This window comes from Paraburkholderia bannensis (assembly GCF_014200455.1).
In the GTDB taxonomy this organism is placed as follows: domain Bacteria; phylum Pseudomonadota; class Gammaproteobacteria; order Burkholderiales; family Burkholderiaceae; genus Paraburkholderia; species Paraburkholderia bannensis_A.
This window is the reverse complement of the sequence record NZ_JACHBW010000001.1, coordinates 396,431-454,101: the sequence shown is the minus strand read 5'-3', so window position 1 is coordinate 454,101 and position 57,671 is coordinate 396,431. Positions and strand designations below refer to the sequence as shown.

The 57,671-nt window shown below is 65.2% G+C and carries 48 protein-coding genes (2 of these 48 running past the window's edge); 19 read left to right on the top strand and 29 right to left on the bottom strand.

The annotated features are described in order from the left end of the window. The 4 genes from adk to lpxK all read right to left on the bottom strand — a co-directional run. A protein-coding gene (adk, locus tag F4827_RS02095) for an adenylate kinase (protein ID WP_183720249.1) crosses the window boundary here: on the bottom strand, window positions 1-431 show its 5' portion. 232 nt of this gene lie to the left of the window's left edge; 431 of the gene's 663 nt are visible here — the first part of the coding sequence; it begins with the start codon at window positions 429-431; its stop codon lies beyond the left edge, outside the window. Between the two features lie 332 nt (window positions 432-763). Then, window positions 764-1,567 carry a 3-deoxy-manno-octulosonate cytidylyltransferase gene (gene kdsB, locus F4827_RS02090; RefSeq protein WP_183720252.1) on the bottom strand — a complete coding sequence of 268 codons (804 nt, stop codon included), beginning with the start codon at window positions 1,565-1,567 and terminating at the stop codon, window positions 764-766. 61 nt (window positions 1,568-1,628) lie between these two features. Continuing rightward, window positions 1,629-1,829, bottom strand: a complete 201-nt coding sequence (locus F4827_RS02085) for a Trm112 family protein (protein WP_183720255.1) — start codon at window positions 1,827-1,829, stop codon at window positions 1,629-1,631. Next, window positions 1,810-2,913, bottom strand: a complete 1,104-nt coding sequence (lpxK, locus tag F4827_RS02080; protein ID WP_183720258.1) for a tetraacyldisaccharide 4'-kinase — start codon at window positions 2,911-2,913, stop codon at window positions 1,810-1,812. The genes F4827_RS02085 and lpxK overlap by 20 nt, the downstream gene beginning before the upstream one ends. Before the next feature lie 543 nt (window positions 2,914-3,456). Here lpxK and xseA point away from each other — a divergent pair. Then, on the top strand, window positions 3,457-4,827 hold the full coding sequence (gene xseA / locus F4827_RS02075; protein ID WP_183720261.1) for an exodeoxyribonuclease VII large subunit: 1,371 nt from the start codon (window positions 3,457-3,459) through the stop codon (window positions 4,825-4,827). 437 nt (window positions 4,828-5,264) lie between these two features. Further along, a complete protein-coding gene (sodB, locus tag F4827_RS02070; protein ID WP_103706282.1) occupies window positions 5,265-5,843 on the top strand; it encodes a superoxide dismutase [Fe] in 579 nt (192 codons plus the stop codon). A gap of 108 nt (window positions 5,844-5,951) precedes the next feature. Here sodB and F4827_RS02065 read toward each other — a convergent pair whose 3' ends face one another. Next, window positions 5,952-6,536, bottom strand: a complete 585-nt coding sequence (locus F4827_RS02065) for an isochorismatase family protein (protein WP_183720264.1) — start codon at window positions 6,534-6,536, stop codon at window positions 5,952-5,954. Window positions 6,537-6,598: 62 nt separating this feature from the next. Here F4827_RS02065 and F4827_RS02060 point away from each other — a divergent pair, with 62 nt between their 5' ends. Next, on the top strand, window positions 6,599-7,258 hold the full coding sequence (locus tag F4827_RS02060; protein ID WP_183720267.1) for a TetR/AcrR family transcriptional regulator: 660 nt from the start codon (window positions 6,599-6,601) through the stop codon (window positions 7,256-7,258). A gap of 11 nt (window positions 7,259-7,269) precedes the next feature. On the opposite strand, the gene clpP is transcribed toward F4827_RS02060, so the two are convergent. Then, window positions 7,270-7,914, bottom strand: a complete 645-nt coding sequence (gene clpP / locus F4827_RS02055; protein ID WP_183720270.1) for an ATP-dependent Clp endopeptidase proteolytic subunit ClpP — start codon at window positions 7,912-7,914, stop codon at window positions 7,270-7,272. A 214-nt stretch (window positions 7,915-8,128) separates the two neighbouring features. Here clpP and F4827_RS02050 point away from each other — a divergent pair, with 214 nt between their 5' ends. Then, a complete protein-coding gene (locus F4827_RS02050) occupies window positions 8,129-9,145 on the top strand; it encodes a sigma-70 family RNA polymerase sigma factor (RefSeq protein WP_260174794.1) in 1,017 nt (338 codons plus the stop codon). Here the strand turns inward: F4827_RS02050 and F4827_RS02045 are convergent. Both F4827_RS02045 and mdtD read right to left on the bottom strand, forming a co-directional pair. Then, entirely contained in the window at window positions 9,142-10,413 is a 1,272-nt protein-coding gene (locus F4827_RS02045; RefSeq protein WP_183720273.1) for an EAL domain-containing protein, read from the bottom strand. The two genes, F4827_RS02050 and F4827_RS02045, sit on opposite strands and share 4 nt — an antisense overlap. A gap of 303 nt (window positions 10,414-10,716) precedes the next feature. After that, window positions 10,717-12,102, bottom strand: a complete 1,386-nt coding sequence (mdtD, locus tag F4827_RS02040; RefSeq protein WP_260174929.1) for a multidrug transporter subunit MdtD — start codon at window positions 12,100-12,102, stop codon at window positions 10,717-10,719. Between mdtD and F4827_RS35070 the strand changes: the two genes are divergently transcribed. Next, window positions 12,071-12,223, top strand: coding sequence for a hypothetical protein (locus F4827_RS35070; RefSeq protein ID WP_260174944.1), 153 nt, complete (start codon window positions 12,071-12,073; stop codon window positions 12,221-12,223). The genes mdtD and F4827_RS35070 overlap by 32 nt on opposite strands. Window positions 12,224-12,296: 73 nt before the next feature. Here F4827_RS35070 and F4827_RS02035 read toward each other — a convergent pair whose 3' ends face one another. Then, window positions 12,297-13,748 carry a PLP-dependent aminotransferase family protein gene (locus tag F4827_RS02035; RefSeq protein WP_183721316.1) on the bottom strand — a complete coding sequence of 484 codons (1,452 nt, stop codon included), beginning with the start codon at window positions 13,746-13,748 and terminating at the stop codon, window positions 12,297-12,299. A gap of 230 nt (window positions 13,749-13,978) precedes the next feature. Between F4827_RS02035 and F4827_RS02030 the strand changes: the two genes are divergently transcribed. Beyond that, window positions 13,979-14,344 carry a DUF2917 domain-containing protein gene (locus tag F4827_RS02030; protein WP_183720279.1) on the top strand — a complete coding sequence of 122 codons (366 nt, stop codon included), beginning with the start codon at window positions 13,979-13,981 and terminating at the stop codon, window positions 14,342-14,344. 79 nt (window positions 14,345-14,423) lie between these two features. Beyond that, on the top strand, window positions 14,424-15,857 hold the full coding sequence (locus tag F4827_RS02025; RefSeq protein WP_183720283.1) for a CoA transferase: 1,434 nt from the start codon (window positions 14,424-14,426) through the stop codon (window positions 15,855-15,857). A 28-nt stretch (window positions 15,858-15,885) separates the two neighbouring features. Here F4827_RS02025 and F4827_RS02020 read toward each other — a convergent pair whose 3' ends face one another. Then, a complete protein-coding gene (locus F4827_RS02020) occupies window positions 15,886-16,632 on the bottom strand; it encodes a GntR family transcriptional regulator (protein ID WP_183720286.1) in 747 nt (248 codons plus the stop codon). 165 nt (window positions 16,633-16,797) lie between these two features. Here F4827_RS02020 and F4827_RS02015 point away from each other — a divergent pair, with 165 nt between their 5' ends. Then, on the top strand, window positions 16,798-17,643 hold the full coding sequence (locus tag F4827_RS02015; protein WP_183720289.1) for an aldo/keto reductase: 846 nt from the start codon (window positions 16,798-16,800) through the stop codon (window positions 17,641-17,643). Between the two features lie 256 nt (window positions 17,644-17,899). Here the strand turns inward: F4827_RS02015 and F4827_RS35770 are convergent, their stop codons facing one another. The 11 genes from F4827_RS35770 to F4827_RS01960 form a co-directional block, all read right to left on the bottom strand. Then, window positions 17,900-19,102 (bottom strand): hypothetical protein, encoded by a 1,203-nt coding sequence (locus tag F4827_RS35770; RefSeq protein WP_183720292.1) that lies wholly within the window; start codon window positions 19,100-19,102, stop codon window positions 17,900-17,902. A gap of 560 nt (window positions 19,103-19,662) precedes the next feature. Then, window positions 19,663-21,918, bottom strand: a complete 2,256-nt coding sequence (locus F4827_RS02005; protein ID WP_183720295.1) for an ABC transporter ATP-binding protein — start codon at window positions 21,916-21,918, stop codon at window positions 19,663-19,665. Further along, complete coding sequence (locus F4827_RS02000; protein ID WP_183721319.1) at window positions 21,915-22,778, bottom strand: ABC transporter permease; 864 nt, start codon at window positions 22,776-22,778, stop codon at window positions 21,915-21,917. The genes F4827_RS02005 and F4827_RS02000 overlap by 4 nt, the downstream gene beginning before the upstream one ends. A gap of 53 nt (window positions 22,779-22,831) precedes the next feature. Next, window positions 22,832-23,866 (bottom strand): ABC transporter permease, encoded by a 1,035-nt coding sequence (locus tag F4827_RS01995; RefSeq protein WP_183720298.1) that lies wholly within the window; start codon window positions 23,864-23,866, stop codon window positions 22,832-22,834. 72 nt (window positions 23,867-23,938) lie between these two features. After that, the gene (locus F4827_RS01990) at window positions 23,939-25,651 is read right to left on the bottom strand and encodes an ABC transporter substrate-binding protein (RefSeq protein WP_183720302.1); all 1,713 of its coding nucleotides are present in this window, start codon (window positions 25,649-25,651) and stop codon (window positions 23,939-23,941) included. A gap of 275 nt (window positions 25,652-25,926) precedes the next feature. Further along, the gene (locus F4827_RS01985; protein WP_183720305.1) at window positions 25,927-26,958 is read right to left on the bottom strand and encodes a HoxN/HupN/NixA family nickel/cobalt transporter; all 1,032 of its coding nucleotides are present in this window, start codon (window positions 26,956-26,958) and stop codon (window positions 25,927-25,929) included. A gap of 23 nt (window positions 26,959-26,981) precedes the next feature. Beyond that, window positions 26,982-27,554, bottom strand: coding sequence for a cupin domain-containing protein (locus tag F4827_RS01980; RefSeq protein WP_183720309.1), 573 nt, complete (start codon window positions 27,552-27,554; stop codon window positions 26,982-26,984). A 137-nt stretch (window positions 27,555-27,691) separates the two neighbouring features. Next, window positions 27,692-29,800, bottom strand: a complete 2,109-nt coding sequence (fusA, locus tag F4827_RS01975; RefSeq protein WP_183720312.1) for an elongation factor G — start codon at window positions 29,798-29,800, stop codon at window positions 27,692-27,694. A 328-nt stretch (window positions 29,801-30,128) separates the two neighbouring features. After that, complete coding sequence (locus tag F4827_RS01970) at window positions 30,129-30,638, bottom strand: DUF192 domain-containing protein (RefSeq protein WP_183720315.1); 510 nt, start codon at window positions 30,636-30,638, stop codon at window positions 30,129-30,131. Between the two features lie 246 nt (window positions 30,639-30,884). Continuing rightward, window positions 30,885-31,085, bottom strand: coding sequence for a hypothetical protein (locus F4827_RS01965; protein ID WP_158951189.1), 201 nt, complete (start codon window positions 31,083-31,085; stop codon window positions 30,885-30,887). 346 nt (window positions 31,086-31,431) lie between these two features. Continuing rightward, window positions 31,432-32,028: a pseudouridine synthase gene (locus F4827_RS01960; RefSeq protein ID WP_183720318.1), complete on the bottom strand. Its 597-nt coding sequence runs from the start codon at window positions 32,026-32,028 to the stop codon at window positions 31,432-31,434. A gap of 310 nt (window positions 32,029-32,338) precedes the next feature. Here F4827_RS01960 and icd point away from each other — a divergent pair, with 310 nt between their 5' ends. Both icd and F4827_RS01950 read left to right on the top strand, forming a co-directional pair. Beyond that, complete coding sequence (icd, locus tag F4827_RS01955) at window positions 32,339-33,595, top strand: NADP-dependent isocitrate dehydrogenase (protein WP_183720321.1); 1,257 nt, start codon at window positions 32,339-32,341, stop codon at window positions 33,593-33,595. Window positions 33,596-34,370: 775 nt separating this feature from the next. Then, complete coding sequence (locus F4827_RS01950; RefSeq protein ID WP_183720324.1) at window positions 34,371-35,966, top strand: multicopper oxidase family protein; 1,596 nt, start codon at window positions 34,371-34,373, stop codon at window positions 35,964-35,966. Between the two features lie 209 nt (window positions 35,967-36,175). Here F4827_RS01950 and cspD read toward each other — a convergent pair whose 3' ends face one another. Beyond that, window positions 36,176-36,382, bottom strand: coding sequence for a cold shock domain-containing protein CspD (gene cspD, locus F4827_RS01945; protein ID WP_017776809.1), 207 nt, complete (start codon window positions 36,380-36,382; stop codon window positions 36,176-36,178). 744 nt (window positions 36,383-37,126) lie between these two features. Here cspD and clpS point away from each other — a divergent pair. The 3 genes from clpS (at window position 37,127) to F4827_RS01930 (ending at window position 41,271) form a co-directional block, all read left to right on the top strand. Further along, the gene (gene clpS, locus F4827_RS01940) at window positions 37,127-37,441 is read left to right on the top strand and encodes an ATP-dependent Clp protease adapter ClpS (RefSeq protein WP_167066794.1); all 315 of its coding nucleotides are present in this window, start codon (window positions 37,127-37,129) and stop codon (window positions 37,439-37,441) included. Then, window positions 37,438-39,729 (top strand): ATP-dependent Clp protease ATP-binding subunit ClpA, encoded by a 2,292-nt coding sequence (clpA, locus tag F4827_RS01935; RefSeq protein ID WP_183720326.1) that lies wholly within the window; start codon window positions 37,438-37,440, stop codon window positions 39,727-39,729. The genes clpS and clpA overlap by 4 nt, the downstream gene beginning before the upstream one ends. A gap of 138 nt (window positions 39,730-39,867) precedes the next feature. Continuing rightward, the gene (locus F4827_RS01930; protein ID WP_311671964.1) at window positions 39,868-41,271 is read left to right on the top strand and encodes an amino acid permease; all 1,404 of its coding nucleotides are present in this window, start codon (window positions 39,868-39,870) and stop codon (window positions 41,269-41,271) included. Between the two features lie 76 nt (window positions 41,272-41,347). On the opposite strand, the gene dut is transcribed toward F4827_RS01930, so the two are convergent. The 6 genes from dut to F4827_RS01900 form a co-directional block, all read right to left on the bottom strand. Beyond that, window positions 41,348-41,794, bottom strand: a complete 447-nt coding sequence (gene dut / locus F4827_RS01925; protein WP_167066791.1) for a dUTP diphosphatase — start codon at window positions 41,792-41,794, stop codon at window positions 41,348-41,350. 10 nt (window positions 41,795-41,804) lie between these two features. Beyond that, window positions 41,805-42,809: an LLM class flavin-dependent oxidoreductase gene (locus F4827_RS01920; protein ID WP_183720329.1), complete on the bottom strand. Its 1,005-nt coding sequence runs from the start codon at window positions 42,807-42,809 to the stop codon at window positions 41,805-41,807. A 76-nt stretch (window positions 42,810-42,885) separates the two neighbouring features. After that, window positions 42,886-44,115, bottom strand: coding sequence for a bifunctional phosphopantothenoylcysteine decarboxylase/phosphopantothenate--cysteine ligase CoaBC (gene coaBC, locus F4827_RS01915; RefSeq protein ID WP_260174806.1), 1,230 nt, complete (start codon window positions 44,113-44,115; stop codon window positions 42,886-42,888). 30 nt (window positions 44,116-44,145) lie between these two features. Next, window positions 44,146-44,673, bottom strand: coding sequence for a signal peptidase II (gene lspA / locus F4827_RS01910; protein WP_183720332.1), 528 nt, complete (start codon window positions 44,671-44,673; stop codon window positions 44,146-44,148). Further along, window positions 44,673-47,522, bottom strand: a complete 2,850-nt coding sequence (gene ileS / locus F4827_RS01905; protein WP_183720336.1) for an isoleucine--tRNA ligase — start codon at window positions 47,520-47,522, stop codon at window positions 44,673-44,675. Before ileS ends, lspA begins: the two co-directional genes overlap by 1 nt. 179 nt (window positions 47,523-47,701) lie before the next feature. Continuing rightward, window positions 47,702-48,901 carry a bifunctional riboflavin kinase/FAD synthetase gene (locus F4827_RS01900; protein WP_260174807.1) on the bottom strand — a complete coding sequence of 400 codons (1,200 nt, stop codon included), beginning with the start codon at window positions 48,899-48,901 and terminating at the stop codon, window positions 47,702-47,704. Here F4827_RS01900 and purN point away from each other — a divergent pair. The 6 genes from purN to nadC all read left to right on the top strand — a co-directional run bounded on the left by purN (window position 48,885) and on the right by nadC (window position 56,185). Then, window positions 48,885-49,559 (top strand): phosphoribosylglycinamide formyltransferase, encoded by a 675-nt coding sequence (purN, locus tag F4827_RS01895; RefSeq protein ID WP_183720342.1) that lies wholly within the window; start codon window positions 48,885-48,887, stop codon window positions 49,557-49,559. The genes F4827_RS01900 and purN overlap by 17 nt on opposite strands. Further along, window positions 49,556-50,947 (top strand): RsmB/NOP family class I SAM-dependent RNA methyltransferase, encoded by a 1,392-nt coding sequence (locus F4827_RS01890; protein ID WP_183720345.1) that lies wholly within the window; start codon window positions 49,556-49,558, stop codon window positions 50,945-50,947. Before purN ends, F4827_RS01890 begins: the two co-directional genes overlap by 4 nt. 165 nt (window positions 50,948-51,112) lie before the next feature. Next, a complete protein-coding gene (locus F4827_RS01885) occupies window positions 51,113-52,483 on the top strand; it encodes a mechanosensitive ion channel family protein (RefSeq protein WP_183721328.1) in 1,371 nt (456 codons plus the stop codon). A 262-nt stretch (window positions 52,484-52,745) separates the two neighbouring features. Continuing rightward, complete coding sequence (locus F4827_RS01880) at window positions 52,746-53,945, top strand: acyl-CoA desaturase (protein ID WP_183720348.1); 1,200 nt, start codon at window positions 52,746-52,748, stop codon at window positions 53,943-53,945. A 201-nt stretch (window positions 53,946-54,146) separates the two neighbouring features. Further along, entirely contained in the window at window positions 54,147-55,277 is a 1,131-nt protein-coding gene (gene nadA, locus F4827_RS01875) for a quinolinate synthase NadA (RefSeq protein WP_183720351.1), read from the top strand. Continuing rightward, a complete protein-coding gene (nadC, locus tag F4827_RS01870; protein WP_183720354.1) occupies window positions 55,277-56,185 on the top strand; it encodes a carboxylating nicotinate-nucleotide diphosphorylase in 909 nt (302 codons plus the stop codon). The genes nadA and nadC overlap by 1 nt, the downstream gene beginning before the upstream one ends. Before the next feature lie 88 nt (window positions 56,186-56,273). Here nadC and nadB read toward each other — a convergent pair whose 3' ends face one another. After that, window positions 56,274-57,671 carry the 3' portion of an L-aspartate oxidase gene (gene nadB / locus F4827_RS01865; protein ID WP_183720357.1) on the bottom strand. Its footprint extends 204 nt past the window's final position, so only the last 1,398 of its 1,602 coding nucleotides appear in the window; its start codon lies beyond the right edge, outside the window; it ends in the stop codon at window positions 56,274-56,276.

The following is a 57,671-nucleotide window of genomic DNA, read 5'->3' as shown; positions in this document are numbered from 1 at the left end:
CCTTCTTCCTTGGGCGGATTGAACTTGACGTGGTACGTGCGGCCCGATGCCGGGTGCATGCGGCGGCCGCTCATACGCGTGATGATTTCGTCGAACGGAACGTCGATTTCCAGCACGTAGTCGATCGCCACGCCTGCCTGCTTCATCGCTTCTGCCTGCGGCAGCGTACGCGGGAAGCCGTCGAACAGATAACCGTTCTTGCAGTCGTCTTCCTTCAGACGTTCCTTCACCAGGTTGATGATGAGTTCGTCGGTCACGAGTTCGCCCGCGTCCATGAAGCGCTTCGCTTCGAGGCCGAGCGGCGTGCCCGCCTTGACCGCCGCGCGCAGCATGTCGCCGGTCGAGATCTGCGGAATGCCGAACTTTTCTTTGATGAAGGTTGCCTGGGTTCCCTTGCCCGCGCCGGGGGCGCCCAACAGGATCAAACGCATTTCAACTTTCTCCGATCTGTGTGAATTCTTGCGGCGCGGCGGCTGCCCTTGAACTGGTTCAGGGCGGCATCTGCGGCGTCGTGCGTCTCCTACCCGTTTGCTCGTGCCCGACACGCCTCTTGCATCATGTCAGAGGCCGGCGGCGCTGTGCCAGACCCGCGCATGCCTTCAGGGCCGGAAATGGAATCCGGCGCGGCGCGCAGGGTGGCGTAAAGCCGGGGAAGGCTGCGAGCAAAACCGGGCAACGGTGGGGGAAACCCCCACGCACAAAGGCTTGGACGGCTCGCGCAAACAATTGATTATGCCATGGGTTTTTCGGCCCACCAGCGCTATTAAGGTCGGAATAACGCCTGTACACGGGCGAGGTCGGCGGGCGTGTCGACACCGGGCGCCGGTGCTTCATCCGTGACCAGCACGGCGATGCGCTCGCCGTGCCACATCGCACGCAGTTGTTCGAGCGCTTCCACCTGCTCGATCGGCGAGTGCGCGAGGGTGGGATAGGCACGCAGGAATTTGGCGCGATAGGCATACAGGCCGATATGCCGATAAACCGTCGCCGGAGCAGGCGGGGCGGGCATCGCGGCCAGATCGAGGCGGCCCGGCGACCAGTGCGGCTGCCAGGCGTCGCGCGCCCAGGGAATGGGGGCGCGCGAGAAGTAGAGCGCGACACCCTGCGCATCGAGCACGACCTTGACGACGTTCGGGCTGAAGATCTCGTCCGCGGCCGTGATGGGGTGCGCAGCCGTGGCGATCGCGCACTCGGGGTGGGCGGCCAGGTGCGACGCCACGTCGCAGATCAAGGCGGGGTCGATCAGCGGTTCGTCGCCCTGAACATTGACTACGATCAGATCATCGTTCCAGCCGAAGTGCTCGGCGACTTCCGCCAGGCGATCCGTGCCCGAGGGATGGTCGGCGCGCGTGAGAACGGCTTCGAAGCCATGCTCGCGTGCGGCGTCCAGCACGCTCTGTGCGTCCGAAGCCACCAGCACCTGCTGGGCGCCCGATGCGCGGGCGCGCTCGGCCACGCGCACGACCATCGGCTTGCCGCCGATATCGGCGAGCGGCTTGTTCGGCAGCCGGGTGGATGCCAGGCGCGCCGGCACGACGGCGATGAAGGGTTGCAAGGGAGGGGTCATGACCAGTTCGGGCGAGGTGAGGCCTGCCGGCGGAGACGGCAAATTCGTTGGATTCGGTGAATCAGGCGGCGGGGCCGTTCGGGTCGACGGGCGTGCCTTCGACGGTCTGACGGGCTTCGTCGACGAGCATGACGGGGATGCCGTCGCGGATCGGATAGGCGAGCTTGTCGGCGCTGCAGATCAGTTCCTGCGCGGCGCGATCGTAGCTGAGCGGGCCCTTGCAGATCGGGCAGACCAAAATTTCAAGCAGACGAGCGTCCACGGAGTTTCTCCACAACCAGGGTGATAAGGCGATGATCGAGCGCGGCTTCCACAGGGACAACCCAGATGCGCGCGTCGTTCCAGGCCCCCAATTTTACTGCATCCTTTTCGGTGACCAGGATGGCGTCGGCATCGATTTCGGCGAAGGGGTTCGAGGTGTAGTCGTAATGGTCGGGCAGCGGCAGCGTCTGCGGCGCGAGACCGGCCGCGCGCAGCGTCGCGAAAAAGCGCTCCGGGGAGCCGATGCCGGCCGCCGCGACGAGGCGCTGCGGCGCTTGCGCGGTTACCGTCGTACCTGCCGTCTTGCCTGCTGTCGTACCGGACGTGGTACCCGCAGCCGCGCTCGCGCCGAACTGCGCAAGCGGGCGGCGCAGCGCCGGATTCGCCAGATGCCAGGCCTCGCCCGGTTCCAGTTTGAGCGCGAAGGTGTTGGGCCAGTCGGGCAGCGCGCGCTCGAACGGATTGTTGATCAGCGTGGCGTCACGGTGCCGCGAAAGCGGCTCGCGCAGCGGACCGGCGGGCAACAGGAAGCCATTGCCGCCCAGCCGATGATCGAACACCACGAGTTCGAAGTCGCGCGCGAGGCGATAGTGCTGCAGGCCGTCGTCGCTCACGATCACGTCGACGTCGCGATGCGCGGCGCACAGCGCCTGCGCTGCCGCCACGCGCTCGGGCGAGACCCACACGGGCACGCCGGTGCGGCGCGCGATCAGCAGCGGTTCGTCGCCGCAGGCGCGCGCGGGCGTGGCTGGCGTGACGGGCGTGGGGCGATCGATTTTCGCGCCGTAACCGCGCGATACCACGCCGGGCGAGTAACCGGCCGCGCGCAGCGCTTCGACGAGCGCGATCACCGTGGGCGTCTTGCCCGTGCCGCCAACCGTCACGTTGCCCACCACCACGACCGGCACGCCCACGCGCACCGATTTGAGCCAGCCGGCCGCGAAAGCCGCGCGGCGCGCGCCGCTCACGGCCGCGAACACGGCGGCCAGCGGCGAGAGCGCCCACGCGAGCGGGCCGCGCTCCTGCCACGCGCGCGCGACCGTGCTTTCGGTGCGCGCCTTGAAATCGGCGAGAGGCGAGCTCATCGGCGGGCGCGGAGTGTGAGCTTCGCGGTTGGCGTGGGCATCGGACGGCGGGACGGCAAGGGCATCGGAGCGGTTCTCCTGTTCGGAAGGGACGGACGGCGGCGCACGAGGGCCATGCCTCGCCGGGCCGTTATGACCGACGTGAACCCGGCACTCTAGCGCGGGTGGCCGAAGCGCGGCAAGCGGCGTGGCCGGAGGGTGGCGCGCAAGCGCGACGGAACGTCACTTTCACGCCCGGATCCCACCCCCTGTGGACAACTTTGTGGAGAAGTCGGCGCCTCACGGCCGCAAAGGCCCGCTCGTGCGCCTTTCTATCGGTGTAAGGTCTGGATGGGATGGTAAAAACATTATAAAAATCATATAGATAGATCGGATTTTAGCGTCTGCGCGCTAGCCGTCGCAATTGTGACAATTCATGTAGCCAATGTGGAAACATTGGCGCGCCCGCGCGCTGGGAGCGTTTCCTGCTGGACTCGCGCCCCCCGAACGGTCTATCGTCTGGGCGGGCCGCCTCGCGTCCGCTGCTTATCCACACCCTCTGCCATGTTCTCCGATCGCCTTTCTGCCCCGCCTGGCGGCGACGTCGTCGTCCCGGTTTCGGCCCTCAACCGCGCCATTGGCGCCATGCTTGAGCGCAGCTTTCCGCTTGCCTGGATTTCCGGCGAAGTGTCGAATTTCACGCGTGCCGCGAGCGGCCATTGGTATTTCTCGATCAAGGACGCGCAGGCGCAGATCCGCTGTGTGATGTTTCGAGGCCGCGCTCAGTACGCCGAATTCACGCCGCGCGAGGGCGACCGCATCGAAGTGCGCGCGCTCGTCACGATGTACGAGCCGCGCGGCGAACTTCAGCTCAACGTCGAGGCGGTGCGCCGCACCGGGCAGGGGCGTCTCTATGAAGCCTTCCTGCGCCTGAAGGCCCAGCTCGAAGCCGAAGGGCTCTTCGACGAGGCGCGCAAACGCGCGCTGCCCACGCATCCACGCGCCATCGGCGTGATTACGTCGATGCAGGCTGCCGCGCTGCGCGACGTGCTCACGACGCTGTGCCGCCGCGCGCCGCATGTGCCGGTCATTGTTTATCCGGCGCCGGTGCAGGGCGCGGGCTCGGCGGAAAAGCTCACGGCGATGCTGGAGGTCGCCAACGCGCGCAACGAAGTCGACGTGATCGTGCTGTGCCGGGGCGGCGGCTCGATCGAGGATCTCTGGTCGTTCAACGACGAGGCGCTGGCGCGAGCGATCGCGGCCAGCGAGATTCCTGTCGTGAGCGGCGTGGGTCACGAAACCGATTTCACCATCGCCGATTTCGCCGCCGACATGCGTGCGCCCACGCCTACCGGGGCCGCCGAACTGGTGAGCCCGCAGCGCGTGCTGCTGCTGCGCGAGCTCGATCAGCGTCATGCGACGCTCGCGCGCGGTTTTGGCCGCCTGATGGAGCGGCGCGCGCAGCAACTGGACTGGCTCGCGCGGCGGCTGGTGTCGCCGGCCGAGCGCCTTGCCCAGCAGCGCTCGCATCTGCGTCAACTGGCGATCCGGCTGGCGTCGGCGGGTTCGCGCTCGACCGCGCAGGCGCGCGCGAGCTTCAACGTCGTGCAGATGCGCTGGCAGCGCACGCGGCCGGACGCGGCGGCGCAGCGGGTCCAGCTCGAAGCGCTCGGACGGCGTCTGGACGCCGCGTTTTCGCGCGGGCGCGAGCGCGCCGTTGCGCGCGTGTCGGAACTCTCGGCGCGGCTCGAAGTGCTCAGTCCGCAGCGCACCCTGGAGCGCGGTTATGCGGCGCTGCTCGACGCGCAGAGCGGGGCCGCCGTGCGCACGCCCGCTGCGCTCAAGCCGGGCAAGCGCCTGAGCGTGCATCTCGCCGAGGGCAGCGCCGATGTCGCGCTCGCCGATGTGCAGCCGCGTCTTTCCGAAGGTTTCTGAAGCCGTTGCGAAAAACTGTTCTGGGGGCGCGCTACAAGGCTGGCAACGCCGCTTGCATTGTTCTTGCAACTTTCCTGCAATCTTTGCAGGCGATGCTGGAAGCGAGACTCTCGTGCAGCGGGCGCGCTGCATGCGCATCACCGCACGCACAGACAGCATTTGCACTGTCCGCACAGCGTCTTGTGCAAACCGGACAGCGCGAATGCCGCCTGCGCGCCGAGGCTGCATGTCGAAGGCGTGAAGGCTCGCCCGACGCACTCGAAAGCCGCTGAAAACAGGCGTGAAAGCCTTGTCCGGCGCATGTTCGGCATAATGTCCGCTGGTTTGCGGGGTTATTCCAACTCGCCTACAATCGAGTGCTCAATGCCGGTCTATACGTGGAATTTCACGTAGAACTTCAAGCAGAACTCCCCATAACACGACGAAGGAACCGCATCATGTCATTTACGCTCCCGCCGCTGCCGTTCGCGAAGAACGCTCTTGCTCCGAACATGTCGGAAGAGACGCTCGAATTCCACTACGGCAAGCATCACCAGGCCTACGTCACCAACCTGAACAACCTGATCCCGGGCACCGAGTTCGAAAAGCTCTCGCTCGAAGAGATCGTCAAGAAGTCGTCGGGTGGCGTGTTCAACAACGCCGCCCAGATCTGGAATCACACGTTCTTCTGGAACAGCCTCTCCCCGCAAGGCGGCGGCGCACCGACGGGCGCGCTGGGCGATGCGATCAACGCGAAGTGGGGTTCTTACGACGCGTTCAAGGAAGCCTTCACGAAGGCTGCAGTCGGCAACTTCGGTTCGGGCTGGACGTGGCTCGTGAAGAAGGCTGACGGCTCGCTCGACATCGTGTCGACCAGCAACGCCGCTACGCCGCTCACGACCGACGCAACCGCGCTGATCACGATCGACGTGTGGGAACACGCTTACTACATCGACTACCGCAACGCACGTCCGAAGTTCGTCGAAGCGTTCTGGAACATCGTGAACTGGGACTTCGCAGCGAAGAACTTCGCGTAAAGCCGCCGGTACGCGCGCCGCAACGCCTCGTGCGTACGCGGCGCCCGCAAAAAAAGCCCTCGATTCGCATCGAGGGCTTTTTGTTTGCTGCTGACGTTCGAGCGTCGCTTACGCCAGCGCGGCGATCGTTTGTTCCGTCGAGCGCACGTGGCCCATGTGGCGGAACAGCTTTTCGAAGGTGAAGTGATGCATCTCTTCGTTGAGCGCCGACGTCGCGTCTTCGACGAACACCAGCTTGAAGCCGAAGTCGAAGGCCGCGCGCGCGGTGGACTCCACGCCAAAGTTGGTGGCGATGCCGCCGAGCACGATCGTGTCGATGCCGCGACGACGCAACTGCTGTTCGAGATGGGTGCCGTAGAACGCGCCCCATTGGCGCTTGGCGACGATCACGTCGCCGTCCTGTGCGCCGATTTCCGGCACCAGTTCGGAAGCGATGGCGGGTGCGAGCGGCGCGTCGGGCGTGCGCGTGGGCGCATCGGCGGGCAGCGCGAGGATTTCGTTGAGCAGCACGTGCACCCAGACGACCGTGCCGCCTTTGGCGCGCAGCGCATCGGCGAGCGCACGAGCTTTTTCGACCACTTGCGCGCCGCTATGGGGCGCGATGGGACGGCTCACGATACCGTGTTGCAGATCGATCATCACAAGCGCGGTCTTGCGCGGATCGAGCGAGAGGGACGAGAGAGCTTGCGTCATGATGCACCATTATGTGAGGATAGCCTCACATATAATACACGTATGTGAGGGAGGGCTCAGATATGGCGGCCACACCGCTGCGACCAGGTGCAGCGTCCAGTGTGTCGAAGGATGGGGCAAAGGAAGCCGCGCGCCGCGTGCCGCGCCAGGAGCGTGCCGCGCGCACCGTCGAGGCGCTGCTCGAAGCGGCGGCGCAGGATTTTGCCGAACGCGGTTTCGAGGGCGCGACCATGACGCAGATCGCGCAGCAGGCGGGCGTATCGATCGGCGCGGCGTACCAGTATTTCCGCAACAAGGACGAACTTGCGCTGGCACTACGCCAGCAGTACGGCAACGACATGGACGCGCGCTGGAGCGCCTTCATCGAGGCCCAGGCGGATGAGCCCGCGTTGCCGCCCGCGCAACTGGCCGAGCGCCTGTTCGACATGATGGTCGATCTGATGGATACGTATCCGGCTTATCTGCCGTTGTTGTCCGCGTCGCTCGGTTTCCGGCGCGATGCCGCCGCGCGCAACAAGTTGCGATTGCGCTTCTCGACGCTGTTTCGCCGCTACAACGAAGCGCTCTCCGCCGACGAGGCCTACCGTATCGCCGAGGTCATGCTGCAGGTCGTCAAGAGTCTGAACCCGCTCTACGCCGCAGCGAAGCCCAGGGACCGCAAGCTGCTGGTGGCCGAATACAAGGGCGTGCTGGCGGCGTGGCTGGCGGTTCGGCTGGTGTGACGCTGCTTGCGCTAGCGCGGCAGTTGTTCGTCGCGCGAATGCAGCACGCGGTCGATCAAACCGTATTCAGCCGCTGCTTCCGACGACATGAAATGATCGCGGTCGGTGTCGCGCACGATATCGGCGATGTCGCGGCCCGTGTGCGCGGCGAGCATCGCGTTGAGGCGCTCGCGCTGATAGAGCACCTCGCGCGCCTGCACCTCGACATCGGCGGCCGTGCCCTGGCTGCCGCCCGACGGCTGGTGGATCATGATGCGGGCATTCGGCAGTGCGAAGCGTTTGCCGCGCGCCCCGGCGGCCAGCAGAAACGATCCCATGCTGGCGGCGAAACCGGTGCATAGCGTGGAGACATCGGGTTTCACGAACTGCATGGTGTCGTGGATCGCCATGCCGTCGTAGACGGAGCCGCCCGGCGAGTTGATGTAGAGACTGATGTCTTTCTCCGGATTTTCGGCTTCGAGAAACAGCAGTTGGGCGACCACGACACTCGCCGTCTGCTCCGTTACCGGGCCGACCAGAAACACGATGCGTTCGCGCAGCAGGCGCGAGTAGATGTCGTAGGCGCGCTCGCCGCGTCCCGAGGTTTCGATGACGGTTGGGACAAGGTTGAGCGCTTGCGGCGCGATTGCTGCATGATGCTGGACGTTGGCGTGCATTTGGGGCCTCGAACGGGATTGGGCGCAGCGCGGTCTGGCTTCGCCACTGCTTTCAAGACGCGGCTCGCGTCCCGCATGTGACAAAAATATTTTTGCCGATGGCTGTCACATCGGCGGCATGCCGGACGTCAGGAGAGCAAAGGCGGCGCGGGCCGTCCGCGAAAACAGGGCGCGGTTCGCAGGTGTTGGCGCGCCAGGCAAAGGAGCGACGCGAATGACGGTGATCGACGACATGCACAATCAGGCTCCTATGCAGGCGCCGATGCAGATGCAGCAGCAGATGCAGGCGCAAACCCTGGAGCCGGAGCAGGACGCGCCCGCATGGGACGAGGCGCGCCGCGCGCTCACGTTCGACAAGGAGCGTGCGCGCCTGCTGGCGATGGCCGCTCGCGTGCTGGGCAGCCGCGCAGAAGCCGAAGACGTCGTGCAGGACGCCTGGTTTCGCTGGCGCGACGCCGACGCCGCGGCGGTTCGCACACCGCAGGCATGGCTTGCCACGGTGACGGTGCGTCTGGCCATCGACCGTTTGCGCAAGCTGCGCCGCGACAGCGCAGCCGCCGACGCGCTCGCGGGCGATCTCACCTGGTACGACGGCTGCGCGCCATCGGCGGAGGAAACCGGTTTGCGCGCCGCGCATCTCTCGGAGGCGTTGCTGATGCTGCTGGAGCGGCTCGGGCCGCTGGAGCAGGCCGTGTTCGTGCTGCGCGAGGCCTTCGAGTGCGATTACGCCGAGATCGCCGCGCTGACCGGCCGTACGCTCGCGCATTGCCGCCAGATCGTGCATCGCGCGCATGGCCGACTGTCACGTGAAGTGCGTGAAGTATATGAGTCCGCGCCCGCCGATGCCGCGCAGCACGCGCGCACGGTCGAGCGGCTGCGTGAAGTGCTGCACACGCAGGATCGGCCCGGCTTGCTGGATCTGCTAGGCGTGACCGCAACCGCGCCGGCGGGTTGCGCGTCCAGCCTGCCTCGCCCGCTGGGCGTGGAAAAGCTCGCGCTCGCCCGAGGGGGAGACTTGTGCGCCTGGCTGCATGTGCGCGAACGCGAACGCGATCGCAATCGCAACGGCGACAGCGGCTTCATGCCCGTGGTCTGCGTGGACGCATCCAGTACGCTGGAAAACGCGAATCCTGCATTCGGCGGCGCGGCGGTGCGCGCCTTGCTGGCCCAATACCGCCAGTACACGCAGCACGCGGCCTCGAACGAAGCCGCGCTCGCGGTCCTCGCCTAGCCGCGTTGCGCGGCTTCCCAGTTGATGTCGACGCACAGCACCTGCAGGCCGTGCGCCGTCTGTGCGGCGATCGAAGCCGTCACGCACAGGTGGGCCTCGTTGATCGACAGATAGGGCGGCGTGAACTGCACGCTGCCGGGCGCTTTCATCGCGCCGATGAAGTACGGCCGGCGCTCCCAGCTCGCGCCCTCGGAATGCAGCAGCGGGCGGAAGCGTTTGGCGCGTTGCGAGGTGCGCCCGTCAGGCAGCACGTTATCGCCGATCTGGCGGCCCGAGGCGTCCAGCAGGAAGCTGCGCGCCGTCTCGGCGAGGCCGAGCAGCGGCAGGGTGGCGTCGGCCATGCTCGCACCGGCGGCCAGTTGCGACGCCGCCGCTTCGAGCGCGCTCACATACGGCGCGAGACGCGCGCACTGGGTCCGCTCGCGCGCGCTCACGCGCTCGCGCAGCCGCGCCGACAAATCGTCCATCAACTGCGCGGCCACCGCGGGCGGCACCGGCTCCACGTCGGGACGCGCGAAGTGCCCTCCCTGCACGAAATCTGCGCCGCTTTCCAGCGCGATCAGCGCATCGCGCTCGGTCGACAGGCCGCCCACCAGCACCAGCTGGCCGGACTCGTGCAGCATCGACACCAGCCCAGGCAGCACGCGCTCAATGTGCGCATGGCGGCTCGCCTGCGCAAGCAGGCTGCGGTCGAGCGTGACGATGTCCGGGCGCAACTGCCACACGCGGTCGATGTTCGAATGCTTGGCGCCGAAGCCGTCCAGCGCGATCACGAAACCGGCCTTGCGCAGCGAGTCGATGATCTCGGCGAAACGCGAATTCTCGCCGCCGGCCTGCTCGGAGACTTCCAGCACGACGCGCTGCGGCGGCAGGCCGAGCGCCTTGATGCCGGCGAGCAGGGCGTCGCCGTAGCTCGTGTCCATTAGCGCGGCGGGATGCAGGCTCAGGAACAGCCATTCGTCATGCGAATCGAAGGCGTTGAAATTGCCCAGATGCAGCGATTCGGCCAGACGGCCGAGTTCGAGCAGGTCGCCGCGGCGCGCCGCCTGGGTGAAGACCTCCTGCGACGGCACCTGCTGGCCCTGTTCGTCGTGCGCGCGCAGCGATGCGTGATAGCCGATTGCGCGGCGGTGGGCGACCGAAAACACCGGCTGGAACACGCTGAAAACGGTGTATCCGCCGTAGAGCACGGTGCGCCGGGCGCCTTCTTCGCCCGCGATGGGGCGCGACTGGTAGCCGGGGGGATCGAGGTCGATCATGCTGTTCATAGGCCTGAATGGCGCGCGCTCCGGGCGGTGCGGGAACGGTCCCAAAGGGGCGTTCCGAGCCTTGCGCGCGAACCTCAAGTTTACATTACTGGATAGGCGTGCAAAAAGTATGCGCGGTCAGGCACAAGGCGGATCGAATGATCCGCGCAGGATATAAGGAATTTTGAGAGGCCACGCCGTGCTTCGCAGCGGTTCGCGAAGCACTTGTGCGGCGCGCGTCGTGCACTGCTGCGGTGCGCGCTTCAGCTGAGCGCTTTCGGTGCGCGTTCAGGTCGGCGCTTCAGCTGCCCGAGCCGACGGCGCTCAGGTCCGCTCGGAAGGATCGGTCTTCTTCGCCGCGCGCCGCACGTCGTCCGAAAGCTGGGCGAAGATCCACGACGAGGCCGCGGTAATGACGCCTACGCACACGAAGGTGGCGTGGAACGCCGGGATCACATTCGAGGCCGTCATATGGCCGATCAATCCGGTGAAGGCGGTGAGCATCGCGCCCGCCACCGTCACGCCCAGACTCATCGACAGCATCTGCACGAGCGAGAACAGGCTGTTGCCGCTGCTCGCGCCGCCCATGCCCAGGTCCTTTAGCGTGAGCGTGTTCATCGCCGTGAACTGCATCGAATTGACGCCGCCAAATACGGCCAGCTGCGCGATGCGCAGCCACAGCGGCTCGCCAGGCGTAGTGAGCGCGAAACTCGCCATCATCAGGCCAACCAGCACCGTATTGACCACCAGCACGCGCCGGTAGCCCACCCGCGTGATCAGATGCGTGACGAGGCGCTTGGAACCCATGCCGGCGGCGGCGACCGGCAGCATCATCAGACCCGCCTCGAACGGCGTGTAGCCGAGCGCCACCTGCAGCAGCAGCGGAATCAGATAGGGCATCGCGCCGCTGCCGATGCGCGCGAACAGATTGCCGAGCAGCCCCACGCTGAAGGTGTGAATCTTGAAGAGTTCGAGCGAGAAGATCGGCCGTGGCGAGCGCTGCGCGTGCAGCCCATAGGCCACGAAGGCGGCGAGCGAGACCACCAGCAGCACCAGCACGACTGCCTGCGGAATGCCCAGCTCGGAATGGCCGTCGAGTGCGAACGAGATCGTCACCATGCCGGTCACGAGCAGCAGGTAGCCGGGCACGTCGAATTTCGGCGTGTCGGGATTGCGGCTGTCGGGCATGAAGATGAAGGTGAAAATGCAGCCCACCACGCCCACCGGCACGTTGATCAGGAAGATCCAGTGCCATGAGGCGATCTGCACGAGCCAGCCGCCGAGCGTCGGGCCGATCAACGGGCCAATCAGGCCCGGGATCGCCACGAACGAAAGCGCGGGCAAATAGCGCTCGGCCGGGAAGGTGCGCAGCACGGCAAGACGCCCGACCGGCAGCAGCATGGCGCCGCCCACGCCCTGCGCGATGCGCGAAAGCACCAGTTGATCGAGCGTATGGGCGCTCGCGCACAGCAGCGAGCCGACGGTGAACACGAAGATCGCGCCCAAGAACACGCGGCGCGTGCCGAGCTTGTCGGCGAGCCAGCCTGACACGGGGATCATGACCGCCATCGTCAGCGAGTAGGCGATCACGACTGATTGCATGCGCAACGGTAATTCGCCGAGACTCGTCGCCATCGCGGGCAGTGCCGTGTTGACGATGGTCGAGTCGAGCGTCTGCATGAAGAAGCCGGTGGCGACCAGCCACAACATCACCGTTAACGATCGGGGCGAGGGTGACGGTGAGGGCGTGCTGCTCGAAGCGACGCTGGAGGTGGTGCTGGGTTCTGACATGGGACGGGCGGCTTGGCGTGGCGGGCAACCGACATTGTAGAGAACCCGGCGCGCCCGCGTGCTCAACAGGCTGGCCGCGGCATGACATCGGCGCGGTAGCCATGTCAGCTATGTCACAAGCGCGCCGCCGCCGCGAAGAACGCCTGCGCACGCGGGTCCAGCGCGAACGCCGCGTTGATGCGCAGCCACGGGCTGGGCTCGCCGTGCGGACGGAAATGGCTGCCCGGCGACGCGCTCACGCCGAACGGCTCGCCGCAGGCCACGAGCCGCGCTGAATCGTCGATATGCGGCACGCGCGCCCACACGAACTTGCCGCCCATCTGCTGATGCGCGCGTCCGCTGCCATGCAGGCCGGTCGCGCTGGCCAGGCCGCCGAACAGTTCCCAGCCGTGCTCTTCCAGCGTGCGCGTGGCCGTGCCGAGCGCCTCGGCGATGCGCCTGCGCAGCCGGTCCAGATACTTGCGGTACGCGCCGCGCTCCAGCAGCGTGGCCGCCACCGCCTGCGTGAAGCGCGAACCGCTGATGGTGGTCAGCGCCTTGATCGCGGCGAGGTCGCGCACGATCGCGGGACTCGCCACCACATAACCGACACGCAGCGACGACGACAGCGTCTTCGACAGCCCGCTCACGTAGACCACATGCTCGAACTGATCGAGCGCGGCGAGGCGGTCGGTGGGATCGGTCTGGAAATCGGCATAGATATCGTCTTCGACGATGGTGAAGCCGTGCTCGCGCGCGAGCTGCAGCAGCCGGAACGCGACTGGCGGCGAGATCGTCGTGCCGGTCGGGTTATGGAACACCGTGTTGACGAAGAACGCGCGCGGGCGATGCTGCGCGAGCAGCGCATGCAGGTGATCAAGATCGGGGCCGCTCGCGGTGCGCCGCACGCCGACGAGGCGCAAGCCGTGCAGCTTCAGGAGTCCGTAGAGATTGTAGTAGCCGGGGTCTTCCACGAATACGGTGTCGCCGGGCTTGAGCATGTAGCGGATCAGCAGGTCGAGGCCTTCGCTCGCGCCTTCGGTCACGAGGATCTGCGAGGCCTCGGCGGCAATGCCGAGCGGTGCGAGTCGGTTGCGCAAATGCTCGCGCAGCGTCGCCTCGCCCTGCGGCGAGCCATAGTCGACCAGACTCGACGGATCGGTGCGCGAGACGTGGCGGATCGCCTGGCCGATGGCGTCGACGTCGCGCCACGCCTGGGGGACCGAGCCGCTGTCCAGTTGCAGCGTCTCGCCTGGGCGGTTCAGGTGCGCGAGCAGATGGCCGGATTCGTCGGCGGCATTCGAGACATCACAGGTGCCCATGCCGGCCATGCCCACGCGCGCGTACTCGCTCACGTAAAAGCCCGAGCCCTGGCGCGAGTCCAGCCAGCCCAGCGACACCAGCCGGTCGTAGGCCTCGATCACGGGAAAGCGGCTGATGCGGTAATCGGCGGCGAGTTGGCGGATCGACGGCAGGCGCGCGCCCGGATGCGCCGAGCGCGAGCGTATCCAGTTCTGCACGCCGGCGACGATCTGTTCGGTGAGCGGGACGCTGCTGGTGCGGTCGAGTTCGAGTTTCATGCGGATTGGGCGCGATGGCCGGCGGGGGCGCGGTTGAGGGGCAGTTGAAATTCAGTTGAAAGGCGGTCGAGTGTCAGTCGAAAGTGTCCGGTTTTTTGACTGCACAGTTCCGGGCCAAGTGTTCGGAACTGTGCATGTAACCGCCTGACACTGACGGCAATAATGCTCCCATCCGGAACACGCTTCAAGGCGCGTTTTTGAGCCACCGGCGAAGCGAAATGGCGAGGAGCACGGCAATGCGCGAAATCCGAATTTTCGAACTGGAACACGGCGAACCCGCCGAGACCTGGCAACTGGCGCAGGCGATGCAACTGCATGTCAGCGAGGGCGAACTGTGGCTCACCATCGGCGGCGATGCACACGATTACTGGCTGCGCGCGGGCGAGTCGATGGAACTGGCAGCGCACGCACGCGTCTGGCTGAGCGCGGGCAACGACAACGCGCGTTTCGTGCTGGCGCTCGGCGGAGCCTCGGCGCGTGCGGCGGTGGAACTGCGGCGCCATCGCCATGCGCCAGGTTTTGCTGGCTGGGTCGCGCAGGCGCTGCGGAGTTTGCGCTCGCGTTCGGCCCGTGCCGCTTTGAACACGCCCGCAGCAGGTTGATTATCCTGGTCAAGATTGATCGCGGCGGGGCGCTGCCCGTAACCTGACTGGACTTCATCCACGCCCACAGGACGCTGCCATGACGCCCCGCGACGCACTCGACCATCTCTGGATGCTGGCCCATCCGCAGGAAGCTGGCCATGAAGCCGTTGGCCACGCAGCCGCGGCGCTCGATCTGATCGACGTGCACGGTGATGACCCCGGTCTGCCTTCGGTGTTTCGCGTCGGTACGCTGGCGGCGGCGTCGATCGGCGCGGCGGGGCTGGCGGCCGCACGTTTTCACGCGCTGCGCGGCGGGCCCGATCAGCGTGTCTCGATCGACGTGCGCCGCGCGCTGGCGGCGTTTCGCAGCGAACGCTATCTGAGCGTCGATGGCGGCGCGCCGTTCGAACTGCGCCATCCGGTGACGGGTTACTTTGAAACCCGCGATGGCCGCTGGATCCAGCTGCACGCGAACTTTGCCCACCACCTGCAAGGCATCCTGCGCGTGCTCGGTTGCGGCGAAAGCCACGACGAGGTCGCGCGCGCGGTCCGCTCGAACTGGGACGGCGCGGCGCTCGATGCGGCGCTGGCCGAAGCGGGCTTGTGCGCCGCGCTCGTGCGCTCGCCGCGCGAATGGGCCGCGCACGAACAGGCGCAGGCGGTGGCGAGCCTGCCGCTGTTCGAGATCGAACGGATCGGCGACGCCGAGGCACCCGCGCTGCAACCCGCAGAGCGCCCGCTCGAAGGCGTGCGCGTGGTCGATCTCACGCGCATCATCGCCGGGCCGGTGGCGGGGCGCACGCTCGCGCATCACGGCGCCGACGTGCTGCTCATCAACGCTGCGCACCTGCCCAATATCGCGCCGCTCGTGATCGACAACGGTCGCGGCAAGCGCTCGGCCACGCTCGATCTGCGCGAGGCGGTAGACCGCGAGCAACTGCACGCCCTGATTCGCGACGCCGATGTGTTCCTGCAAGGCTATCGTCCCGGCGCGCTCGCCGCGCATGGCTTCGCGCCCGAGGTGCTGGCGCGCGAGCGGCCTGGCATCGTGTGCGTGTCGATCTGCGCGTACTCGCATCGCGGACCGTGGCACGAGCGACGCGGCTTCGACAGTCTCGTGCAGTCGGCGAGCGGCATCGTCTGGAACGAGAGCACGGTGGCGGGGACCGCGAAGCATTTCGACAGGCCACGCCCGCTGCCGTGTCAGGCGCTCGATCATGCAACGGGCTATCTCGCGGCGTTCGCCACGATGGTGGCGCTGGCGCGGCGCGCGCGCGAGGGCGGCAGCTGGCACGTGCGCCTGTCGCTTGCGCAGACGGGCCGCTGGCTGCAAACGATGGGCATGCTGGAGAACGGGCAACAGGCGCCCGAGGTGAGCGCGCAGGACGTGGCCGATTGCCTCGAAGAAACGCTCACGCCGTTTGGACGCGTGCGCGCCGTGAAGCCTGCCGAGCATCTCGAACGCACGCCGGCGTTCTATGCGCGCCCGTGTGTGCCGATCGGCACCGACCGGCCGCAGTGGGATGCGTGAGGCGCTGTCCCGCCTGCCTCGATGGTGCTTACTTGCGCAGTTCCGCGACGAAGTCGTAGTAGTCGTTGCGGCAGTAGGTATCGGTCAGCTCGATGGCGCGCTGATCGGCGGTATAGCCTACGCGCGTGATGAGCAGCAGCGCCTCGTTGGGCGCGATGCTCATTTGCCGGGCGATCTCCTCGCTCGCGTTGACCGCGCGGAAGTGCTGCAATGCGCGCACGATCGACAGTCCCCGCTGCTCCAGAAAACTGTAAAGCGAATCGCCGATGGCGTTCGGATCGGGGATCAGCGCGGCGGGGAAGGTCGAATTTTCGACCGCCATGACGATGCCGTCCGCCAGTCGCAGGCGCTTGAGGCGCGTGACGGCGGCGGCGGGCGAGAGACCCAGCTGGATCACCTCGTCGCGGCTGGCCGGCTGGATCTCGCGCGAGAGCCAGCGCGAGGCGGGCGTGAAGCCGCGCTGGCGCAACATCTCCGAGAAGCTCGTGAGACGCGAGAGCGGATCTTCGTAGCGCGGCGTGATGAAACTGCCCGCTCCTTGCGTGCGGCGGATCAGACCTTGCTCGACCAGCAGCGCGATGGCCTTGCGCGCGGTGATGCGCGACACGCCCAGCGCATCGGCGAGCACGCGCTCGGAGGGCAGCGCCTCGCCGGCGGCCCAGCGGTTGTCGTGAATCGCATCGCTGAGCTTGCGGGCGAGCTGCAGATAAAGCGGCGTATCGTTGTCCGGGTCCGGGCGCAGGCTGTGCCAGCGGTCTTCCGTGGGTTCGTTCATGGGAGGCAGGCATGAAAGGCGAACGGCAATTTTATGACATAGCCGCGCCCGCGCGGAAATGACCCGCTTATCGTTCGACGCATGAAGCTGTGTCCATCGCGGCGCTACACTGAGTGTTTGCTCAATTTGCTCAGTTTGTTCAATTTGCCCGGAAAGGACGACACCATGACGACCGATATCGCCAGCATCGCATTGCCCGGCGGCGAGCGCATCGCGAAGCTCGGGCAGGGCACGTGGGAAATGGGCGAGCGTGCTTTGCGCCGCGCCGACGAAATCGCCGCTCTGCGCGCAGGCGTGGCGCTCGGCATGACGCTCATCGATACCGCCGAAATGTACGGTGACGGCGCGACCGAAGCGCTGGTGGGCGAAGCGCTCGATGGATTGCGCGAGGAGGTCTTTCTCGTCAGCAAAGTCTATCCGCACAACGCCAGCCGGCGCGGCGTCGAACGCGCCTGCGAAGCGAGCCTGAAGCGGCTTGGTACCGACCGGCTCGATCTGTATCTGCTGCACTGGCGCGGCGGCGTGCCGCTCGAAGAAACCGTCGCGGGATTCGAGGCGCTGGTGCGCGCGGGCAAGATCCGCTATTGGGGTGTCAGCAACTTCGACACCGAAGACATGGAAGAACTCTTCGCGATTCCGGGCGGCGAAGCCTGTGCGATGAACCAGATCCTCTACAACGTGGCGCGGCGCGGGCCCGAATTCGATCTGTTGCCGTGGTGCGCGCAGCAGGGCGTGCCCGTGATGGCCTATAGCCCCGTCGATCATGCGCGCTTGCCCAAACGCTCGCCGCTCGACGATATCGCGGCGGCGCATGGCGTGTCGGTCTATCAGGTTGCGCTCGCATGGGTGTTGCGCAAGCCGGGCGTGTGCGCGATCCCGAAGGCGGGGCGCATCGAGCATGTGCGCGATAACCGCGCCGCGCTCGATCTCGTGCTGGGCCCACAGGATTACGCCACGCTCGACGCTTATTTCAAGCCGCCGCGTGCCAAACGTGCGCTGGAGATGCTGTAGGGAAGGGGAGTAGCGCGCATGAGGGTGGGCGAGGAAGCAACAGGGGATTCGCCAGTGCGCGCTACGTCGTCGTATCGATCAGGGTAGAGCCTGCCGCGCAGCAAGCCGGCAGAGCCGCTTGCCGGACTCCGGCCACCGGCGGCGGTTTCCGGCCGGGGGACCGGAAAGCCGCCGCCGTTTCTGCCTGGAGTGGCGTGACCGACCGTCACGCCAATTCGGGGTGGCAGCGGCGGCGCATGTGCACCGCCGTGCGAGTTCAATGACTGCCGCCATTGCCGCCACCGTGGCCGCCGCCGCTCCCGCCGCCCGGGCCGCCAGACGAACCACCCTTGCCGAATCCACCGCTGCCGAAGCCGCCTCCGAAGCCGCCGCTGCCGAAGCCGCCTCCAAAACCGCCTCCAAAACCGCCACCAAAGCCGCCGCCGTGACCGCCGCTACCGGCGCCGCTGCCGCTGCTGCCACCGCCGCCGCAACCGCAGCCGCTAGAGCCGCCGCCACTGCCGCCGCCGCCGCCACCGCCACCGCCACCGCCACCGCCACCGCCACCGCCACCGCCACCGCCACCGCCACCGCCACCGCCACCGCCACCGCCACCGCCACCGCCGCCGCCGCCGCCACCGCCACCGCCACCGCCACCGCCACCGCCACCGCCACCGCCACCGCCACCTCCACCGCCGCCTCCACCGCCGCCTCCACCGCCACTACCGCCGCCGCTGCCACCGCCACCGCCACCACCGCCACCACCGCCACCACCGCCACCACCGCCACCACCGCCACCACCGCCACCGCCACCGTGGCCTCCACCCGAGCCGCTCGATCCACTGGTCGCGCCGCCGACCCCCGAGCTGCTGCCGCCGCGTCCCGTGCCCGAACTGCCGCTTGAGCCACTCGTGCTGCCGGAGACGCCCGCGCCGACACCGCCCGCGCTGGCCGAACCCGACGATCCATTGCCGCCGCGTCCGCCCTGGCCGCAGTTGCCGTTGTTGATGCCGTAGCAGTTCTTCGGCAGGAAGACCGTGGCGGCGTCAGACGCTTCGCTCGTAGTGTCGCTGCCAACGCCCGCCGTGCCCGCCGTGCCCGCCGTGCCCGCAGCCCCAGCAGTGCCGGGCGCTGTCGCGGCACCCGCGCCGCTTGCCGGAAGGGCGCTGGCCGCGCCGAACGGGCTCGCGCCCGACATCGGCGTCGAGCCGCCCGACGTCCCGGCGCCACCCGCTGTTCCAGCCGTGGCCGCCGTGCCGGGACCCGAGCCTTCAACCGGCATCCCGGCATCGTTGACTGCGCCGCCGCTCGCCGGCAATGCGGCATCGGCGACAATCATCCAGGTCGGGGACGTGACGTTGCTTTCGGCGTGTGCGCCGACGGCGGGCAGGAGCACACTGGCTCCCGCCGCGCCGATTGCAACAATCGCGAGTCCTCGGCTAACCCCGTAGCAGTACTGATGAAATGATCTGTTCTTCATGACTTCCTCCCGGGAAGCGATGGCGCGTGTCCGCCTCGCTTCTCTAGCGCCTTGTGTCTGACGTCGCGCAGTGACTGCGTCGACGCCGACCCCCGCCAGGCTGGATCCGCTTTGCGCCGGTGTGCGCTCCGTATCGTGGGAGCGCCATGTCATGCCAGTTGAAGCGGTACACGAGGCACACGGCCGGCGTTGCATCGGATGACCGGTTTGTGCAGGAGTCCTTGCCGATTGTCGTCAGCCCTATGGCGGGGCGGCAGAAAGCAGGCGCGTCATGCGTCCGGTCATCCGTTCGCCTGGTTCGATGCCGGGCGCTTTATACGCCCGGAACCGTCGTCAGGCGGCGACCGGATGCCTGGTATCGATATAGCGAGTTCTGTGCCATCGGCTGCAGAAGGCCGTAGCTAGGGGACTTTACAATTGATCTATGGTGCTGGCGTAGAAAAAATCACTGAAAACGTTTCGGCGATGAAACGTGTCAGTGCGGAATGTCGAAATCCGTTTCAAACGCGGACAACGCAACGAGTTTCGGCTGGCGGGTTTCGTCTGACCTTCTGTGTGTCTTACGAATCGCCCGGCGCCGCCTTGAGCCCGCGCTGCAATTCGCGAAGCTCGGCGGCGGGGATATGGCAGCGAATGCGATGACCTTCGCCATCGGTACCGGCATCGGCGTTGGCGTTTGAGCTGTCGTTTAAGGGAGGGGCGGTCTCGTCGCAGATCGCGCCGAGCTTGCGCGGGCAGCGGCTGCTGAAGACACAGCCCGTGGCTGCCTGGGCCCTGGCGCTCGCGGCGTGGCTGCCTTCGTTACGGGCAGGTTCGTCCGGCGCGCCTTTGCCGGCATTGAGCAACGTTTCGGTGTAAGGGTGGCAGGGGCCGCCGAGCACCGCGTTGGCCGGGCCGCTCTCCACCACATGCCCCGCGTAGAGCACCATCACCCGGTCCGCGAGATAGCGCACCACCTCAAGGTCGTGGGAGATGAACAGATAGCTCACGCGGCGCTCGCGTTGCAGCCGCGCGAGCAGGTTCAGGATCGCCGCTTGCACCGAGACATCGAGCGCCGAGGTCGGCTCGTCGCAGATCACCACGCGCGGCTCGCCCGCGAAGGCCTGGGCAATCGCCACACGCTGCTTGAGGCCGCCGGAAAGCTGTCGCGCTCGCGCGTTGATATAACGGACAGGCACGCGCACCGCGTCCAGCAGACCGGCGATGCGGGGCGTGTTGTCGCCGCCTGGGGTTGTGCCCGGGCCTTCGTCTTCGGCGCGCGCGAGGGCGCGGCCGACCAGCCGCTTGACGGGCAACGCGCGGTTGAGCGAAGCATCGGGATGCTGGAACACGATGCGCAGCGCGCGCAAAGCTCGCGCGTTGCGCTGTGCAAGACGTGCCGAGAGCGGCTGGCCGTCGAGTTCGATCGTGCCGCCCGCATCGGCGCCATGCACCCCTAGCAGCAGCTTCGCGAGCGTTGTCTTGCCGCTGCCCGATTCACCGACGAGGCCGAGCGTTTCGCCCGCGCGCAATTCGAGCGAGACATCGTTGAGCACGCGCCAGGCCCGCGCGCCGCGACCGAAGGTCAAGGAAAGATGGGCCGCGCGCAGCACGATGGGCGCTGCGCGATGCCCGCCTGTCAAAGGCGTTTTGTCTGTTTGTTCGTTTGTCTGCTGTATTGGGGCCTTGGTCGCGGGCGTGACTGTCTGTGCGCTTGCGCCAGCATCGAACGCCTCGAACGAATCAAGCGCATCAAGCGCGTCGATGTCGCTCGCATTGGCTGCGTCCGCAGCGGGCAGGTCGATGGCGCGCTCGTGATAGTGGCAGCGCGCCATCTGCTCGCCGTGTGGCGCTTCCATGCGATGCGGCGGCGGCGCATGCTCGCGGCAGCGCGCGTCGGCCATGCGGCAGCGCGGGGCGTAGACGCAGCCCTGCACGAGCGTGCCGGGCGCTGGCAGTTCGCCCGCAATCGTATCGAGCGTGCCGTGCGCCTTGGTGCGACCCGGCGCGGGCAGGCAGCGCAACAAGCCCACGGTGTACGGATGGCGCGCGCGAGCGAACACGTCCTGGGTTGCGCCTTCTTCCACCAGACGACCCGCATAGAGCACGCCCACGCGCTCGCACATGCGCGCGATCACGCCCAGATCGTGGCTGATGAGCAGCACCGCCATGCCGAGCTCATCGCGCAACTGCGCAATGAGCGCCAGCACTTCGGCTTCGACGGTGGCGTCGAGGCCGGTAGTGGGTTCGTCGAGAATCAGCAGGGTGGGGTTCGAAGCCAGCGCCATCGCGATCACCACGCGCTGCTGCATGCCGCCAGATAGCTGATGCGGCCAGCTCGCCATCACGCGCGCGGGGTCGGCGATGCGCACGCGCGCGAGCATCGCGTGCGCCTGGTCGAGTGCATCGGCGGGGCTGGCGCCCGCGGCTTCGAAGGCTTCGCTGAGCTGTCGCGCGATGGTCAGCGTTGGGTTGAGCGCGCTCGCCGGGTCCTGATAGACCATCGACACCTTGTGCGCGCGCAGCAGGCGCAGGCCTTCGCGATCGAGCGTGAGCACATCCTCGCCGCCGATGGCGATGCGTCCGGATTTCACGCGGCCGTTGTGGGCGAGATAGCGCAGCACGGCCAGCGCCACCGTCGATTTGCCGCAGCCCGATTCGCCGACGAGCCCATAGGCTTCGCCGCGTTTGACACGCAGCGAGACATCGGTAAGCACGTCGCGCTCGCGCCCGCGCACGCGATAGGACACAGTCAGGCCGACGAGCGCGAGCGCATCGTCGGCGCGCGGAGCGCTGAAGGTCGCGAGAGCGGGGCCGCGTGCGCTGCCGGCGTTCATGATTCGAGCACCTCGCGCAGGCTATCGGCGATCAGATTGACGGCGACCACCAGCGAGGCGATGGCGAGCGCGTCGAACGCCACGGTCCACCACGCGCCGCCCGCGAGCAGCGCGTACGACTCCGCCAGCGCGAGTCCCCAGTCGGCCGAAGGCGGCTGGATGCCGAAGCCGAGAAATGACAGCGTCGCCACCGCAAAGATCGCGTAGCCCAGCCGCACGGTGGCCTCCACCACGATGGGCGGCCAGACGTTGGGCAGGATTTCCGCGAACATCAGGTAGAACGCGCGCTCGCCGCGCAGGCGGGCGGCGGCTACATAGTCGAGATGGCGCTCGGCCAGAACGGCGGCGCGCACCGTGCGTGCGACGAGCGGCGCGAAGGTGATGCCGATCACCAGCACCACGGCGAGATTCGACGCGCCCACCGCCGCGAGCACCAGCAGGGCGACGATCACGAGCGGCAGCGCCAGCACGGCGTCGAGAGCGCGCGCGAGCAGCGTGCCGCCCCAGCCTTCCAGATAGCCGGTGATCAGACCAAGCGCCGCGCCCGCGAGCGTGCCGGTCAAGGTGGCGAGCGGCGCAATCGTGAGAATGTCGCGCGTGCCGACGATCACGCGCGAGCAGATGTCGCGGCCGAGCTGATCGGTGCCGCACCAGTGCGTCTGATCGGGCGGCAGCAGAGAGCTGAGCGGATCGGACGCATAGGCGTCGTACGGCGCGATCCACGCACCCGCGAGCGCGCAGACGATCCACGCGAGCAGGATCAGCGCACCCACCACGAAGGCGGGCGAGCGCAGCAGCAGGCGCAACGTCGCCGCGAAGCGTGACGGCTCGTGCTCAAGGCCTTGAGCGCCATCGCTCATCGTTTCGGAAGCCGTATCGTTCATGGGCGCGTGTTGCTCACGTTCATCGTTTTCTATCGGCTCGCGCGATTGCGCAGGCGCGGATCGAACAGCGCATGCAGCAGATCGGCCGCCAGATTCGCCAGCGTATAGACGAGGCTCACGGTGAGCACGCCCGCTTCGAGCAGCGGAAAATCCTTCGCCCTGGCCGCGTTGTAGATCAGCGAGCCGATGCCCGGATAGCGGAACAGCGACTCCACCACCACCAGCCCGCCGATCAGGTAGCCGAGCTGCGTGGCCGCCACTGTCACGCTGGGCAGCAGCGCGTTGCGCAGCACGTGGCGCACGATCACGGTATGGCGCGGCAGCCCTTTGAGGATGGCAGTGCGGGTGTAATCGGCGTCGAGCGCGTCGAGCATGCCCGCCCGCGCGATGCGTGCGAGGTAGCCGAAGAACACCAGCACGAGCGGCAGCACGGGCAGCACCAGATGGCGCAGCGTTTCGAACACGCCCGCATCGGGCGGCGCGACGGCTTCGATCGGCAGCCAGCGCAGCCACACGCCGAACACGAGGATCAGCGCAATCGAGGAGACGAATTCCGGCACCGCGCTCGCGCACAGCCCGAGCGTGCTGATGAGGCGATCGAGCCAGCGCCCGCCGTTGAGCGCGGCCCACACGCCGCCGCCGATGCCGAGCGGCACCACCACGATAAACGCCAGAAAGCCGAGTTTCGCCGATTGCAGCAGCGCGTCGCCCACCATTGGCGCGACCGGCTGGCGGAAGGTCCACGAACTGCCGAAGTCGCCGCGAAGCGCATGGCCGATCCAGGCGGCGTATTGATCGAGCAGGGGGCGGTCCGCGCCCAACTGGTGATTGAGCGCGGCCACGGCGCGTGCATCGGCGAGCGGCCCCAGCACGGCGCGGCCGATGTCGCCCGGCAGCAACTGCCCGCCCGCGAACACCAGCACGGAGAGCAGCCACAGCGTGAACAGCGCCCACGCGGCGCGCTGCGCGAGAAAGCGCGCCGCACCGCTGCCTGACGTGAAGCGCGGCAGGCGAGACGGGTGGCGCGGGCCGGTTTGAGACGGTTTCGTCAGCTCAGTGGCCATGGGTTTGGCGAGTGCAGCGGGTTCTACCGGCGTCGTGAATCAGCCGTGAATCAGGCCGAAATCAGCCCGAGATCAACCGGAAAGCGTGGCGCGGTCGAAGTACAACTGCGCGAGCGCGGTGAAATGCACGCCCGAAAGCTTCGTGCTCTGCGCGATCAACTGATCGTAGAAGTACGGGATGATGATCGGCGTTTCGTCGAGCAGCAGCGTCTGGATCTGCGCGGACACCTGCTTTTGCGCGGCCACGTCGAGCGTCGCCACGAATTGCGCGACCAGCTTGTCGTACTGCGGATTGCGGAAATGCGCTGCGTTCCATGTGCCGCCGCTCGTCAGCGGCGCATTGAGAAACACGTTCGGCACGCCGCGATGGCCGTAATCGGTGATGCCCAGCGGCGCATCGAGCCAGTCCGATTTGCCGTAGGTGCCCGCGCCGTAGTACTGCGACTGGCTCTCCACCTTGAGCGCGATGCGCACGCCGATCGCCTTGGCCGCGTTCTGCACCACCACGGCCAGATCGGGAATCTCCATGTACTTCTCGGTCGTGAGCGTGACGTCGAAGCCGTTGGCCAGCCCCGCCTGCGCAAGCAACTGGCGCGCTTTGGCCAGATCGACCTTGCGTTGCGGCACGCTGGTCGCGCTCGACGGGAAGATCGCCGCGAACGGGCTGTCGTTGCCCACCACCGCGCGGCCCTTGAAGAGACCGCGCACCATCACGTCGCGATCGAGCGCGAGCGCCAGCGCCTGGCGCACGCGTTTGTCCTTGAATTGCGCGACGTCGTTGCGCATGTGGATCTGGCGATGCGCGCTCGAACGCACGCCGATCACCTTGAAATCCGGATTGTTGAGAATGCCGATGCCGCCCTGCACGGTGAAGGTGCCCATCACATCGGCCTGACGTCCTTGCAGCGCGAGGATCTGCGCCTGCTCGTCGGCGTAGAAGGCGAACTGCACGCGCTCGGGCAGCGCCTTGTCGCCCCAGTAGCCGTCGTGGCGCACGAAGCTCGCGCCGCGCCGCGCTTCGTATTTTTCGAGCTTGAACGGCCCGGTGCCGATAAAGCTCTTCTCGTAGTTGCCCGCGTAATTCGCGGGCAGCAGCACGGCATTGTAGTTGTCCGAAGAAACGTAATAGGGGAAGTTGCCGTTGGGCGCATCGAGATGAAACGCGACGGTGTGTTCGTCGACCAGCTTCGTGCCGCCTTTCGAGAGCACGCCCTTGAGCACCGAGAGCGCCGCCGAGCCGCTGGCCGGATCGGCGAGACGGTCGAAGGTGGCCACCACGTCTTTTGCGCCGAAAGGCTGGCCATCGTGAAATTTCACGCCTGGGCGCAGCTTGAAGGTCCAGACATCGGCCTTGTCGTTGGGCTGCCAGGAGAGCGCGAGCGCCGGTTGCAGATGACCGTCGGCATCGTCGTTGGCGAGGAATTCGCCGGTCTGGTTCAAGAGACACAGCGCGCCCGCGTCGGTGACCGTGAGCGGGTCGACCGCGCCCGCCGGCATCAGATGGGCGACGCGGATGGTCTGGTTGCCGGGCTTGCCCGCGACTGCATTGGCGCCTTGAGCGCGCACCTTGCCCGGCGCGAGCAAACCGCTGCCTGCGAACGCAAGGCTCGACAGGCCCAGCACGCTGGCGTAGCGCAGCAGTTCGCGGCGCGTGAGGCGGCCAGCGAGAAACTCGTCGATGGCGTGGTTGCCGTACTCGCCTGCGTCACGGCGCAGCGGTTCGGGCGTGGACGAAGCGCGCGTATGCGCGAGCGAACGGGAAGGCTTGGACTGCGGACGTTTCATCGGCGCGGGATTCCGTGCGGTTCCGTGGATGGGCGCGGCTGCTTCAGCGAGGAAGCCGACGCGACGGCGGCATGCGTTAAGGCGACAGACGGCGAATGCGGCTCAGTTTAAGCGTTTTCGCGATTGCGCACGAGAACCAGGGTCCGGCGCGGTTGCGCTGGCGCGCGCGGCAGGGCAGGCGCGGCGCGCTGGCCCTGCCGCGCCGTGGAACGCTGCGATGTCGAAGCGGCGGCCCGGTCCGCCGTGACGGCGAGGTGAGCCGTTAAAGCACGCAGTTAAAGCGCGCCCGCCGCCGGCCGACGCCAGCGATGGAACAGCACCGAGCCGATCCAGCAGGCGATAAAAAGTGCGACGATGCCATAGCCGAGTTCGCCGAAGCGCTCGTTCAGATCGCTGGCGATCGACCAGATACCGCCGCTTGCGCCGAGCTTGTCGCCGATCAGGCCGACGGCCTCCACGCCGCCGATCACGATTGCCACCAGCGCCGATACGAAGGTGATGCTGGCGTTGTAGTAGAGCTTGCGTTTGGGGTCGTCCATCGCCCAGCCGTAGGCCTGGACCATCAGCACGTTGTCGGTGGAATCGACCAGCGTCATGCCCGCTGTGAAGAGCGCCGGAAACACGAGAATCGAGTACATCGGCAGGCCCTTGCCCGCTTCGGCGGCGGCAATCGCCAGCAGCCCGATTTCCGTGGCCGTGTCGAAGCCCAGGCCAAACAGCACGCCTACCGGATACATGTGCCAGCTTTTCGTGACGAGCCTGAATAGCGGGCGCAGTGCGCGCGACAGGAGCCCGGCGGGGGCGCTGGCTTGCGCCGCCAAAGCCGCGGCATCCTCGCCCTGCTGGGTGCGGCCGGCCAGCCGATAGCGCCGCCACACGTCGCGCAGGATCACCAGATTCACGCCCGCGAGCACCAGCAGAAAGCCCGACGACACCAGCGTGCCGATGGTCGAGCCGATCTCGTGGAACTGCTCGAAGCGTCCATGCAGCGTGAGCGCCGAGAGCGCGATGCCCACCGTCGCCGCAATTACGATGGTCGAATGTCCCAGCGAGAACGCCAGCCCCACGCCCAGCGGCTGCTGGCCGCGCTGCATCAGCTTGCGCGTGACGGCGTCTATGGCGGCGATGTGATCGGCGTCCACGGCATGACGCAGGCCGAAGCCATAGGCGAGCAGGGCAGTGCCGAGCAGCAGCGGATAGTGGCGAAAGGCGATCAGCGCCCATGCCCAGGCCGCGAGATTCGCGGCGATCAGGACGGCATAGAGAGGGATCAGGCGTCGGCGCAGTGGCGTGGCGGTCGGTGTCATACTGTTTTTTCGCGGTGAGCGGTTCAATTTTCGTGAGGATGGCGATGGATCGGATCGACCCAGTAGACCGTCTCGGGTGCTTCGACGGCGTCGATGTTCAGGTTCACGACAACCGCTTCGTTGTCGCTGCGCACCAGCACGCATTCGAGCGGGTCGTCGGTGCTCGCGTTGATTTCCTGATGCGGCACGTAAGGCGGCACGAAGATGAAGTCGCCGGGCCCGGCTTCAGCGGTGAATTCCAGATGCTCGCCCCAACGCATGCGCGCGTGGCCGCGCACCACGTAGATCACGCTTTCCAGTGCGCCGTGATGATGCGCGCCGGTCTTCGCGTTCGGATGGATCGTCACGGTGCCGGCCCAGATTTTCTGCGCGCCCACGCGCGCTGCGTTGATGGCGGCGGCGCGGTTCATGCCTGGCGTCTGCGCGGTATTGCTGTCGAGTTGATCGCCGCGGATGACTTTCACGCCGTTTTCGCGCCAGTCGACGGGCGGGTCGTCGTGCCTGTGATCGTGATCGTGATCGTGCTTGTGATCGTGATCGTGATCGTGATCGTGATCGTGATCGTGCGGGTGTTGATGGTCGTGATCGTGGCTCATGTCGTGTCTCCTCGATTTGCCTGACGCTCGCTGAGGGCTCGTTTCATTGTGGCACGGACAAAATTGGGCCGCGCGCAGAACAAAAAAGCCCGTCCGGCGAGGGACGGGCTTTCGCTTGAAGCATGAAACGCGCGTGCTTACGTCTTCTTCGCGTTGATGACCGCTTCGGCCACGTTCTGCGGCGTCTCCGAGTAGTGCTTGAACTCCATCGTGTACGTTGCGCGGCCCTGCGTGAGCGAGCGCAGCGAAGTGGAGTAGCCGAACATTTCCGACAGCGGCACTTCGGCGCGCACGATCTTGCCGCCGCCGCCCGCGATGTCTTCCATGCCCTGCACGATGCCGCGACGGCTCGACAGATCGCCCATCACGTTGCCCATGAAGTCCTCGGGCGTTTCCACTTCCACCGCCATCATCGGTTCGAGCAGGATCGGCTTCGCTTTGCGCATCGCTTCCTTGAAGGCCATCGAACCGGCCATGCGGAAGGCGTTTTCGTTCGAATCGACGTCATGGTACGAACCGAACGTGAGCGTGACCTTGGTATCGACCACCGGATAGCCCGCGAGCACGCCCGCCTTGAGCGTTTCCTGGATGCCCTTGTCGACGGCCGGGATGAATTCGCGCGGAATCACGCCGCCCTTGATGGCGTCGACGAATTCGTAGCCCTTGCCCGGCGCCTGCGGTTCGAGCGTGATGACCGCGTGACCGTACTGGCCGCGCCCGCCCGACTGCTTGACGAACTTGCCTTCGACATCCTCGACCTTGTTTTTCACGGTCTCGCGATACGCCACCTGCGGCTTGCCGACCGTCGCTTCCACGCCGAATTCGCGCTTCATCCGATCCACGAGAATTTCCAGGTGCAACTCGCCCATGCCGGAAATGATGGTCTGGCCGGATTCCTCATCGGTCTGCACGCGGAACGACGGATCTTCCTGCGCAAGACGATTGAGCGCGATGCCCATCTTTTCCTGGTCGGCCTTGGTCTTGGGCTCCACGGCCTGCGAGATCACCGGTTCCGGGAAGATCATGCGTTCGAGCACGATCGGGTTGGCCGGGTCGCACAGCGTGTCGCCCGTGGTGGCTTCTTTCAGGCCCACGGCGGCGGCGATGTCGCCCGCGCGCACTTCCTTGATTTCCTTGCGCTCGTTGGCGTGCATCTGCAGGATGCGGCCCAGGCGCTCGCGCTTTTCCTTGATCGCGTTGAGCACCGTGTCGCCCGATTCCACCACGCCCGAATAGACGCGGAAGAAGATCAGCTGGCCGACGAACGGGTCGGTCATGATCTTGAAGGCGAGCGCGGAGAACGGCTCTTCGTCGCTCGGATGACGCTCGATTTCCTTGTCGTGCAAGTCGTGGCCCAGGATGGCGGGCACGTCGACGGGCGAGGGCAGATAGTCGATCACGGCGTCGAGCATCGCCTGTACGCCCTTGTTCTTGAACGCGCTGCCGCACAGCATCGGCACGATTTCGCCGGCGATGGTGCGCTTGCGCAGCGCCGCCTTGATTTCGTCTTCGGTCAGGCTTTCGTGATCTTCGAGGTACTTTTCGAGTAGCGCTTCATCGGCTTCGGCGGCGGCTTCGACCATCTTGCCGTGCCACTCCTTCGCCGTCTCGAGCAGATTCGCCGGGATCTCTTCGTACTCGAACTTCACGCCCTGGCTCTCGTCGTCCCAGACGATCGCTTTCATCTTCACGAGATCGACCACGCCCTGGAAGTGATCTTCCGCGCCGACCGGAATCTGGATCGGCACCGCCACGCCCTTCAGGCGCTCGCCAATCTGCCGCTGCACGCGGAAAAAGTCCGCACCGACGCGGTCCATCTTGTTGACGAACGCAATGCGCGGCACCTTGTACTTGTTCGCCTGACGCCAGACGGTTTCGGACTGCGGCTGCACGCCGCCGACCGAGTCGTACACCATGCATGCGCCGTCGAGCACGCGCATGGAGCGCTCGACTTCGATGGTGAAGTCCACGTGCCCCGGGGTGTCGATGATGTTGATGCGGTGTTCGGGATAGTTGCCGGCCATGCCTTTCCAGAACGCAGTCGTCGCAGCCGAGGTGATCGTGATGCCGCGTTCCTGCTCCTGCTCCATCCAGTCCATGGTCGCCGCGCCATCGTGAACCTCGCCGAGCTTGTGATTCACACCGGTATAGAAAAGGATGCGTTCGGTCGTGGTGGTTTTGCCGGCATCGATGTGAGCGCTAATCCCGATATTGCGATAGCGCTCGATGGGAGTCTTGCGAGGCACGGTGATCTCCTTGGAAAGACGCGCCATGGAAAGTGCCGGGCGGCGCGCGGCGCGGCCTGCGCGCGGTCCGGCGGTCCGCACGGCGGCTTGTCCGGACTGCTCCGGGCCAAGCCTGTGCCATGCGGCGGATTACTAGGATAGCGCTTGCGCGCGGCTTTTGCTGGTAAGGGTGCCGCAGCCGCCGGCGATGCTGGGCGTCGCCCGGACGGCGCGGGTGAAGCGCACGGCCAAACGCACACGCGAAGCGTGCCCATAAAAAAACGGCCCCACCTGCAGTGCGTGCTGCGGCGGGGCCGGTTTTGCGGCTGGCGGGCCAGCGAGCGCGCGCTTATTGCAGCGGCGGCAGACCGTCGATCTTCATGCCGGGCTTGATGCCCTTCGACGTGAAGAAGCCCTTGCTCATCTCCAGTGCATAGACACCGTTGTTGCGCGGGCAGTGATTGTTGGTGGTTTCGGCCTGCATCTCGTCGATGTCGGTGATCGTGCCGTCGGCGCGCATGAAAGCGATCGACAGCGGGATCAGCGTGTTCTTCATCCAGAAGCAGTGCACGGCGTTTTCGCCGAACACGAATAGCATGCCTTCGTTGGGCGCGAGCTGCGTGCGATACATGAGACCTTGCTCGCGGTCCGCATCATTGGCGGCGACGGCGGCGTCGATCACGAACATGCCGGCGGTGAGCTTCAGTCGCGGAAAATCGCCGGGTTGCTTCGCGCCGGGCGGCATTTGCTGGGCGTGTGCCGGCGTGCTGACCAGGGCGGTCGAAAACGTGAAGGCCGACACGGTGGCAAACGCTGCGAACGCGAAGCGCGCGATCAGCGGGCGCAGGGAAAATCGCACGAGTGAGCTCCTTGCTAGAGATTAGTCCGCGCATGTTACGCGACCAGGTCGGCGCGGGTCAAAACTTGCAGCGCGATAACAGACACATTCGCAGACACATTCGCAGGCACACTCGCAGTGACACTCTCGCGAAGTGCGCAAACGGCGCTGCAAAAACAAAAGGCAGAGCGCCTTGCGACACTCTGCCTTTCAAACGAAGCGAAGATCGGCGCGGAGCGCCATTCCTCGTTGCGTCTTACAAGAAGCTTACTCCGAAGCTGCCGAAGCTGCTTCAGCCTTAGCTGCCTTCTTGTGCGACGACTTCTTGTGCGACTTCTTGTGCGAAGCCTTGTGTGCCGACGAAGCAGCTGCTGCCGGAGCAGCCGAAGCAGCTTCCGGAGCCGAAGCTTGTGCGAATGCAGCCGATGCGAAGAGGCCAGCGACCAGAGCAGCGATCAGTTTGTTCATTTTGTGAATCCTCAGCTTGAGTTAATTAACCAAGTGACCCGGTTATTGGATCAGGTCGGTAAACGTGCCATCCACCTTTCGGTTGACAGTCGGATCGACAAATTCATGCGAACTTGCAATTCGTGTCTGCCAGCGGTCGGGACCGTGCATTGCTGCGAGGACCCTGAAGGCTGAATGCCGGATAGCTTCGGACGGCATCTGCGTGGTTTAACGCATGGTCCCGCGAAGCGGTTGACGAGAAGTTTTCATTTGGGTCGCAAATTTTTAGCGATGCGTGGCAACTGAAAGAGAGCGCTGTTTACAGGCTCAAATCGTTCGCCAAACGCAAAAAGTGCTTGCGCAACAGTTACTTGTGCGCGCGCCGCGCATGCATCGCGGGCTTCCAGGGCGCATCCACCGGCACATCGACGCTGTCGCCCGGCGCGAGGCCCAGCGAAAAAATATCGAGCGAACCCATCGCCACGCGCACGAGGCGCAGCGTCGGAAATCCCACGGCTGCCGTCATGCGTCGCACCTGACGATTTTTTCCTTCGCTGATGGCGAGTTCGATCCATGTGGCAGGAATCGCCGCGCGAAAGCGGATGGGCGGATTGCGCGCCCAGAGCTTATGCGCATCGTCATCGGAAATTTTCCTTGCCCGACATGGCTGTGTCACAAAGTCGCCGAGATCGACGCCGCGTTCGAGCGCCGCGAGCGCATCGTCGCCGGGTGCGCCTTCCACCTGCGCCCAATAGCGTTTGACGAGCTTGCGCTTCGGTTCGGCGATGCGCGCCTGCAGGCCGCCATCGTCGGTGAGCAGCAGCAGCCCTTCGCTGTCGGCGTCGAGGCGGCCAGCGGGGTAGACGTTGGGCGTCTTTACCCAGTCCGCAAGCGACTGGCGCGTCTCATGCGGCGAAAACTGGCAGATCGTGCCGAACGGTTTATTGAGGGCGATCAAGCGCATGGCAAAAGAAACAAAAATGCAAAAGCGGTAAAAGGATGTCGCGCCGCGATCTTAAAGCATACGGCGTGCATGGCGGCGCTGGTTCACGCTAGTGTCATGAGTCTTATATAAGACATGAGACATCAGCTCGCGATCCGGGGAAGGCATGGGCCTGCGCACTCTAACGCTGCGCGGCAGCAGGACTGGGCCGCGCGGGGCGGCGGGAGGGCGTCGGCACGGGCGTTCGGGGCCTGGGCTAGAATAATGGCCAGAATAATTGCATTGCGAACTGGTCGCGCGCCACAGACCGATCCCCCTACTGGAGTTGATCATGCCGTATCAGCACATCAAGGTCCCGGCGGGCGGTGAGAAGATCACCGTCAATCCGGATTTCTCGCTCAACGTCTCCGACCAGCCGATCATCCCGTATATCGAGGGCGACGGCACGGGCGTCGATATCACGCCGGTCATGCTCAAGGTGGTCAACGCAGCCGTGGAGAAGGCCTACGGCGGCAAGCGCAAGATTCACTGGATGGAGATTTACGCGGGCGAGAAGGCCACGCGCGTCTACGGCCCCGATGTCTGGCTGCCCGATGAAACGCTCGATGTAGTGAAGGATTACGTCGTGTCGATCAAGGGGCCGCTGACGACGCCGGTGGGCGGCGGCATCCGCTCGCTGAACGTCACGCTGCGCCAGCAACTCGACCTCTACGTGTGCCTGCGTCCGGTACAGTACTTCAAGGGTGTGCCCTCGCCGGTGCGTGCGCCGGAGAAGGTCAACATGGTGATCTTCCGCGAGAACTCGGAAGACATCTACGCGGGCATCGAATGGCCCGCGGATTCGGAAGGCGCGAAGAAGCTCATCGCGTTCCTGCGCGACGAAATGGGCGTCTCGAAGATCCGCTTCCCGGACAGCTCGGGCATCGGCGTGAAGCCGGTGTCGCGCGAAGGCACCGAGCGTCTCGTGCGCAAGGCGATCCAGTACGCCATCGACAACGAGCGCCGTTCGGTCACGCTGGTGCACAAGGGCAACATCATGAAGTTCACCGAAGGCGCGTTCCGCGACTATGGTTATGCGCTCGCGCAGAAGGAATTCGCGGCGGAACTGATCGATGACGGTCCGTGGATGAAGATCAAGAATCCCAAGACGGGTGGCGACATCATCATCAAGGACGTGATCGCCGACGCCTTCCTGCAGCAGATCCTGCTGCGTCCGGCCGAATACGACGTGATCGCCACGCTGAACCTGAACGGCGATTACATTTCGGACGCGCTCGCGGCGCAGGTGGGCGGCATTGGCATCGCGCCGGGCGCGAATATGTCGGATTCGGTGGCGATGTTCGAAGCGACGCACGGCACGGCGCCCAAGTATGCAGGCAAGGACTATGTGAATCCGGGCTCGGAAATTCTCTCGGCGGAAATGATGCTGCGCCACCTTGGCTGGACCGAGGCCGCGGATCTGATCATCGCGTCGATGGAAAAGTCGATCCAGCAAAAGCGCGTGACGTATGACTTCGCGCGGCTGATGGAAGGCGCGGTGCAGGTGTCGTGCTCGGCGTTTGGCCAGGTGATGATCGACAATATGTGAGTGTGGTCAGGACGATAGTCTATGTATTGAAACCCCGGCGTGCGTTCCGTATCGCCGGGGTTTTTCTCTGGAAGGGTGGCTCGCGGCAGCGACCGGCGCATCGACCTTGAAATACGTCCATGCGAACGCGGATTGGCTCGCCGAAGCGCAAATGCATGAGCGAATCGCAGGGCCGGCCGGTTCGGTTAGGGCGGCTTTTAATTTGCTTTGTTGTCCAGAGTGATTTTCTGTTTGCCGTAACCGGCGAAAAATTTCCACCTCGTGGGTGCGCTATCATGATGAGCGCCCATTGCGTGCTGTTGGTCTTTCCATGACGATTCTGTGTCGCCTTTTTCTCGTTTGCGTGTTTGCGCTGCTCGGCATGCGCGGCGCGAACGCGTGCGAACACATGACCTCGCAGACGCATGCCACGCACACCGCACACGCCACGCACGTCGCTCACACGGCGCATGTTCAAGGCACGACGCCGGATCACGCCGACTGCCATCACGCAGGCTGCTGCAGTCAGAGCTGCGGCAGCCATTGCGGCGCGCTACCGCTCGCATTGCGATTCGGAACTTGCCCGCGTGCGCACGACGCGCCTTGCGTGTGCGTTGCTGCATTGCACGCCGGCATCACGCACGCACCTCCTTTGCCTCCTCCAATCGTCTGAACGCAGCCGCTTGTTGACGATACGCTGCACACACGATGTTGAATCGCGTGTGAAAGCGATCCCCGCCCGTGCCGCGCTCGATCATGCGCGCCGCGCAGGCAGACGTATTTGAGGAATGAATCGATGAAACGCAGAACGTTTTTGTCCGGCGCGCTGGGTGCCGCTACCGCTTCGTTGTTTGCGCGTGCGTCGCGGGCCGCGGAGGCCGGCGATGGCATGTCGAGCATGCAGGAGATGTCCGGGATGTCGGGAATGGCTGGCATGGGGCATCCGCAACCGGCACTCGCCGCCGCCGACGCGCTGGCCGCCGGTGCGCCGCTTTCCGGCTTGCGCACGCTCGCCAACGAAAGCCGCGAAGCAGGCGTATTCCGCGCGACGCTGATCGCCCAACCTGCCGCGCATGCCTTGCTCGCGGGACAGCCGGCCACCACCTTCTGGCAATACGACGCGAACGCCGCGAATAACGACGGTCCGGTGATCGGCCCGCTGATCGACGTTCGTGAGGGCGATCGCGTCGAGATCCGCCTGATCAACCGCCTGGCGCAACCCACGACGATCCACTGGCACGGCTTGCCCGTGCCGGCCGATCAGGATGGCAACCCGGCGAATCCGATCCTGCCGGGCGCGGAGCATATCTATCGCTTCACCTTGCCCAAGGGCAGCGCGGGCACTTACTGGTATCACCCGCACCCGCATATGCACACGGCGGAGCAGGTGTTTCGCGGGCTGGCGGGGCCAATCATCGTGCGCGCCGCCGCCGATCCGCTCGCGGCCTGGCCCGAACGCCATCTGTTCGTCACGGACCTGAAGCTGTTCGCCGATGGCACGATCGCCGCCAATAGCATGATGGACTGGATGAATGGCCGCGAAGGTCAGTTCGTGCTGGTGAACGGCGCGCGCGAGCCGCGCATCGACATCGTGCGCGACGAGCGCTGGCGCGTCTGGAACGGCTGTAACGCGCGTTATCTGCTGCTTGCGTTCGACGATGGCCGTGCGTTCGCGCAGGTCGGCACCGATGGGGGCCTGCTGGGCACACCGCGCGAGGGCGTGACGTCGCTGTTGCTCGCACCCGGCGAGCGCGCCGAGCTGATCGTGCGTGCGGGGCAGGGCGCATCGGCGGCGCGACTGCTTGCGGCGCAGTATGACCGCCGCAAGATGGCGATGACCCACGGCAGCTTGCCGCCTACGCCGACGGCCACCCTTGCGCAGGTGCAATTCGCGCCGCGCAGCGACGGCGAATCGGTGAACAAAGCGCTGCCCGCACAGTTGCGCCCAATTGCGCCGCTGACGCCATCGAACGCCGCAAAAACCGTCGTGTTCAGCGAGGCGATGGATATGCATGCAATGCACCAGCCGGGTGCATCGAAGAGGGGCATGCCCCAAGGTATGCAATTCATGATCAACGGCGCGTCATACGACCCCGCTCGCATCACACTCACGAGCCGTCGCAACGCGGTCGAGCAATGGACGATTGCGAACCAGACCGATATGGATCATCCGTTCCATCTGCATGGCACGCAGTTTCAGATTCTGGCGCGTGAATCAGAAGGCAGGCGCGTGGACGAGGCTTTGCTCGCGTGGCGCGACACGGTCAACGTGAAGCCGGGGGAAAGCGTGCATATCGCGACCATTCAGCGCGAAACGGGAGATCGCATGTTCCATTGCCACATTCTCGAACACGAGGATCTTGGCATGATGGGCACGTTGCGCGTGACGTGACGATGGGTCAGCACGCGCAAATGAAATGAATGTGAAAAAGAGTGTCGGCTTGGCGTGATATTCCAGGTGTTTTATTCAAAACATCTGGAATGCAAATAACACGGACATTTCGTGGCAAAAGCGCGGCGCCGCATGCATGGATAAAAATCGTTCGCACAAAAAGAAAACCCGGCCGAAGCCGGGTTTCCAAGGTACGGGTACCGAACGTATCAGGCTGCTGCCTGAATGTTCGATGCCTGTTTACCCTTCGGGCCTTGCACGACCTCGAAGCTCACCTTTTGACCTTCTTTGAGGGTCTTGAAGCCATTCATTTGAATCGCCGAAAAGTGAGCGAACAGGTCCTCGCCGCCTTCATCCGGCGTGATGAACCCGAAACCCTTCGCGTCGTTGAACCACTTGACCGTACCGGTTGCCATACCAACTTCCCCTGTAACTCATGTCACTACCACGAGCAGTTCGAAAAGCTAAACGTTCGCGGAATGCGAGCGCCCCCTCCTCACAAGCTCACCAACGGCATTTTTTCGAAATTAAAGGCGGTTGAAAAAAGTGCCAGCTTGATTGTTGAGGCTCTTTATTCTGGTGTCAAGAATATTTTGAGACGTTAAGTTGCGCGTTGTAAAGATCGCATTTCCAGGGTTTTTCCGGCTTTTCTAGCGGCCTTTGCTGCTGCGAAGCGCATTGGGTTGCCGGTCCGCGCATCCGGTTCGCTTTTTGTCCCTACGGGGGCGATGGGGTTGCACGACCCATCTTGAAAAGTCGCATAATCGACTCACATGGGAAACACTGCGATGGCACACCCGAAAACGACGCTTCGGCAGACACGTAGGGTGTGGTGGCACGGAATCTGTTTGTCTGCGTGCGCAGGCCGACAAATCGAGGCGCAATCGCCCGGGAGCACTGCCCACGCGAGCGCGCAGGTTGTGCGATACTCGATTCGACGGTGGCCCGAAAGCTGCTGGCAGGAAGATTCGAACCGGCCCCGCAGCCGGGCGCCCAGGTAAGACCACGCATGATGCGGTCGGGGCGAAGTTGATCGAGCCCGGAACGGAGAAGGCGCAGGGATTGCTCGCAGGATGCAGGGCGACGGAGCCAGCTTCACCGGACGGCCGGTCGGGTTTCGGCAGGATTGCGGGCCTGTCCGAGTTGTTTAGAATGGGTGTATGGCGATTATCCCGGACAAGCAGGATTCAACTGTACTGGAGCGGCAGGAGCAAAAGGTCAAACCGCCCTCCATGTACAAGGTCGTCCTGATGAACGATGACTACACGCCGATGGAATTCGTCGTGATGGTCGTGCAGGAGTATTTCAATAAAGACCGCGAGACCGCGACGCAAGTCATGCTGAAGGTCCATCGCGAGGGCAGGGGTGTTTGTGGGGTCTATACGCGGGACATCGCGTCGACCAAAGTTGAGCAAGTCGTTACCCACGCACGGCAGGCCGGGCATCCGCTGCAGTGTGTGATGGAGGAAGCATGATTGCCCAGGAACTGGAAGTCAGCCTGCACATGGCGTTCATGGAAGCACGTCAGGCGCGGCATGAGTTCATCACGGTCGAGCACCTTTTGCTGGCGCTGTTGGATAACCCAACGGCCGCCGAAGTGCTGCGAGCGTGCGCCGCGAATATCGAAGACCTGCGTCAGAACCTGCGCAACTTCATTCACGACAACACCCCTACGGTGCCCGGTACGGATGACGTCGATACGCAGCCTACCCTTGGGTTCCAGCGCGTGATCCAGCGCGCGATCATGCACGTGCAGTCCACTTCCAACGGCAAGAAGGAAGTCACGGGCGCAAACGTGCTGGTCGCGATCTTCGGCGAGAAAGACTCGCACGCGGTGTACTACCTGCAACAGCAGGGCGTCACGCGTCTGGACGTGGTGAATTTCATTTCGCATGGCATTGCGAAGACCGGCAGCGGCGAAGCCGCCAAGTCGAGCGATGCGAATGCGGAAGCCGAAGACGCCGCTGGCCAGAAGGAAACCCCGCTCGCCCAGTTCACGCAGAATCTGAACCAGATGGCGAAGGATGGCCGCATCGATCCTCTGATCGGGCGCGAGTCCGAGGTCGAGCGCGTGGTGCAGGTACTCTGCCGCCGCCGCAAGAACAATCCACTGCTGGTGGGCGAAGCCGGTGTCGGCAAGACCGCGATCGCGGAAGGCCTCGCCTGGCGCATCACGCGCGGTGAAGTGCCGGACATCCTTGCGGACGCACAGGTCTATTCGCTCGACATGGGCGCGTTGCTCGCCGGCACGAAATACCGCGGCGACTTCGAGCAACGTCTGAAGACGGTGCTCAAGGAGCTCAAGGAGCGTCCGCACGCGATCCTGTTCATCGACGAGATCCACACGCTGATTGGCGCGGGTGCGGCATCGGGCGGCACGCTCGACGCATCGAACCTGCTCAAGCCGGCGCTCTCTTCGGGCACGCTCAAGTGCATCGGTGCGACCACCTTCACGGAATATCGCGGCATCTTCGAAAAGGACGCGGCCTTGTCGCGTCGTTTCCAGAAGGTCGACGTGATCGAGCCGACGGTCGAACAGACCGTGGCGATCCTGCGTGGCCTGAAGTCGCGCTTCGAAGAGCACCACGGCGTGAAGTATTCGTCGGGAGCGCTCAACGCGGCGGCTGAGTTGTCCGCACGCTTCATCACGGATCGTCATCTGCCGGATAAGGCGATCGACGTGATCGACGAAGCGGGTGCGGCGCAACGCATCCTGCCGAAGTCGAAGCAGAAGAAGACCATCGGCAAGAGCGAGATCGAAGAGATCATCTCGAAGATCGCGCGCGTGCCGGCGCAAAGCGTGTCGCAGGACGATCGCAGCAAGCTGCAGACGCTCGACCGCGATCTGAAGGCCGTGGTGTTCGGCCAGGATCCGGCGATCGACGCGCTGTCGGCTTCGATCAAGATGGCGCGCGCGGGTCTGGGCAAGACGGACAAGCCGATCGGCTCGTTCCTGTTCTCGGGTCCCACGGGCGTCGGCAAGACCGAGGTGGCGCGTCAGCTCGCGTTCACGCTCGGCATCGAGCTGATCCGCTTCGACATGTCCGAGTACATGGAGCGTCACGCGGTCAGCCGTCTGATCGGTGCGCCGCCGGGATACGTCGGGTTCGACCAGGGTGGTCTGCTCACCGAAGCCGTCACGAAGAAGCCGCATTGTGTGCTGCTGCTCGACGAAATCGAGAAAGCGCACCCGGACATCTTCAACGTGCTGCTGCAGGTGATGGACCACGGCACACTGACGGACAACAACGGCCGCAAGGCGGATTTCCGCAACGTCATTATCATCATGACGACGAATGCGGGCGCCGACACGATGAACAAGTCCACCATCGGTTTCACTACGCGCCGCGAACAAGGCGACGAAATGGCCGATATCAAACGCCTGTTCACGCCGGAGTTCCGTAACCGCCTGGATGCGACGATCAGCTTCCGTGCGCTCGATGAGGAAATCATCATGCGCGTGGTCGACAAGTTCCTCATGCAACTGGAAGATCAACTGCACGAGAAGAAGGTCGATGCGCTGTTCACCGATGCGTTGCGCGCCCATCTGGCCAAGCACGGTTTCGACCCTCTCATGGGTGCGCGTCCGATGCAACGCCTGATCCAGGACACGATCCGCCGTGCGCTCGCCGACGAACTGTTGTTCGGCAAGCTCATGAATGGCGGCCGCGTGACCGTGGATGTCGATGCGGAAGACAAGGTGCTGCTGACGTTCGACGAGCAACCGGCAACGCGCCCGCCCGAGGCGGTCGAAGTAGAATAAGCGGTTTCCGCTTCAGGTCAGCCGGAACGGCGCGGACTTCACGGTCCGCGCCGTTTTGTTTTGTGCTCGCAAGTACGTCTATCGACGGATAACGTGCGAGCATCTTTGGCGAATGACCGCATGCCGTAGAGGGTGAAGGTGAGTTCAGATAAAAAGAGTGCGTTCGATTCCATCGTCGAGCGCGAGCGCGGCTTACGCCGCGGGCTGTCCGCCGGACAGATGACGATGATCGCCATCGGCGGCGCGGTCGGCACGGGTTTGTTTCTTGGCAGCGGGTTCGCCATCAGCTTCGCCGGGCCGGGCGTGCTCATTTCCTACGCGATCGGCGCGCTGATCGCCTTGCTGCTGATGGGCGCGCTCGCCGAGATGACGGTGGCGCATCCTACGTCCGGTTCGTTCGGCGCGTATGCCGAGCACTACATCGGGCCGCTCGCGGGTTTTCTGGTGCGCTATGCGTACTGGTCAGCGTATGTGCTGGCGGTAGGTACCGAGGTATCGGCCATCGCCGTGTACATGAAGTTCTGGTTCCCGCAGGTGCCGGGGCTGTACTGGATCGTGGGCTTTTCGGCGGCGCTGATTGTCGTCAACGCGATGAGCGTGCGCGCCTACGGCTCCATCGAATACCTCTTTTCCAGCCTCAAGATCGCCGCCATCGTCGCGTTTATCGTGCTGGGCGCGTGGTTCGTCTGGCATGCGCCAGCAAGTTCGGGCGTGGGCGTCGCGAACTACACTTCGCACGGCGGCTGGCTGCCCAAGGGCTGGTGGGGCGTGTGGGTGGGCACGATCGTTTCGCTCTTCAGCTATCTGGGTCTTGAGACCATCGCCGTGGCCGCAGCCGAAGCGCAGGACCCGCAGCGCGCCGTCACGCGCGCGTTCCGTGCGACCGTCGTGCGCCTCGTGCTGTTCTATCTGCTCACGCTCGCGTTGATGCTTGCGATCGTGCCGTGGACTGCGGCGGGCGGCAACGAAAGCCCGTTCGTCAAAGTGATGGCCGAAACCGGTGTGCCGTACGCGGCGGGGGCGATCAACTTCATCGTGCTGGTGGCCGCGCTATCGGCGATGAACAGCCAGCTCTACATCACCACGCGCATGATGTTCAGCCTCTCGCGCGCGGGCTATGCGCCGGCCGCGTTCGGGCGTCTCACGCGCCAGGGCGTGCCGACGGCGGCGCTGTCGCTCTCGACCATCGGCATCGCGGTGTCCGCCGTGCTCAACGCGTTGTGGCCGCAAACGGCGTTTACGCTGATGATGTCGATCGCCATGTTTGGCGCGATGTTCACGTGGCTCATGATCTTCGTGACGCAGATTTTCTTCCGCGTGAAGCAAGGCAAGGAGCCGGGCAATGCGCCGCTGACATTCCGCATGTGGGGCTTCCCGTTCACCAGTTTGCTGGGTGCTCTGCTGATGCTCGGCATTCTGCTTGGCACGGCGTTCACGCGTGAATTCCGCATGACGATGGCCTACGGCGTGGCCTTCCTCGTGGCGCTGACGATTGTCTACATGCTGTGGTATCGGCGACGAGAGCAGACGGTCGCGGCCTGATTGCGCCGCGCGCGCAAAGCAAAAAAGCACGCCCGACGGCGTGCTTCTTTTTTTACGGCAAGCGAAGCTGCGAGGCTTAGTGCTTGCCCGTGCTGCCGAAACCGCCTTCGCCGCGCTGGCTCGCTTCGAAGTCGTCGACGATGTTGAACTGCGCCTGCACGACCGGCACGATCACCAGCTGCGCGAGGCGCTCCAGCGGGTTCAGCGTGAAGGTGGTGTGGCCGCGATTCCAGGTGGAGATCATCAGTTCGCCCTGGTAATCCGAGTCGATCAGGCCGACCAGGTTGCCCAGCACGATGCCGTGCTTGTGGCCAAGACCCGAGCGCGGCAGGATCAGCGCGGCGTAGCCCGGATCGGCGAGATGGATCGCGAGGCCCGTCGGGATCAGCTTCGTTTCGCCTGGCTCCAGCGTGACCGGCGCGTCGAGACATGCGCGCAGGTCGAGGCCCGCGCTGCCCGGCGTGGCGTAGTGGGGCAGTTGGTCGCGCATGCGTTCGTTGAGGATCTTGATGTCGATTTTCATGGGGTTCCGTTCAGATTCGAGGTAACTGAAATGCCTCGGCGAGTAATTCGTAGGAGCGCAGGCGCGCCTTGTAGCTGCCCGCGACGGTAAGCACGATGAGTTCGTCGGCTTGAAAGCGCTCCTGCAGCGCCTGCAGGCGCTCTGTCACGCTTTCGGGCGTACCGATGATGCTGCGCGGCTTTTCGCGGTCGATCACGATCTGCTCGCGTTCGCCGTATTCCTGCGCGCGGCCTTGTTCGAGGCTCGGGATCGGCGCGTTCAGGCCGTAGGCCATTTGCACGCGGCGCAGATCGACGGCTTTTTCGAGGTCGGCGGCTTCGGCTTCGGTGTCCGCGCAGATCGCGAACACGGCGCAGGCCAGATAGGGCTTCGCCTCGTGGCCGGGCTGGAAGCGGTCACGGTACGCGTTCGCCACCAGATGGCCGAAGTGCGCGTTGATGAAATGCGCGAACGAGAAGCGCAGGCCCAGTTGCGCGGCCAGCTCACCGCCGAAGTCGCTGGAGCCGAGCACCCACAACTGCGGGCGCGTGGTGATCTGCGGTTGCAACACCACGCCATTGGCGAGATGGTCGGACGCGAGCGTGCCGTCCATCAGCCCGACCAGATCCTGCACCTGCTGCGCGAACTGGTCGCCGCGATTGTAGGCGCCCGCCGCCACGGCCTGCGCCGTGCGCATGTCGCCGCCCGGCGCGCGGCCCACGCCCAGATCGACACGGCCCGGAAACAGCGCTTCGAGCATCATGAACTGCTCGGCGACCTTGAAGGGGCTGTAGTACGGCAACATGATGCCGCCCGAGCCGATGCGGATGCGCTTCGTCACGCTGCCCAGTCGCGCGAGCATGACTTCGGGACAGGGATTGCACACGCCCAGCAGGCCGTGGTGCTCGGCGCACCAGTAGCGCGTGTAGCCGAGATCGTCGGCCAGTTGGGCAAGCTCGATGGTGGCGGCGATGGCGTCCGCCGCGCTGTGCCCGGCGATGACGGGCGACTGGTCCAGTACGGAAAGCAGTGTCATGGCAGGACTGCTCCTTCAACTACGGGCGGCAAGGCGCGAGCCTCGCCGCGCGCATCGATGCAACATCAGGACGGCATCAGGACAGGATGCCCGTATCCGGCAGACGTTTCGCGATTTCGGCGATCAGCGTCTGCGCGAGCGCGACCTTCGCGGCGCGCGGCAGCGGCGTGCGACCGGAAGCCTCGAACAGCACGACTTCATTGTCGTCCTGACCGAAGGTGAGCGGGCCGAGGTTGCCGATCAATAGCGGCACCTTCTTGCGCGCGCGTTTTTCTTCGCCGTGCACCTCCAGATCACCGCTTTCCGCCGCGAAACCCACGCAATAAGGCGGATTGGGCAGCGCTGCGACCGAGGCGAGAATGTCCGGGTTCTCGACGAAGGAGAAGGTGGGCATGCGCTGCTCCGCCGTCTTCTTGATCTTGTGCTGCGCAACGTGATCGACGCGCCAGTCCGCTACTGCGGCCACGCCGATAAAGACATCGGCATCGGGTATGCCGCGCATCACCGCGTCGTACATCTGCTGCGCGGTTTGCACGTTCTCGCGGTACACGCCCCAGGGCGTTTCCAGCGCGACCGGGCCGGCGACCAGATGCACTTCGGCTCCGGCCTGCTGTGCCGCGCGCGCCAGCGCGAAGCCCATCTTGCCGCTCGAACGGTTGGTGATGCCGCGCACCGGATCGAGCGGCTCGAAGGTCGGCCCGGCGGTGATCAGCAGCTTGCGGCCCGCGAGCACCTTGGGCGCGAAGAACGCGACGATTGCTTCATAAACGGCTTGCGGCTCCAGCATGCGCCCGTCACCGACTTCGCCGCAAGCCTGCGGACCGGAATCGGGGCCGAGCGTTTCGATGCCGTCTGCGCGGATCTGCGCGACGTTGCGCTGGGTGGCCGGGTTCTGCCACATCTGGCGGTTCATCGCCGGCACCACCAGCAGCGGACAATCGCGCGCAACGCACAGCGTCGAGAGCAGATCGTCGGCGAAACCGTGGGCGAGCTTGGCGATGAAGTCGGTCGAGGCGGGCGCGATGACGATTGCGTCCGCTTCGCGCGACAGGTCGATGTGCGCCATATTGTTGGGCACGCGAGCGTCCCACTGGCTCGTGTAGACGGGGCGGCCCGAGAGCGCCTGCATCGTCACGGGCGTGATGAACTGCGTGGCGGCTTCGGTCATCACGACCTGCACGGTCGCGCCGGCCTTGGTCAGCAGACGCGTGAGCTCGGCGATCTTGTAGCAGGCGATGCCGCCCGACATGCCGAGCACCAGATGGCGTCCGGCCAGTTCACCAGAGTTAGCTGCGGAGGTGTTCAAGTCAACGCTCCTTCAGGACAGACCCGCGCTTCAGCGCGAACCGCGCACGCGGCGCAGTTCGTCGAATACCAGCAGCACGGCGCCGACGGTGATCGCGCTATCCGCGACGTTGAACGCTGGCCAGTGCGACGCGCCCAGATGGAAGTCGAGGAAGTCGATCACATGGCCGTACATCAGGCGGTCGAGCACGTTGCCGAGCGCCCCGCCCAGGATCAGCGCGAGCGCCGTGCAGAACAGGCGCTGCCCCGCGTGACGCTTGAGCAGGTAGCCGATCACCACCGCCGCCACCACGCCCAGCGCCGTGAAGGCCCAGCGCTGCCAGCCGCCCGCCGCGGCGAGGAAGCTGAACGCCGCGCCCTTGTTGTAGACCAGCACGAGGTTGAAGAACGGCGTGATCATGCGGCCTTCGCCGTAGGCGAAGACCTTCGAAATGGCGATCTTGGTGAGCTGATCCGCGAGGATCACGATCACCGCGATGCCGAGCCACGGCACCAGCGTGCCGCCTTTCGAACCGCCCGCGCCGTTCGGCTTCGCCTGCTTCGACATCGTCTTGGCCATTATGCGGCGCTCCGCGTTTCGCCGTTACCGAACAGATTCGACACGCAGCGGCCGCACAGGCCCGGGTGTTCGGCGTTCGCGCCCACGTCCTCGCGGTAGTGCCAGCAGCGCTCGCACTTGAGGTATTTCGAGGTCACCACTTCGACGCCTTCCTGCTCTTCGCTGTCCACCTTCACGACTTCCGCCGCCGAGGTGATCAGCACGAACTTGAGATCGTCGCCGAGCGTGGTGAGTGCGTCGTAACGTGCGCTGCTTGCGAGGATGCGCACTTCGGCCTGCAGCGACGAGCCGATCTGGTTCGCCACGCGCGCTTCTTCCAGCGCCTTCGTCACGTTGCCGCGCACTTCGCGCAGCAGCGTCCACTTGGCGATCAGTTCCGGCGCGTTCGCGACGTCCGGGAACGCGTGGAAGGTTTCGGTGAAGATGGTTTCGCTTTGCGGCTGGAACACCTTCCACGCTTCTTCGGCCGTGAACGACAGGAACGGCGCGAGGATGCGCAGCAGGCTGTGCGTGATGTGGTGCAGGGCGGTCTGCGCGCCCCGACGTGCGCCCGAATCCGGCGCGCTGGTGTAGAGGCGGTCCTTCAGCACGTCCAGATAGAAGCCGCCGAGGTCTTCCGAGCAGAACGTCTGGAGCTTCGCCACGACCGGGTGGAACTCGTAGCGGTCGTAGTGCGAGAGCACGTCGTTTTGCAGCGTGTGCGTGAGCGCCACCGCATAACGGTCGATTTCGAGCCATTGATCGGCGGGCAGCGCGTGCTTTTCGAAGTCGAAATCCGACAGGTTCGAGAGCAGGAAGCGCAGCGTGTTGCGGATACGGCGATAGCCTTCCGTCACGCGCTTCAAGATTTCTTCCGAGATCGCCAGTTCGCCCGAGTAGTCGGTCGAGGCGATCCACAGGCGGATGATTTCCGCGCCCAGACGGTTCGCGACTTCATGCGGATCGACGCCGTTGCCGAGCGACTTCGACATCTTGCGGCCTTCGCCGTCGACGGTGAAGCCGTGCGTGAGCAGCGCGTTGTACGGCGGGCGGCCATCGAGCATGGAAGCCGTCAGCAGCGACGAATGGAACCAGCCGCGATGCTGGTCCGAGCCTTCCAGATAGAGGTCAGCCGGGAATTGCAGGTCGTCCTTGTGCGAGCCGCGCAGCACGTGCCAGTGCGTCGTGCCCGAGTCGAACCACACGTCGAGCGTGTCGCGGTTCTTTTCGTAGATGTTCGCGTCGTCGCCGATCAGTTCGCGCGGGTCGAGCGTCTGCCACGCTTCGATGCCCGACACTTCGACGCGCCTGGCGACTTCTTCGAGCAGCTCCAGGGTGCGCGGATGCAGCTCGCCGGTTTCCTTGTGCACGAAGAAGGCCATCGGCACGCCCCATTGACGCTGACGCGAGAGCGTCCAGTCCGGGCGGTTGGCGATCATCGAGAACAGGCGCTGCTTGCCCCACGACGGATAGAACGCGGTGGCTTCGATGCCTTCGAGCGCGGTCTCGCGCAGCGTCTTGCCGCCGTCTTTGGGCGTGACGTCCATGCCCGCGAACCACTGCGAGGTGGCGCGGTAGATGATGGGCGTCTTGTGGCGCCAGCAGTGCATGTAGCTGTGCAGGTACTTTTCGCTGCGCAGCAGCGTGCCGGCCGCGTCGAGCGCATCGACGATCTTCGGATTCGCGTCCCAGATCGACAGACCGCCGAACAGCGGCAGCGATTCGACATAACGGCCATCGCCCATCACCGGGCTGATGATGTCCGAGTCGGCCATGTTGTGCGCCTTGCACGACACGAAGTCTTCCACGCCGTAGGCGGGCGCCGAGTGCACGATGCCCGTGCCGGTGTCGGTCGTGACGTAGTCGCCCAGATAGATGGGCGAAGTGCGCTTGTAACCCGGATGCGCCGAAGCGAGCGGGTGGTTAAAGCGCAGTTCCGAGAGCTTTTCGCCCTTGGTGGTGGCGATGACCGTGCCTTCGAGGCCGAAGTCCTTCAGGCAGGCTTCGACGCGCTCGGTTGCGAAAATCAGCAGGCCGCGGGGCGTATCGACCAGCGCGTATTCGATTTCCGGATGCACGTTGAGCGCCTGGTTCGACGGGATCGTCCAGGGCGTCGTCGTCCAGATCACGATGCCGCCTTCCTCGCGCGGCAGTGCGGGCAGGCCAAACGCGGCCGCCGTTTCAGCCGGCTGCGCGAAGGTGAACAGCACGTCGATGGTCGGATCGGTCTTGTCCTTGTATTCGACTTCTGCCTCGGCCAGCGCCGAGCCGCAGTCGAAACACCAGTTCACCGGCTTCAGGCCGCGGAACACATAACCCTTTTCGATGATCTTCGCGAGTGCGCGGATTTCGCCCGCCTCGTTCGCGAAGTTCATGGTCTTGTACGGGTTGTCCCAGTCGCCCAGCACGCCCAGACGCTTAAAGCCGAGCTTCTGCGTTTCGATCTGGCCCGACGCGTATTCGCGCGCCTTCTTCATCACTTCCTGGGCAGGCAGCGACTTGCCGAACTGCTTTTCGATCTGGATTTCGATCGGCATGCCGTGGCAGTCCCAACCCGGCACGTAGACCGCGTCGAAGCCCGCCAGATTGCGCGCCTTGACGATCATGTCCTTGAGGATCTTGTTCACCGCGTGGCCGAGGTGGATGTCGCCGTTCGCATACGGCGGGCCATCGTGCAGGATGAACTTCTTGCGGCCCTTCGAGGCGGCGCGGATCTTCTGGTAAATGCCTTTCTCTTCCCACTCCTTGACCCATTGCGGCTCGCGTTTGGGCAAGTCGCCGCGCATCGGGAACGCGGTGTCGAGCAGGTTGACGGGGTACTTCGATTCGGACTTCTGCGGCTTGCCGGAGGATGCTTTCTTGTCGCTCATGGTGAGATCACGGTGAATTCTGGGATTGCACGGCGTCAGCATTGCGGCTTAGCCGCGCAACCGTCGCCTCGCGCGCCGTTCACGGCGGGTGCCGCGTGGCGCTGGGGGCGGGGCGGTCCAGGCGGGCGTCGCGCTGGCTTGAAACGCTCAAGCCGGGCGCGATGCGCGCGGACCGCAGGTCACCTAATTCGGTCGGTCGCCGAGGTGGCGAAACCAGTGGAACGCCCGCCAGGGACATCGGCGCCCGCAACGACGCCCGCCGCGGCGAACCACGCGCGGGCATTCGTCACGTCGCGCGCGATGGCGGCGGTCAGCGTTTCGAGGTCGGCGTACTTCTCCTCGTCACGCAGCTTCTTGAGAAATTCGACCCGCACGAGCTTGCCATAAGCGTTGCCGTGCCAGTCGAGCAAATGCACTTCGAGCAGCACGCGACCCGAATCGTCCACGGTCGGACGCAGGCCGAGGCTGGCCACGCCGGGCAGCGGATGATCGGCGATGCCATGCACCTGCACGACGAAGATGCCCTTGAGCGCCGGGCGCTTGTGGCCGATCGGCAGGTTCAGCGTGGGGAAGCCCAGGTCGCGGCCCAGCTTCAGACCGTGCGTCACGTGCCCGCTGATTTCGTAGCCGCGCCCAAGCGAGGCGCGCGCCGCCTCCAGGTCGCCCGCGGCGAGCTGGGCGCGCACCGCCGAGCTGGAAATGCGCACGCCGGAAAGATCGGCCACGGTCGCCATCTGTTCGACTTCGAAACCGTGTTCCGCGCCCGCGACCTGCAGCGAGGCGAAATCGCCCGCGCGCTTCGCGCCGTAGCGGAAGTCGTCGCCGATCATCATCCAGCGCGCATGCAGGCCGCCCACGATGATGCGCGAGACGAAATCCTGCGGCGACTGGCTCGCGAAGGTGTGGTTGAAATGCTCGACCACCACGCGGTCCACGCCATTTTCGCGCAGCGCTTCGAGCTTGTCGCGCAGCATGGCGATGCGCGGCGGGGCGCTTGCGGGGTTGAAGAACTCGCGCGGATGCGGTTCGAAGGTCATCACGCAGACGGGCAGACCGCGCGCGTCTGCGGCTTCGCGCACGCGCGCGAGCAACGCCTGATGCCCGCGGTGGACACCGTCGAAATTGCCGATAGTGAGCGCGCAGGGCGCGCGGCTTTCGGCATTGGGAAGACCGCGGAAGACTCTCACGATAACGGAACCTGAGCGGACGCCGGCCAGGCGCCCTGAATATGACCGGATGAGACCACGAATTTGACCGCTTTGGCGGCGGCGGGCCGCGACGGAACAGGAGATTATAAACGCACGCGACGCCGATCGCCGCCGCGCGAGCGTTGGGTGTGCCGCCCAATGATAAAATCCGCGGATGAAAAATCTCGTCATCCTGATTTCGGGGCGGGGCAGCAACATGGAAGCCATCGTGCGCGCCTGTGCGCATGAAGCTTGGGGCGCGCGCATCGCCGCCGTGATTGCCAATCGCCCGGATGCCGCGGGGCTTGCCTTTGCAGCCTCGCATGGCATCGCCACGGCGGTCGTCGATCACCGCCAGTACCCTGATCGCGCCAGCTTCGACGCGGCGCTCGCGCAGACCATCGACGGCTATGTGCCCGACCTCGTCGTGCTCGCGGGTTTCATGCGCGTGCTGACCGAGGGCTTCGTCCAGCATTATTCGGGCCGGATGCTCAACATCCACCCGTCGCTGCTGCCGAGCTTTCCGGGCCTCAAGACGCACCAGAGCGCGCTCGACGCGGGTTGCCGCGTGCACGGCGCAACGGTGCATTTTGTCACGCCCACGCTCGATCATGGCCCGATCGTCGCCCAGTCGGCCGTGCCGGTGCGCACCGGCGACGATGCCGCGACGCTCGCTGCTCGCGTGCTGAAGACCGAACACACACTGTACCCGCGGGCGATCCGCTGGTTCCTCGAAGGGCGCCTCGCGCTCGACGGCGAACGCGTGACGCTCACACCGCCCGAGCCGCAATGGCTCTTCCTTGACGACGCAAACGAAACACAAGCACACACCGCCGGGGAGGGCGTATGAAGCTACATGGTTTTTTGATTGGACAAACTGAGACGTTGCTGGCCGATGTTCTGAAATTCACCGGTCCTGCCGACGCAGTGACCAGCCGCTTCTTCCGCGAGCATCCGAAGCTTGGCCACGGCGAGCGCGGTGTGATCGCCGAAGCGGTGTTCGCGGTGCTGCGCCGTCGCATGGAGTTCGCGCACCTTGCCGAAAGCGGCACGGGCAGCCCGACTCGCCGTCTCACGCTGCTGGGCCTGATGGCCACGGCGGGCCGCGCTGCGATTCGTCCCTTTCTGTCGGACGCGGAAGCGAACTGGCTTGAACACGTCGCGAAAATCGATCCGGCCAGCCTGCCGCTGCGCGTGCAACTGAATCTGCCCGAGTGGATCTACAAGGCGCTCGAACCGCGCTTCGCCCCTGCCGAGATGGCGCAACTGGCGGCCGCGCTGAACTACCCGGCGCCGCTGGATCTGCGCTCGAATCCGATCAAGGCGAGCCGCGAAGAGCTGCTGCGTGCACTTTCGCAAGCGGGCATCGAAGGCGGCGAGACGCCGTTCGCGCCGTTCGGCGTGCGCGTGACGGGCAAGCCGGCGCTCTCGAAGCTCGACGCCTTCAAGGACGGCTGGTTCGAGGTGCAGGACGAAGGCAGCCAGCTGCTGTGCACGCTGCTCGCGCCGCGCCGCGGCGAAATGGTGGTGGACTTCTGCGCAGGCGCGGGCGGCAAGACCCTGGCGCTCGGCGCGATGATGCGCTCCTCGGGCCGTCTCTATGCGTTCGACGTGTCTGACAAACGTCTGGCCAAGCTCAAGCCGCGCCTTGCGCGCAGCGGCCTGTCGAACGTGAATCCGGTGCTGATCGACAGCGAACACGACGCGAAGATCAAGCGCCTGATCGGCAAGATCGACCGCGTGCTGGTGGACGCGCCGTGTTCGGGCCTGGGCACGCTGCGCCGCAACCCCGACCTCAAGTGGCGTCAGTCGCCGGAGTCGATCGCGGAACTCGCGCCCAAGCAACTGTCGATTCTCACGAGCGCGGCGCGCCTGCTCAAGCGCGGCGGCCGTCTCGTCTACGCGACCTGCAGCATTCTGGAAGCGGAAAACGAAGCGGTCGTGAAGGCGTTCCTTGAAACGCATCCGGACTACGTGCTGATCCCCGCGCGCGACGTGCTGGCGGACCAGCGCGTGGGTCTGGACACCGGCGACTACTTCTCGCTGTGGCCGCACCGCCACGCCACGGACGGCTTCTTTGCCGCCGTGCTGGAGCGTCGCGGCGACGCGCAGCCGAAGACCAGAAAGGCCAAGGCCGAAGCCACGCCCGATGAAGCGGCCGCCGCGAGCGAAACCGCCGACGCGATCGCCAGGGCCCAGCAGCCCGAAGCCGCCGAGCCGGACGCCGCGGTGGAATAAGCGCATAGTCGCGCTTTAGCGCGACCAGCGAAGTACCTGTGAAGTACCGGCGATGTCAAGGCGCGGGGCCGTCCGGTTCAGACCGGGCGGCCCCGCGTTGCATCATTGCGCCGCTTAACCGCTATCCCCGTTCTAAAAAGTACTACCGACGCGAAAGCGCTCATGATGGAAAACCGTTTGCTCTCACACATGCTGGGCGGCGTGATCCGCGACTTCGGTCAGCCGGTCATGCTCTGGCAGTCCGGCGTGCTGATCGGCGCGCTGCTGCTAGCCTGGCTGCTCGCGCGCCTCTTGCGTCACGCGCTCGAAGCGCGCCGCCAGGACCGCTACGAAGCGCTGCGTTTTGGCGCCGAAAGCCTCACTCGCGCGCTCTTTCCGCTGATCGGCGCGGGCTGCGTCTGGGGCGCGCGCGAGATCGCCAGCAACTTCATTCACACCTCGCTGTTGAACCTGGCGCTGGTGCCGCTGTTCGGCATCGGCCTGATCTACATCGCGTTCTTCTTCGCGCGGCGCGTGTTTGGCCGCGACGGCCAGACGCATGCGTGGCTGTCGATCGTCGAAAAACTGGTTTCGTTGATCGTCTGGCTCGGCATGCTGTTTACTGTGCTGGGCATCCAGGACGACGTGCTGGCCTGGATGGAGAGCGTGCGCTTTCGCATCGGCACGGCGCATGTGAGCCTGCTGTCGCTCTCGAACGGCGTGCTGTGGGTCTGCGTGACCATGGTGGTGGCGATCTGGGCAGGCGCGGCGCTCGAAGACCGCCTGATGCGCGCGACCACCATCGACGCCAATCTGCGCGTCGTGCTCGCGCGCGTGGGCCGTGCGCTGCTGGTGTTCGCGGCGATCCTGTTCAGCCTGTCGATCGTCGGCATCGACATTACGGTGCTGGGCGTGTTTGGCGGCGCGCTGGGCGTGGGCCTCGGTTTCGGCTTGCAGAAGATCGCGAGCAACTATGTGTCGGGCTTCATCATCCTGATCGACCGCTCGTTGCGTCTGGGCGACACCATCAACGTGAGCGGCCTCGCGGGCAAGGTCACGCAGATCCGCACGCGCTACACGGTGGTGCGCGGCCTCGACGGCGTGGAAACGCTGATCCCGAACGAAAAATTGATCACCGACGTGGTGCAGAACCAGTCGTCGTACCTGACGCGCGGCTATGCCAAGGCGGCGGTGCAGGTGGCTTACGACACCGATATCGAGCAGGCGATGGCGCTGCTCGCGCGCGCAGCCGAGGGCGTCGAGCGGGTCTTGAACGATCCGGCCCCGACCCCATATCTGTCAGGCTTCGGTGCCGACGGCATCAATCTGGAACTGGGCTTCTGGATCGCCGACGCGGCCAATGGGACGTCAAGCGTGCGCTCGAACGTGAATCTGAATATCTGGCGCTTATTTAACGAGCACGGGATTTCGATTCCATTCGCCCAGCGCGAGGTGCGGATCATCGGCCAGGGTGGTCAAGGGTTTGCGATCTCTTCAGACGCCGCCACGCCTGCCGTTAAAACAGGCGAGGCAAGCGGGGCGGTTCAGGCCCGCTAGATCCGGGTATCGGGAAGGGCGCCCGGACGATAGGCTGGATGCGTCTGGATGGGCCGGATCAGGTGCGGCAAAGCGCCTCCAAGGGCGAAAATTCGGTGTCCAGACGTTGACTCAGACGTCATTAGGGAAAAAAATCTTCATTTGTTACAAACACTTGGAACGGTTCTAGTAGAATGCCGTCCAAACTCTCCTGAACGCTTTCACTTTTCTGACAACCGCGTAAGGCCACAAGCCGGCGCGCTTCGTTTCACGGGTACGAACCTTGTTGAATTCCCTGCTTGATTTTCTCGCCCATGGGGTGCTGCATTTCTCGTGGTGGCAGATCCTGCTCTGCGCGCTCGCGGCCACGCACGTCACGATTATTGGCGTGACGGTGTATCTGCACCGTTGCCAGGCGCACCGCGCGCTCGAACTGCATCCCATCGCGAGCCACTTCTTCCGTTTCTGGCTGTGGATGACCACGGGCATGCTCACGGGCCAGTGGGCGGCAATCCATCGCAAGCATCACGCCAAGTGCGAGACCGAAGAAGATCCGCACAGCCCGCAAACGCGCGGCCTTTGGAAGGTGATGCTCGAAGGCGCCGAACTCTATCGCGCCGAAGCGAAGAACGAAGAAACGCTGCGCCGTTTCAGCCACGGCACCCCGAACGACTGGATGGAGCGCAACGTCTACACGCGCTACCCGATCCTCGGCGTGAGCATCATGATGGTGATCGACGTGGCGCTGTTCGGCGTGGTCGGCCTGTCGGTCTGGGCTTTGCAGATGGCGTGGATCCCGTTCTGGGCGGCCGGCGTCGTCAACGGTCTGGGCCACTTCTGGGGCTATCGCAACTTCAACTCGTCGGACGCCAGCACGAACCTGTTCCCGTGGGGCATCATCATCGGCGGCGAAGAACTGCACAACAACCACCATACCTTCGCGACTTCCGCGAAGCTGTCGAACAAGTGGTACGAGTTCGATATCGGCTGGATGTATATCCGTCTGATGCAGGCCGTGGGCCTCGCCAAGGTCAAGAAGGTTGCGCCTACGCCGCGCCTGGCCAAGGAAGGCAAGCTGGTCGCCGACCACGAAACGCTTCAGGCCGTGCTGTCGAACCGCTACGAAGTGATGGCGCGTTACGCCAAGGCCGTGAAGCAGGCCTATCGCCAGGAACTGGCGCACCTCAAGGAAGTGGGCGAGCGCGAGAAGTACAAGTTCATGCGCGGCGCCAGCAAGTGGGTCGCCAAGGAAGAAGCCAGCCTGAACGAGCCGCAAAAGCGCCAGCTGCCGCAGATTTTCGCCAACAGCCAGAAGATGCGCACGTTCATCGAACTGCGCAACGAACTCGCCCAGATCTGGGAACGTTCGAGCGCTTCGCGCGAACAACTGCTGGCACAGCTTCAGGATTGGTGCCATCGTGCCGAACAAAGCGGCATCAAGGCGCTCCAGGAATTCGCGTCGCGTCTGCGCCGTTATGCCTGATGACCCCTGCGTGACCTGAAGAAAATCCATTAGAATTCAGGTACGTCACAAAACCCCGCGTTGGCGGGGTTTTTCTTTTTGGGCCGCGGAAAAAGCAGGGCGCCGCAGCGATCGGACGAGACGCAACGAAGTTGCATGGGGTCGGAGCATGAGTCGGTACCAATCGGTCAAACCTCACGCTCCTGGCCGGTAGAGGAGATCATGAGTCAGGCGATTAAAGCGGTCGAATTCGACCGTCCGCAGGGCGCGGTATGCGGTGTCGGGCAGGCGTGGGCGAAAGTGCCCGATGCGCCTTCGATGGCGGAGCGCGTTGCATTGAAGGAGCGCATCCGCGCATTGCTCAAGCGCGAAAAAGCGGTGCTGGTCGCGCACTATTACGTTGACGCCGAATTGCAGGAACTGGCCGACGAAACCGGCGGCTGCGTGGCCGATTCGCTCGAAATGGCGCGGTTTGGCCGCGATCACGAAGCGCAGACGCTCGTGGTTGCTGGTGTGCGCTTCATGGGCGAGACCGCGAAGATCCTGAGCCCGAACAAGCGCATCCTGATGCCGGACCTCGATGCGACCTGCTCGCTCGACCTCGGCTGCCCCGCCGACGAATTCTCGGCGTTCTGCGATCAGCATCCCGATCGAACCGTGGTGGTCTACGCCAACACCAGCGCGGCCGTGAAGGCGCGCGCGGACTGGATGGTCACGTCGTCGATCGGTCTGGAAATCGTCGCCGATCTACACGCGAAGGGCGAAAAGATTCTCTGGGCGCCGGATCGCCATCTGGGCAGCTACATCCAGAAGAAGACCGGCGCCGACATGCTGCTCTGGCAAGGCTCCTGCCTCGTGCACGACGAGTTCAAGGGCATCGAGCTCGACTTGCTGCGCGCCGAATATCCCGACGCCAAGGTGCTGGTGCATCCGGAATCGCCGGAAGGCGTGGTGGCGCTCGCGGACGTGGTCGGCTCGACCACGCAACTGATCGACGCCGCCGTGAAGCTCGACGCGCAGCGCTTCATCGTCGCGACCGATCTGGGCATCTTGCACAAGATGCGCCTGGCCGCGCCCGGCAAGACTTTCATCGAAGCGCCCACGGCCGGCAACAGCGCGACCTGCAAGAGCTGCGCGCATTGCCCGTGGATGGCCATGAACGGCCTGGCGAATCTCGCCGACGTGCTGGAGCGCGGTCACAACGAAATCTTCGTCGATGCCGCCATCGGCGAGCGTGCGCGTCTGCCGATCGACCGCATGCTGGCGTTCGCGGCCGAGCACAAGCGCCGCGTGCAGGCGAGCGGCGATCTCGCTCGCGACGGCGCGTTGTTCTCACAAGTGGGGGCTGCTTGATGGGTGCACTGGAATTGCTGGCCGTGGACGCGGTGTCGTCCCTGCTGACCGAAGTGCGCGCGCAATACGGCGCGGCCTTCGATGAGGCGATAGCGCGCAATGTTGCCGATGCACTCGCGGAGGACGTCGGCACTGGCGACCAGACCGGGCGCCTCGTGCCCGCCGATGAAGTGCGCGACGCGCGCATCATCGTGCGCGAAGATGCGGTGCTGTGCGGCGTGCTGTGGTTCGACGGCGTGGTGAAGCAGGTCGATCCGCGCATCGAAGTGCGCTGGCACTATCGCGAAGGCGAGCGCATGACGGCGGACACGCCGGTCTGCTCGCTGCGCGGTCCGGCGCGCTCGCTGCTCACGGCCGAGCGCAACGCGATGAATTTCCTGCAGCTGCTTTCGGGCGTGGCGAGCGCGACGCGCCGTTATGTCGATGCGGTCGCCACGATCCCGCATTCGAAAACGCGCATCCTCGACACGCGCAAGACGCTGCCCGGCCTGCGCCTCGCGCAGAAGTACGCAGTGCGCGTGGGCGGTGGCGTGAACCAGCGTCTGGCGCTGTACGACGGCATCCTGATCAAGGAAAACCATATCGCGGCAGCCGGCGGCGTGGGCGCGGCAATGGACGCGGCACTGGCGCTCAACGCGGGCGTGCCGATCCAGATCGAAGTGGAAACGCTCGAACAACTCGATACGGCGCTCGCTCATGGCGCGAAGTCGGTGCTGCTCGACAACTTCTCTTTCGAGATGATGCGCGAAGCGGTTCAGCGCACGGCGGGGCGCGCGGTGCTCGAAGTCTCGGGCGGCGTGAACTTCGATAGCGTGTGCACGATCGCGGAAACCGGCGTGGACCGCGTGTCCATCGGCGCATTGACGAAGGACGTGCGCGCGACTGACTTTTCGATGCGGATCGTCTGAGCGTCTGGTCTTAATCGCAGTAGAAACGTGAAAAGGCCGTCTCGCGAGAGACGGCCTTTTTAGCTTGCGCGGGGTGTTGCCAGCGGACTCAGGCGACAGTGCGATTGCGCACGCGCTCAGGCGACAGCACGCTCGGCAGCGCCTTGGGCAACGAGTTCGGCCAGTCGCGGCTGTAGTGCAGGCCGCGGCTTTCGCGGCGCGAGCGCGCACTTTCGACGATCAGCGACGCGACTTCGACGAGATTGCGCAACTCCAGCAGATCGCGTGTGACGCGGAAGTTCGCGTAGTACTCCTGGATTTCGTCGCGCAGCAGCGAGATGCGGTGTTGCGCGCGCTCAAGCCGCTTGTCCGTGCGCACGATGCCGACGTAATTCCACATCAGGCGGCGCAGTTCGTCCCAGTTGTGAGCGACCACGACTTCCTCGTCGGAATCCGATACGCGGCTCTCGTCCCAGTCGGGCAGCGGGGCGTGCGCACTGGCTTCGAAGCCTTCCGCTTCGATCGCCTCGGCGGCCGAGCGGCCAATCACGAGGCATTCGAGCAGCGAGTTGCTGGCCAGACGATTCGCGCCATGCAGACCGGTGTACGAGGTTTCGCCAACGGCATAGAGGCCAGCGAGATCGGTGCGGCCCGCCAGATCCGTCACGACGCCGCCGCAGGTGTAATGCGCGGCGGGCACGACCGGGATCGGCTGCCTGGTGATGTCGATGCCGAACTCGCGGCAGCGCGCGAGGACGGTGGGGAAGTGCTCCTCGAGGAACGCGGCCGGTTGATGGCTGATATCGAGATGCACGCAGTCGATACCGTGCTTCTTGATTTCGAAGTCGATGGCGCGCGCGACGATGTCACGCGGCGCGAGTTCGGCACGCGGATCGTGTTCGGGCATGAAGCGCGTGCCGTCGGGCAGGCGCAGCAGGCCGCCTTCGCCGCGCACGGCTTCGGTGATCAGGAAAGACTTGGCGTGCGGGTGGAACAGGCAGGTTGGGTGGAACTGGATGAATTCCATGTTCGCCACCCGGCAGCCCGCGCGCCAGGCCATCGCGATGCCGTCGCCGGTCGCGGTATCGGGGTTCGTCGTATAGAGATAGACCTTGCCCGCGCCGCCGGTGGCCAGCACCGTATGCGGCGCCTGGATCGTCACCGTGCGGTCGTTTTGCAGGTCGAGCGCGTAGAGACCGTGGCAGCGGCGGCCCGGCAGGCCAAGACGGTCCGAGGTGATGACATCGATCGCCTGGTGATCTTCGAGGATCGTGATGTTCGGGTGCTGGCGCGCGCGTTCGAGCAGCGTCTGCACCACGGCGTGGCCGGTGGCGTCAGCTGCATGGATGATGCGGCGATGGCTGTGGCCGCCCTCGCGCGTAAGGTGGAAGCCCAGTTCGGCGGCGGCGTCCTTCGTGAACGGCACGTCCTGGGCGATCAGCCATTCGATGGCGGCGCGGCCGTGCTCGACGATATAGCGGGTTGCGCTTTCGTCGCACAAGCCGCC

Excerpts from the sequence above, each read along its gene's own strand:
- purN (WP_183720342.1), top strand. The coding sequence starts at position 48,885 with ATGAAAAATCTCGTCATCCTGATTTCGGGGCGGGGCAGCAACATGGAA.
- F4827_RS02045 (WP_183720273.1), bottom strand. The coding sequence starts at position 10,413 with ATGAACAGCATGATCGACCTCGATCCCCCCGGCTACCAGTCGCGCCCC.
- mdtD (WP_260174929.1), bottom strand. The coding sequence starts at position 12,102 with ATGTTGTGGCTGGTCGCCACCGGCTTCTTCATGCAGACGCTCGACTCG.
- F4827_RS02025 (WP_183720283.1), top strand. The coding sequence starts at position 14,424 with ATGACGCCCCGCGACGCACTCGACCATCTCTGGATGCTGGCCCATCCG.
- F4827_RS02015 (WP_183720289.1), top strand. The coding sequence starts at position 16,798 with ATGACGACCGATATCGCCAGCATCGCATTGCCCGGCGGCGAGCGCATC.
- F4827_RS35070 (WP_260174944.1), top strand. The coding sequence starts at position 12,071 with ATGAAGAAGCCGGTGGCGACCAGCCACAACATCACCGTTAACGATCGG.
- F4827_RS01890 (WP_183720345.1), top strand. The coding sequence starts at position 49,556 with ATGAAGCTACATGGTTTTTTGATTGGACAAACTGAGACGTTGCTGGCC.
- nadA (WP_183720351.1), top strand. The coding sequence starts at position 54,147 with ATGAGTCAGGCGATTAAAGCGGTCGAATTCGACCGTCCGCAGGGCGCG.
- cspD (WP_017776809.1), bottom strand. The coding sequence starts at position 36,382 with ATGGCAACCGGTACGGTCAAGTGGTTCAACGACGCGAAGGGTTTCGGG.
- kdsB (WP_183720252.1), bottom strand. The coding sequence starts at position 1,567 with ATGACCCCTCCCTTGCAACCCTTCATCGCCGTCGTGCCGGCGCGCCTG.
- icd (WP_183720321.1), top strand. The coding sequence starts at position 32,339 with ATGCCGTATCAGCACATCAAGGTCCCGGCGGGCGGTGAGAAGATCACC.
- clpA (WP_183720326.1), top strand. The coding sequence starts at position 37,438 with ATGATTGCCCAGGAACTGGAAGTCAGCCTGCACATGGCGTTCATGGAA.
- F4827_RS35770 (WP_183720292.1), bottom strand. The coding sequence starts at position 19,102 with ATGAAGAACAGATCATTTCATCAGTACTGCTACGGGGTTAGCCGAGGA.
- F4827_RS01900 (WP_260174807.1), bottom strand. The coding sequence starts at position 48,901 with ATGACGAGATTTTTCATCCGCGGATTTTATCATTGGGCGGCACACCCA.
- lpxK (WP_183720258.1), bottom strand. The coding sequence starts at position 2,913 with ATGAGCTCGCCTCTCGCCGATTTCAAGGCGCGCACCGAAAGCACGGTC.
- lspA (WP_183720332.1), bottom strand. The coding sequence starts at position 44,673 with ATGGCCAAGACGATGTCGAAGCAGGCGAAGCCGAACGGCGCGGGCGGT.
- F4827_RS02060 (WP_183720267.1), top strand. The coding sequence starts at position 6,599 with ATGGCGGCCACACCGCTGCGACCAGGTGCAGCGTCCAGTGTGTCGAAG.
- xseA (WP_183720261.1), top strand. The coding sequence starts at position 3,457 with ATGTTCTCCGATCGCCTTTCTGCCCCGCCTGGCGGCGACGTCGTCGTC.
- F4827_RS01985 (WP_183720305.1), bottom strand. The coding sequence starts at position 26,958 with ATGACACCGACCGCCACGCCACTGCGCCGACGCCTGATCCCTCTCTAT.
- F4827_RS02065 (WP_183720264.1), bottom strand. The coding sequence starts at position 6,536 with ATGACGCAAGCTCTCTCGTCCCTCTCGCTCGATCCGCGCAAGACCGCG.
- F4827_RS01980 (WP_183720309.1), bottom strand. The coding sequence starts at position 27,554 with ATGAGCCACGATCACGACCATCAACACCCGCACGATCACGATCACGAT.
- nadC (WP_183720354.1), top strand. The coding sequence starts at position 55,277 with ATGGGTGCACTGGAATTGCTGGCCGTGGACGCGGTGTCGTCCCTGCTG.
- F4827_RS01960 (WP_183720318.1), bottom strand. The coding sequence starts at position 32,028 with ATGCGCTTGATCGCCCTCAATAAACCGTTCGGCACGATCTGCCAGTTT.
- clpS (WP_167066794.1), top strand. The coding sequence starts at position 37,127 with ATGGCGATTATCCCGGACAAGCAGGATTCAACTGTACTGGAGCGGCAG.
- F4827_RS02000 (WP_183721319.1), bottom strand. The coding sequence starts at position 22,778 with ATGAGCGATGGCGCTCAAGGCCTTGAGCACGAGCCGTCACGCTTCGCG.
- F4827_RS02020 (WP_183720286.1), bottom strand. The coding sequence starts at position 16,632 with ATGAACGAACCCACGGAAGACCGCTGGCACAGCCTGCGCCCGGACCCG.
- F4827_RS02050 (WP_260174794.1), top strand. The coding sequence starts at position 8,129 with ATGACGGTGATCGACGACATGCACAATCAGGCTCCTATGCAGGCGCCG.
- F4827_RS02030 (WP_183720279.1), top strand. The coding sequence starts at position 13,979 with ATGCGCGAAATCCGAATTTTCGAACTGGAACACGGCGAACCCGCCGAG.
- F4827_RS01950 (WP_183720324.1), top strand. The coding sequence starts at position 34,371 with ATGAAACGCAGAACGTTTTTGTCCGGCGCGCTGGGTGCCGCTACCGCT.
- sodB (WP_103706282.1), top strand. The coding sequence starts at position 5,265 with ATGTCATTTACGCTCCCGCCGCTGCCGTTCGCGAAGAACGCTCTTGCT.
- ileS (WP_183720336.1), bottom strand. The coding sequence starts at position 47,522 with ATGAGCGACAAGAAAGCATCCTCCGGCAAGCCGCAGAAGTCCGAATCG.
- F4827_RS01885 (WP_183721328.1), top strand. The coding sequence starts at position 51,113 with ATGGAAAACCGTTTGCTCTCACACATGCTGGGCGGCGTGATCCGCGAC.
- clpP (WP_183720270.1), bottom strand. The coding sequence starts at position 7,914 with ATGCACGCCAACGTCCAGCATCATGCAGCAATCGCGCCGCAAGCGCTC.
- F4827_RS01990 (WP_183720302.1), bottom strand. The coding sequence starts at position 25,651 with ATGAAACGTCCGCAGTCCAAGCCTTCCCGTTCGCTCGCGCATACGCGC.
- F4827_RS01965 (WP_158951189.1), bottom strand. The coding sequence starts at position 31,085 with ATGAACAAACTGATCGCTGCTCTGGTCGCTGGCCTCTTCGCATCGGCT.
- F4827_RS01995 (WP_183720298.1), bottom strand. The coding sequence starts at position 23,866 with ATGGCCACTGAGCTGACGAAACCGTCTCAAACCGGCCCGCGCCACCCG.
- F4827_RS01920 (WP_183720329.1), bottom strand. The coding sequence starts at position 42,809 with ATGACACTGCTTTCCGTACTGGACCAGTCGCCCGTCATCGCCGGGCAC.
- F4827_RS02005 (WP_183720295.1), bottom strand. The coding sequence starts at position 21,918 with ATGAACGCCGGCAGCGCACGCGGCCCCGCTCTCGCGACCTTCAGCGCT.
- dut (WP_167066791.1), bottom strand. The coding sequence starts at position 41,794 with ATGAAAATCGACATCAAGATCCTCAACGAACGCATGCGCGACCAACTG.